Annotated in this window: 48 protein-coding genes and 1 other RNA gene (2 of these 49 only partly in view); 28 read left to right on the plus strand and 21 right to left on the minus strand. The window is 32.2% G+C overall.

Annotated elements, in window-relative coordinates; translation table 11 throughout:
• Positions 1 to 2,952 carry the 5' portion of a translocation/assembly module TamB domain-containing protein gene (locus tag M4I21_RS03315; RefSeq protein ID WP_502798708.1) on the minus strand. The gene continues 1,431 nt to the left of window position 1, outside the view, so only the first 2,952 of its 4,383 coding nucleotides appear in the window; the start codon lies at positions 2,950 to 2,952; its stop codon lies beyond the left edge, outside the window.
• An 82-nt stretch (positions 2,953 to 3,034) separates the two neighbouring features.
• Here M4I21_RS03315 and tsaD point away from each other — a divergent pair, with 82 nt between their 5' ends.
• The 5 genes from tsaD to M4I21_RS03340 are packed head-to-tail and all read left to right on the plus strand — an operon-like array spanning position 3,035 to position 7,770.
• Complete coding sequence (gene tsaD, locus M4I21_RS03320) at positions 3,035 to 4,063, plus strand: tRNA (adenosine(37)-N6)-threonylcarbamoyltransferase complex transferase subunit TsaD (RefSeq protein ID WP_249557607.1); 1,029 nt, start codon at positions 3,035 to 3,037, stop codon at positions 4,061 to 4,063.
• Positions 4,064 to 4,094: 31 nt separating this feature from the next.
• The gene (locus M4I21_RS03325; protein WP_249557608.1) at positions 4,095 to 4,802 is read left to right on the plus strand and encodes a 16S rRNA (uracil(1498)-N(3))-methyltransferase; all 708 of its coding nucleotides are present in this window, start codon (positions 4,095 to 4,097) and stop codon (positions 4,800 to 4,802) included.
• Positions 4,803 to 4,839: 37 nt separating this feature from the next.
• The gene (locus M4I21_RS03330) at positions 4,840 to 5,490 is read left to right on the plus strand and encodes a DUF4159 domain-containing protein (RefSeq protein WP_249557609.1); all 651 of its coding nucleotides are present in this window, start codon (positions 4,840 to 4,842) and stop codon (positions 5,488 to 5,490) included.
• A 4-nt stretch (positions 5,491 to 5,494) separates the two neighbouring features.
• Positions 5,495 to 6,583, plus strand: a complete 1,089-nt coding sequence (locus M4I21_RS03335; protein ID WP_249557610.1) for an AI-2E family transporter — start codon at positions 5,495 to 5,497, stop codon at positions 6,581 to 6,583.
• A gap of 8 nt (positions 6,584 to 6,591) precedes the next feature.
• Complete coding sequence (locus tag M4I21_RS03340; RefSeq protein ID WP_249557611.1) at positions 6,592 to 7,770, plus strand: THUMP-like domain-containing protein; 1,179 nt, start codon at positions 6,592 to 6,594, stop codon at positions 7,768 to 7,770.
• Positions 7,771 to 7,774: 4 nt separating this feature from the next.
• Here M4I21_RS03340 and M4I21_RS03345 read toward each other — a convergent pair whose 3' ends face one another.
• From M4I21_RS03345 to M4I21_RS03360, 4 genes are all read right to left on the minus strand, one after another.
• Positions 7,775 to 8,503, minus strand: a complete 729-nt coding sequence (locus M4I21_RS03345; protein ID WP_249557612.1) for a M15 family metallopeptidase — start codon at positions 8,501 to 8,503, stop codon at positions 7,775 to 7,777.
• 5 nt (positions 8,504 to 8,508) lie between these two features.
• The gene (locus M4I21_RS03350) at positions 8,509 to 9,177 is read right to left on the minus strand and encodes a hypothetical protein (protein WP_249557613.1); all 669 of its coding nucleotides are present in this window, start codon (positions 9,175 to 9,177) and stop codon (positions 8,509 to 8,511) included.
• An 82-nt stretch (positions 9,178 to 9,259) separates the two neighbouring features.
• Complete coding sequence (locus tag M4I21_RS03355; protein WP_249557614.1) at positions 9,260 to 9,967, minus strand: gluconate 2-dehydrogenase subunit 3 family protein; 708 nt, start codon at positions 9,965 to 9,967, stop codon at positions 9,260 to 9,262.
• A 3-nt stretch (positions 9,968 to 9,970) separates the two neighbouring features.
• On the minus strand, positions 9,971 to 11,689 hold the full coding sequence (locus M4I21_RS03360) for a GMC family oxidoreductase (RefSeq protein ID WP_249557615.1): 1,719 nt from the start codon (positions 11,687 to 11,689) through the stop codon (positions 9,971 to 9,973).
• 436 nt (positions 11,690 to 12,125) lie between these two features.
• Here M4I21_RS03360 and M4I21_RS03365 point away from each other — a divergent pair, with 436 nt between their 5' ends.
• From M4I21_RS03365 to M4I21_RS03390, 6 genes are all read left to right on the plus strand, one after another.
• Complete coding sequence (locus M4I21_RS03365; RefSeq protein WP_249557616.1) at positions 12,126 to 14,927, plus strand: M16 family metallopeptidase; 2,802 nt, start codon at positions 12,126 to 12,128, stop codon at positions 14,925 to 14,927.
• 6 nt (positions 14,928 to 14,933) lie between these two features.
• Positions 14,934 to 16,313 carry a TlpA disulfide reductase family protein gene (locus M4I21_RS03370; protein ID WP_249557617.1) on the plus strand — a complete coding sequence of 460 codons (1,380 nt, stop codon included), beginning with the start codon at positions 14,934 to 14,936 and terminating at the stop codon, positions 16,311 to 16,313.
• Between the two features lie 129 nt (positions 16,314 to 16,442).
• Complete coding sequence (locus M4I21_RS03375) at positions 16,443 to 17,837, plus strand: TlpA family protein disulfide reductase (RefSeq protein WP_249557618.1); 1,395 nt, start codon at positions 16,443 to 16,445, stop codon at positions 17,835 to 17,837.
• 228 nt (positions 17,838 to 18,065) lie between these two features.
• Positions 18,066 to 20,045, plus strand: coding sequence for a protein-disulfide reductase DsbD family protein (locus M4I21_RS03380; RefSeq protein ID WP_249557619.1), 1,980 nt, complete (start codon positions 18,066 to 18,068; stop codon positions 20,043 to 20,045).
• 45 nt (positions 20,046 to 20,090) lie between these two features.
• Entirely contained in the window at positions 20,091 to 20,540 is a 450-nt protein-coding gene (locus M4I21_RS03385) for a protein-disulfide reductase DsbD domain-containing protein (RefSeq protein WP_249557620.1), read from the plus strand.
• Positions 20,541 to 20,704: 164 nt separating this feature from the next.
• Entirely contained in the window at positions 20,705 to 21,418 is a 714-nt protein-coding gene (locus M4I21_RS03390) for a YebC/PmpR family DNA-binding transcriptional regulator (protein ID WP_249557621.1), read from the plus strand.
• A gap of 85 nt (positions 21,419 to 21,503) precedes the next feature.
• On the opposite strand, the gene M4I21_RS03395 is transcribed toward M4I21_RS03390, so the two are convergent.
• The 7 genes from M4I21_RS03395 to M4I21_RS03425 all read right to left on the minus strand — a co-directional run bounded on the left by M4I21_RS03395 (position 21,504) and on the right by M4I21_RS03425 (position 28,022).
• The gene (locus M4I21_RS03395; RefSeq protein WP_249557787.1) at positions 21,504 to 22,040 is read right to left on the minus strand and encodes a 1-acyl-sn-glycerol-3-phosphate acyltransferase; all 537 of its coding nucleotides are present in this window, start codon (positions 22,038 to 22,040) and stop codon (positions 21,504 to 21,506) included.
• 50 nt (positions 22,041 to 22,090) lie between these two features.
• Positions 22,091 to 23,224, minus strand: coding sequence for an FAD-dependent monooxygenase (locus M4I21_RS03400; RefSeq protein ID WP_249557622.1), 1,134 nt, complete (start codon positions 23,222 to 23,224; stop codon positions 22,091 to 22,093).
• 93 nt (positions 23,225 to 23,317) lie between these two features.
• Complete coding sequence (locus tag M4I21_RS03405; RefSeq protein ID WP_249557623.1) at positions 23,318 to 24,397, minus strand: iron-containing alcohol dehydrogenase family protein; 1,080 nt, start codon at positions 24,395 to 24,397, stop codon at positions 23,318 to 23,320.
• Between the two features lie 81 nt (positions 24,398 to 24,478).
• Positions 24,479 to 25,183, minus strand: a complete 705-nt coding sequence (locus tag M4I21_RS03410; RefSeq protein WP_249557624.1) for an HAD family hydrolase — start codon at positions 25,181 to 25,183, stop codon at positions 24,479 to 24,481.
• Complete coding sequence (gene kdsB, locus M4I21_RS03415) at positions 25,174 to 25,902, minus strand: 3-deoxy-manno-octulosonate cytidylyltransferase (protein WP_249557625.1); 729 nt, start codon at positions 25,900 to 25,902, stop codon at positions 25,174 to 25,176. Before kdsB ends, M4I21_RS03410 begins: the two co-directional genes overlap by 10 nt.
• 28 nt (positions 25,903 to 25,930) lie before the next feature.
• Positions 25,931 to 26,500 (minus strand): DUF4126 domain-containing protein, encoded by a 570-nt coding sequence (locus tag M4I21_RS03420; protein WP_249557626.1) that lies wholly within the window; start codon positions 26,498 to 26,500, stop codon positions 25,931 to 25,933.
• An 82-nt stretch (positions 26,501 to 26,582) separates the two neighbouring features.
• Positions 26,583 to 28,022 carry an ATP-dependent DNA helicase gene (locus tag M4I21_RS03425; protein WP_249557627.1) on the minus strand — a complete coding sequence of 480 codons (1,440 nt, stop codon included), beginning with the start codon at positions 28,020 to 28,022 and terminating at the stop codon, positions 26,583 to 26,585.
• A 103-nt stretch (positions 28,023 to 28,125) separates the two neighbouring features.
• Here M4I21_RS03425 and M4I21_RS03430 point away from each other — a divergent pair, with 103 nt between their 5' ends.
• Genes M4I21_RS03430 through M4I21_RS03440 form a run of 3 tightly spaced genes read left to right on the plus strand, consistent with a single transcriptional unit; the run spans position 28,126 to position 30,132 of the window.
• Positions 28,126 to 28,779: a hypothetical protein gene (locus M4I21_RS03430; RefSeq protein WP_249557628.1), complete on the plus strand. Its 654-nt coding sequence runs from the start codon at positions 28,126 to 28,128 to the stop codon at positions 28,777 to 28,779.
• Positions 28,757 to 29,584 (plus strand): DUF3822 family protein, encoded by an 828-nt coding sequence (locus M4I21_RS03435; RefSeq protein ID WP_249557629.1) that lies wholly within the window; start codon positions 28,757 to 28,759, stop codon positions 29,582 to 29,584. The genes M4I21_RS03430 and M4I21_RS03435 overlap by 23 nt, the downstream gene beginning before the upstream one ends.
• Positions 29,584 to 30,132, plus strand: a complete 549-nt coding sequence (locus tag M4I21_RS03440) for an RsmD family RNA methyltransferase (RefSeq protein WP_249557630.1) — start codon at positions 29,584 to 29,586, stop codon at positions 30,130 to 30,132. The genes M4I21_RS03435 and M4I21_RS03440 overlap by 1 nt, the downstream gene beginning before the upstream one ends.
• On the opposite strand, the gene rnpB is transcribed toward M4I21_RS03440, so the two are convergent.
• An RNA gene (rnpB, locus tag M4I21_RS03445) (RNase P RNA component class A) lies at positions 30,133 to 30,446 on the minus strand.
• Positions 30,447 to 30,568: 122 nt separating this feature from the next.
• Between rnpB and M4I21_RS03450 the strand changes: the two genes are divergently transcribed.
• The 3 genes from M4I21_RS03450 (at position 30,569) to M4I21_RS03460 (ending at position 35,745) form a co-directional block, all read left to right on the plus strand.
• Positions 30,569 to 32,383: a DNA polymerase III subunit gamma/tau gene (locus tag M4I21_RS03450; RefSeq protein ID WP_249557631.1), complete on the plus strand. Its 1,815-nt coding sequence runs from the start codon at positions 30,569 to 30,571 to the stop codon at positions 32,381 to 32,383.
• Positions 32,384 to 32,685: 302 nt separating this feature from the next.
• On the plus strand, positions 32,686 to 34,062 hold the full coding sequence (locus M4I21_RS03455) for a glycoside hydrolase family protein (protein ID WP_249557632.1): 1,377 nt from the start codon (positions 32,686 to 32,688) through the stop codon (positions 34,060 to 34,062).
• Between the two features lie 291 nt (positions 34,063 to 34,353).
• On the plus strand, positions 34,354 to 35,745 hold the full coding sequence (locus tag M4I21_RS03460; protein ID WP_249557633.1) for a glycoside hydrolase family protein: 1,392 nt from the start codon (positions 34,354 to 34,356) through the stop codon (positions 35,743 to 35,745).
• A gap of 74 nt (positions 35,746 to 35,819) precedes the next feature.
• Here M4I21_RS03460 and M4I21_RS03465 read toward each other — a convergent pair whose 3' ends face one another.
• A complete protein-coding gene (locus M4I21_RS03465) occupies positions 35,820 to 36,545 on the minus strand; it encodes a ThuA domain-containing protein (protein ID WP_249557634.1) in 726 nt (241 codons plus the stop codon).
• Positions 36,546 to 37,009: 464 nt separating this feature from the next.
• Between M4I21_RS03465 and M4I21_RS03470 the strand changes: the two genes are divergently transcribed.
• Positions 37,010 to 37,591, plus strand: a complete 582-nt coding sequence (locus M4I21_RS03470) for a MiaE family protein (RefSeq protein WP_249557635.1) — start codon at positions 37,010 to 37,012, stop codon at positions 37,589 to 37,591.
• A 3-nt stretch (positions 37,592 to 37,594) separates the two neighbouring features.
• Here the strand turns inward: M4I21_RS03470 and M4I21_RS03475 are convergent, their stop codons facing one another.
• The 5 genes from M4I21_RS03475 to M4I21_RS03495 all read right to left on the minus strand — a co-directional run bounded on the left by M4I21_RS03475 (position 37,595) and on the right by M4I21_RS03495 (position 42,663).
• The gene (locus tag M4I21_RS03475) at positions 37,595 to 38,491 is read right to left on the minus strand and encodes a Ppx/GppA phosphatase family protein (RefSeq protein ID WP_249557636.1); all 897 of its coding nucleotides are present in this window, start codon (positions 38,489 to 38,491) and stop codon (positions 37,595 to 37,597) included.
• 8 nt (positions 38,492 to 38,499) lie between these two features.
• Complete coding sequence (ppk1, locus tag M4I21_RS03480) at positions 38,500 to 40,572, minus strand: polyphosphate kinase 1 (protein ID WP_249557637.1); 2,073 nt, start codon at positions 40,570 to 40,572, stop codon at positions 38,500 to 38,502.
• A complete protein-coding gene (locus M4I21_RS03485; RefSeq protein WP_249557638.1) occupies positions 40,565 to 41,050 on the minus strand; it encodes a SixA phosphatase family protein in 486 nt (161 codons plus the stop codon). Before M4I21_RS03485 ends, ppk1 begins: the two co-directional genes overlap by 8 nt.
• Before the next feature lie 95 nt (positions 41,051 to 41,145).
• The gene (locus M4I21_RS03490) at positions 41,146 to 42,321 is read right to left on the minus strand and encodes a GlmU family protein (protein WP_249557639.1); all 1,176 of its coding nucleotides are present in this window, start codon (positions 42,319 to 42,321) and stop codon (positions 41,146 to 41,148) included.
• Between the two features lie 90 nt (positions 42,322 to 42,411).
• Positions 42,412 to 42,663, minus strand: a complete 252-nt coding sequence (locus tag M4I21_RS03495) for a type B 50S ribosomal protein L31 (protein ID WP_249557640.1) — start codon at positions 42,661 to 42,663, stop codon at positions 42,412 to 42,414.
• 171 nt (positions 42,664 to 42,834) lie between these two features.
• On the opposite strand from M4I21_RS03495, the gene M4I21_RS03500 reads away from it, so the two are divergent.
• Genes M4I21_RS03500 through M4I21_RS03530 form a run of 7 tightly spaced genes read left to right on the plus strand, consistent with a single transcriptional unit; the run spans position 42,835 to position 49,503 of the window.
• The gene (locus M4I21_RS03500; RefSeq protein WP_249557641.1) at positions 42,835 to 43,353 is read left to right on the plus strand and encodes a DUF4199 domain-containing protein; all 519 of its coding nucleotides are present in this window, start codon (positions 42,835 to 42,837) and stop codon (positions 43,351 to 43,353) included.
• A 37-nt stretch (positions 43,354 to 43,390) separates the two neighbouring features.
• Positions 43,391 to 44,341: a glycosyltransferase family 2 protein gene (locus M4I21_RS03505; protein WP_249557642.1), complete on the plus strand. Its 951-nt coding sequence runs from the start codon at positions 43,391 to 43,393 to the stop codon at positions 44,339 to 44,341.
• 32 nt (positions 44,342 to 44,373) lie between these two features.
• Positions 44,374 to 46,083: a phospho-sugar mutase gene (locus M4I21_RS03510; protein ID WP_249557643.1), complete on the plus strand. Its 1,710-nt coding sequence runs from the start codon at positions 44,374 to 44,376 to the stop codon at positions 46,081 to 46,083.
• Positions 46,083 to 47,912, plus strand: a complete 1,830-nt coding sequence (locus M4I21_RS03515) for an ABC transporter ATP-binding protein (protein WP_249557644.1) — start codon at positions 46,083 to 46,085, stop codon at positions 47,910 to 47,912. The genes M4I21_RS03510 and M4I21_RS03515 overlap by 1 nt, the downstream gene beginning before the upstream one ends.
• 54 nt (positions 47,913 to 47,966) lie before the next feature.
• Positions 47,967 to 48,506 (plus strand): RNA polymerase sigma factor, encoded by a 540-nt coding sequence (locus tag M4I21_RS03520; RefSeq protein WP_249557645.1) that lies wholly within the window; start codon positions 47,967 to 47,969, stop codon positions 48,504 to 48,506.
• A gap of 33 nt (positions 48,507 to 48,539) precedes the next feature.
• Positions 48,540 to 49,073 (plus strand): hypothetical protein, encoded by a 534-nt coding sequence (locus M4I21_RS03525; RefSeq protein WP_249557646.1) that lies wholly within the window; start codon positions 48,540 to 48,542, stop codon positions 49,071 to 49,073.
• Entirely contained in the window at positions 49,051 to 49,503 is a 453-nt protein-coding gene (locus tag M4I21_RS03530; RefSeq protein WP_249557647.1) for a hypothetical protein, read from the plus strand. Before M4I21_RS03525 ends, M4I21_RS03530 begins: the two co-directional genes overlap by 23 nt.
• Positions 49,504 to 49,519: 16 nt before the next feature.
• Here the strand turns inward: M4I21_RS03530 and M4I21_RS03535 are convergent, their stop codons facing one another.
• Positions 49,520 to 50,548 carry a WD40/YVTN/BNR-like repeat-containing protein gene (locus M4I21_RS03535; protein ID WP_249557648.1) on the minus strand — a complete coding sequence of 343 codons (1,029 nt, stop codon included), beginning with the start codon at positions 50,546 to 50,548 and terminating at the stop codon, positions 49,520 to 49,522.
• Between the two features lie 283 nt (positions 50,549 to 50,831).
• Here M4I21_RS03535 and M4I21_RS03540 point away from each other — a divergent pair, with 283 nt between their 5' ends.
• The gene (locus M4I21_RS03540; protein WP_249557649.1) at positions 50,832 to 52,043 is read left to right on the plus strand and encodes an RsmB/NOP family class I SAM-dependent RNA methyltransferase; all 1,212 of its coding nucleotides are present in this window, start codon (positions 50,832 to 50,834) and stop codon (positions 52,041 to 52,043) included.
• 92 nt (positions 52,044 to 52,135) lie between these two features.
• On the opposite strand, the gene M4I21_RS03545 is transcribed toward M4I21_RS03540, so the two are convergent.
• Entirely contained in the window at positions 52,136 to 52,570 is a 435-nt protein-coding gene (locus tag M4I21_RS03545) for a hypothetical protein (protein WP_249557650.1), read from the minus strand.
• Positions 52,571 to 53,637: 1,067 nt separating this feature from the next.
• Here M4I21_RS03545 and purL point away from each other — a divergent pair.
• Positions 53,638 to 57,297: a phosphoribosylformylglycinamidine synthase gene (gene purL / locus M4I21_RS03550; RefSeq protein ID WP_249557651.1), complete on the plus strand. Its 3,660-nt coding sequence runs from the start codon at positions 53,638 to 53,640 to the stop codon at positions 57,295 to 57,297.
• Positions 57,298 to 57,402: 105 nt separating this feature from the next.
• Positions 57,403 to 57,671: the 5' portion of a CIA30 family protein gene (locus M4I21_RS03555; RefSeq protein ID WP_249557652.1), read on the plus strand. It continues 214 nt past the right edge of the window; the window shows 269 of its 483 coding nt (coding positions 1-269); its start codon is at positions 57,403 to 57,405; the stop codon falls past the right edge of the window.

Consider the following 57,671-nt stretch of genomic DNA (forward strand, 5'->3'; position numbering starts at 1 on the left):
TGCAAAACTATAATCTACATTTAAATAATCTACACCTATACCTGCATTGCTTAAAAACAACTTGCCCGTAATTTCTGGGTTAGAAAGACTTTCTGTTATTTTTGCTTCACCATTTATAGATCCTCTAATATTAGTAATAATACCTTCTCCTAAAGCCGAAAAAGGTTCTAATAAAAAGTCTTTAAAATCTACATTTAAATCTGCTGTTGGTATATTGTCGTTATTATTAATAACACCAGTTACAACGAGGCGATCTTCCCCCTTATTACGCAAATGCGTTTCTACATCAAAAACAGTTAAATCATCGTTACCAACAACTTCTATACCTAGATTCCCTAATCTAATCTTATTAATGGTAAAATCTGTCATCGTTAAATTACTAGATGGCATATACTTCCCATCTTCTTGGTAAATATTTAAAGATCCATTTACCTCGCCATCTAACTCTAAATTTTTTAACGCTGGTGTTACTTTATATAATGACACGTCATTAAACTCTAGCAGTAAATCTTTGTAGGTAGAATCTATAACTTTACCGCTAAGTTTTATTTGCTCGTCTTGTGCATTGTTAAAGACAATTTCTTTAATATCTATACTGTCTAAAGTTGTATTAATAATAACCTTATTATTTTTATCCCTATTCTTATTAATTACCCACTCGTTTCCTTTTAAAAGAACAGTAGACCTTTTAAGCCCAATTACAGATCTATTGTCTTTGTTAAATGTGTGGTAAAAGTTTAAGAAGTAATTATCATCATACCCACGGCCACCAGCAAATTCCGTTCTAAAAAATAGCGTATCTTTTAACTTGGTATTGATCAACTTAAAATTTTTAACATCGTAAAAACTAGTAGTGGCATCGTCTACAGAAATAAAGGTATTAAAAAGCGGATTTTTATTATCAATCTTAACATCTATCTTATCTAACTTATTGCCATAAGCTTCTATACCGGGTGATTTAAATGTTAGTTTAAAATCTCCTTCGTCTGCAACAACACTTCCTCTAATAAATGTATTGGGTCCAAATTTAACCTCTGGAAAAAACACATCTACAATTTTATTGTAAACATTAAATTTAAAATCTACATACTGACCCTCAGATATCGTATGTGGTTTATAGTTGGTATAAATACTACCAACAGAATTCTGCATTAATTTGCCAAGCTCATTTACCCTAAAATTACCCTCTAAATAACCGGTAATAATATCTGGTGAGTTAATTGCTATTTTACGAAGAGAATCATTTTCAAAATCTGAAGTTACTTTAAAATCTTCAAAATAGTACGTATCGTTTTTATTCTGATAACTAGTTTCTGTAAATTTAATAGCACCAACAATGTTATCTAGTGTATTCCCTGTAATATCCATATTAATATTACCCTTAAATACAGAAACACTATCATTTATAAAATTTAAAGCTTTAAAATTTGCGTGATCTACAGATGCAATAAAATCGAACGTATTTTTTTCTGATGAAAAATCGGCAAGACCTTTAAAGTTTAATTTTAAGTTTTCATCATTGCTAATTAAAGCACCGTCAAAAAACTGTTCCTTTAATATACCTGAAACTACTTTTATATTTCTATACGTGTACTTATTAAATTGTATACTGTACACTTCCCCTGTAATTTCTGTGTTCATTGTTTTTGCAACAAACCCTTTACCGTCTACATTAATATCTACTGTTGCCTTACCAAAGCTTTTAGACTCTAAAAAGCTAGCCAGATCAAAATCTATTAAAGAAACAAAACCGTGATAATTTGCATTATCTATATTATTAATATTTGTAAGTTCTATATCTGCATAACTACTACCAATGGCCGTATTTATATTTACCTTGGCTTTTACCAAAGTTTCTGTAATAGAGGTGGTACCTCTAACTGTAAATTGTCCAAATTTAGCAAAAGAAGAAGGCAATACACTCCCCAATATGTTTGGTAATAAAGAGCGCAACTCATAATAACTAGTCGTTACACTTTTCATATTAGCATCTATAACATAAGGCTTACTTAGTGTAAATAGGTTTTTAAAGTTAAAATCGCCACGAACACCAGTGTTATCAGAAAAAAGCATAAGACGATCTGTTTTTAAATCGTTTAAAACACCGCTAACCTTTGTAGACAAGGTTACTTTTTTACCACTACCAAACTCATTATAGAGCATGTTAATATCGTCTAAAGCAACTTCTGAGTCTGTAAAGTTTGCATCTATCTGCACTTTATTAATAAAATCTGCAAAGTCTTTACGATCGTAATTAAAAACTAAATTCCCTTTTAAGTTAGACTCTTTTGTTTTTATCTCTAAAGCGTCAAATCTCATTTGAGTTCTAGAATACTTAAAGGCCGTGGTTAAGTTTTCTACCTTAGGTCCTTTTCTACTTGTAAAGGTAAGTGTGTTTATTTGTGCAGATACATCTGGTCCTAATATTAGAAAATCTGTTGCTCCAATATTCAAGTTTTTAAAATCTAACTGCTGTGGTCGTTCTAAATTATCATCAATTAACTGAAACCTACTATTTTCTATTCTGACATTAGAAGATCCTAACTTAAAAGGTTTGCTACCAGCAGCACGTGGTTTTTTATCATCTAATTTCTGTATAAAAACTTCTAAATTAGTCGAAGGGTCCCCTTTATATCTTTTTAATTTTAAATGAAGATCATCTATGTCTATATCTCCAAACTCCAATTGACCTTTTACTAAATTTTTTATATCTAAGATAGACGTGGTAAGATCACCTATATAAAAAAGAGTGTCTTTTTTTTCATCTTCTGCGTAGATGCCTTTTGCAGAAGTGTTCCAAGTAATAAAGTTAACTTTAAGCTTGTCTATTTTTAAATTGGTACCATAATCTTCGTTTATGGTTTTTGTTGCATAATTAGCTAAGCTCGTCTGTACAGAAGACAAGGAAAAAATAAGGGTCGTAATAAGACAAAGCAGTATAATAACCAGCAATATTCTTAGTAGTATTTTAAATAGTTTTTTGATAGCCCTTTATGTTTTACCTTTGTTACTTCAATATTTATTCCAAAAATACGTGGAAAAAAACAATATATACATACTTGCAATAGAATCTTCTTGTGATGACACGTCTGCGGCCGTTTTACATAACAGTAAAATGCTTAGCAACGTTGTTGCTACGCAAAAGATTCATGAAGAATATGGAGGTGTTGTTCCCGAGCTAGCCTCTAGAGCACACCAACAAAATATAGTGCCGGTGGTGCACCAAGCATTAGCTAAGGCAAATATCAACAAAAAAGACTTATCTGCAATAGCTTTTACAAGAGGACCTGGATTAATGGGTTCCTTGCTTGTTGGTACTTCTTTTGCCAAATCTTTAGCCCTGGGGTTAAACATACCTTTAATAGAGGTTAACCATATGCAGGCTCATATTTTAGCTCATTTTATTGATAACGAATCTGGTAAAAAACCTACATTCCCATTTATTGGAATGACTATTAGTGGCGGACACACGCAAATTGTGTTGGTTAAGAGTTATTTTGATATGGAAATTTTAGGTCAGACTTTAGACGATGCTGTTGGTGAAGCCTTTGATAAAAGTGCAAAAATATTAGGCTTGCCTTATCCTGGAGGTCCTTTAATAGATAAATATGCACAATTGGGTAACCCTAAAGCTTTTCCTTTTCCTAAATCTAAAGTAGGCGCATTAGACTTTAGCTTTAGTGGGTTTAAAACAAGTGTACTCTATTTTATACAAAGAGAAACACAGAAAAACCCTAATTTTATTACCGAAAACTTGAATGACATTTGTGCTTCTATACAGTACACAATTATTAGCGTTTTATTAGACAAATTAAAAAAGGCAGTAGCGCAAACCGGAGTAAACCAAATAGCTATAGGTGGCGGCGTATCTGCTAATTCGGGAATTAGAAAGGTTTTACAGGAAGCAGAACAAAAACACGGTTGGAAAACTTTTATTCCTCCTTTTGAATTTTGCACAGACAATGCTGCTATGATTGGTATTGTTGGTTATTTAAAATACAAAGAAGAATTATTTGCTACACAAGAAATAACAGCAAAAGCACGTTACGTAATTAACGAGTAAACAAAACAAACAGTAACCTAATTATAAATTTATGCAATTATTTTATAGCGAGACATTAGACAATAGTATTTCTCAATTTGTTTTTCCTTCAGAAGAAAGCAAACATATTGTTAAGGTGTTACGTAAAACGGAAGGAGATGAATTGTACATAACCAATGGTAATGGCTATTTATTTACTGCTAAGATTATGGTTGCTGATATGAAAAAATGTAAGGTTCAGATTATTTCTAAAGAAAAAAAACACAGACCAATGCATTGGATGCACGTAGCTGTTGCACCAACTAAAATGAATGATAGGTTTGAGTGGTTTTTAGAGAAAGCTACTGAAATAGGTATAAACGAGATAACTCCTATAATTTGCGATCATTCTGAACGTAAAATTATCAAATTAGAACGTATGGAGAAGGTATTGCAATCTGCGATGAAACAATCCTTGCAAACGTACCTTCCAAAATTAAATGCTCCTATTGCATATTCAGAATTTGTAAAAAAAGAACATAAAGATCTACTGTTTATTGCACATTGTGAAGATGAGGAAAAAGCAGAACTTAAAAGGAGAGTTGCAGCAGACAAAGACGTAACTATTTTAATTGGACCAGAAGGTGATTTTTCTCCCTCTGAAATAACACAGGCCTATGAAAATGGTTTTATTCCTGTATCTTTAGGTAAAAACAGATTGCGTACAGAAACTGCTGCTATAGTAGCCTGCATCACTGTTGCTATGATAAATAACGGATAGTATTTTTTAAATCCATAATTACAACACCATTAATTTTATGAAAAAAACTGCTCTTTTTTGCTTGCTACTATTATTTGTTACCACAACAGCTTTACAAGCACAAGAAATTGCTATTTTAAAATACAATGGTGGCGGAGACTGGTACGCTAACCCTACTGCATTGCCTAATTTAATTCAATTTTGCAATACCGAAATAGGAACAAAAATAAAAGCAAAACCAGCAACCGTAGCGGTTAACAATGTTGGTATTTTTCAGTATCCTTTTTTACATATGACGGGACACGGTAATGTGGTTTTTTCTGATGAAGAAGCAGCAAACCTAAAAACGTATTTATTATCTGGTGGGTTTTTACATATTGATGATAATTTTGGTATGGAACCTTACATTAGAAAAGAGCTAGCAAAATTATTTCCCAACAATAAACTTGAAGAATTAGGCGCAAACCATCCTATATTTAACCAAAAATATAAATTTACTGATGGTTTACCTAAAATACACGAGCACAACGGAAAAAGACCACAAGCTTTTGGCATAACTCACAATAATAGACTTATATTGTTATTTACTTTTGAGAGCGATTTAGGTGATGGGTGGGAAGATCCAGAAGTTCATAATGATGCTCCTGAAGTAAGATTAAAAGCTTTACAAATGGGAGCCAATATTATTAAATACGTTTTTAACAACTAAATTAATGAAATCAAAAACAATAGCAGATGGTATTTTACGCGCTCTAGGTATTATAGTTGGCGTTCTTTTATTATGTTTTTTTCTCTATAAAATTAGTTCTGTATTAGCGTATATCTCTATTGCAGCAGTCGCCTCTTTAATTGGCAGACCTATTGTTATTTTTTTACGAGACAAATTAAAGTTTAATAACACACTAGCTGTTATTATAACCATGCTATTGCTCATTAGCATTATAGGTGGCATTATTGCTTTATTTATTCCGCTGATTATACAGCAAGGTAAAAATTTATCTCTTTTAGATATAGACCAACTACAAGGAAACGCAGAAGACTTATACACAGAAGTTGTAAATTACTTTGGAGTTAGCACACACGATATAGAAGAAAATGTAAAGTCCTCCAATTTTTTCAGTAAATTAGATTTTGCATTTATTCCAGATTTTTTAAACTCACTTGTTGGTGTACTTGGCAGTTTAAGCATTGGTTTATTTTCTGTACTTTTTATAACTTTTTTCTTTTTAAAAGATCGCAAACTTTTTAGTGATGGACTTTTAATGTTAATACCACAAACCAAAGAAAACAGATTTAAAAAATCTATGGACACCATAAGTAACTTGCTATCTAGATACTTTGTTGGTTTGGTTTTTCAGATCTTAATCTTGTTTGTTATTTACACTATTGTTTTACTGGTTATAGGTATAGAAAACGCTATTGTAATTGCCTTTTTATGTGCATTACTAAATCTTATACCCTACGTAGGGCCAATTATTGGAGGTGTATTAATGATGGCCCTTACAATGTCTAGTAATTTAGGAGAGAGCTTTAGCGATGTAATATTACCAAAAACAGGTTATGTTATGATCGGTTTTGCTATTGGTCAGTTGGTAGACAATTTCTTTTCGCAACCTGTTATATTTTCCAATAGTGTAAAATCTCATCCCTTAGAAATTTTCCTAGTTATTATTATTGGCGGTTTACTTTTTGGCATTACAGGTATGATAATAGCTGTACCGGGATACACGGCTATAAAAGTAATTTTAAAAGAGTTTTTTGCAGAGAATAAGATTGTAAAATCTATGACAAAAAATTTATAGTTTAAAGCTTGAATACAACTATTTTACATACCAGCGTACAAGATTTTATTACTGAAAATTTAAGCACAGATATAATGTCTATTCTGCTTAAAAAAGAGGTGCTAAACAATGTATCTAACAAAGAAATAGCAGCGCAAATTGAGGCTAAAAACAAGTGCAAAGACAAGTTACCTACTTGGTACAATACACCCTATATATATTACCCTAACAAACTAAACATAGAGCAAACCTCATCAGAAAAAACAGCCGCATACAAAGCTTCTATTGTAAATAACAAAACACTTATAGACCTTACAGGTGGCTTAGGTGTAGATTGCTTTTTTTTTGCAAAAAAACTAGCTACTGTTTACCATTGTGAAATTTCTGAAACCGTATCTAAAATAGCAACACATAACTTTAAAACGTTAGGTGCAAACAATATTAATACCTACGCAGAAAACGGTTTAGATTTTCTACAAAAAACACCTCTGTTTTTTGATTGGATATACATTGACCCCTCTAGAAGAAATGACGCCAAAGGAAAGGTCTTTTTTTTAGAAGATTGCTTACCTAATGTACCAGAACATTTAAGTTTAATTTTTAGTAAAACTGATCACATTCTTATAAAAACATCACCGCTATTAGATTTCTCAATTGGAATAAAATCGTTACAAAGTGTAAAAGAAATTCACGTTGTAGCACTTCATAACGATGTAAAAGAATTGCTATGGGTTTTAGAGAAAGGCTATACAGGAGACATTTATATTAAAACTATAAATCTAACTAAAACCGAAGATGCAATTTTTTCTTTTAATTATACTGAAGAAAAAGAAGCCGCCTGTACCTATAGTACACCTCAACAATATGTTTATGAGCCCAATTCGGCTATTTTAAAGGCAGGAGCGTTTAAATCTGTTGCTGCTCATTACAATATAAGTAAACTTCACGAGCATACCCATTTATACACGTCTAATGAAATCATAGATTTTGCTGGCAGATCTTTTAAGGTTGAAAAACAAATAGCCTTTAATAAAAAGGAAATTCAGCGTTTACAACTCACAAAAGCAAATATTACCACACGTAACTTTCCTGAAAGTGTTGCAAACATTCGCAAAAAATTTAAAATTAAAGATGGTGGTACAAACTATTTGTTTTTTACTACAGATTGTAACAATAATAAAATTGTTCTTCTATGCCGTAAAGTATAACAAACTACTCTGGACAATCCCACTTAAAATTAGCCACCTTTGCATTAGACATAGCAGATAAATTGTAATGCCACCACTCTGTACGTATAGACCAAAAGCCGTGTTTTTCCATTGTTTCTTTTAACAATTTTCTATTTGTTAAAATATCTTCAGCTAAGTTAGTATTATCATGGTACGCTTTTTTTCCAAAGAAATCAAAATCTGTTCCCATATCTACTTCTTTACCATCTAAGGTTTCTAAGGTAATATCTACGGCGCCGCCTTTGTTATGTATAGATCCTTTTTTAGGGTTAGCCACATATTGCGGATTAGGTACTATCTCCCACATTTTATATTGCACAGAATTTGGCCTGTAACAATCAAAAAACTTAATTCGGTATCCAAGTTTCATAAAATATGCATTAGCCTTTAAAAGCGCTTTAGCTGTTTTTACACGAGTGTAACACTCAGGACAATCGTACACTTTAGCTTTTAAAAAATTATTGGTAGTTGCATAGCGCAAATCATAAGCAAAATCTCCACTAAAATCTGCCAAGCGCACAAACGTAGTATCTGCCAAACCAGTAAGAGATTTGTATTTTATCTCTTCTAGGACTGGCGCAGTTATAACTGTATCTTGCTTAATTGTAATTGTACCTTTCTTTACTGTATTAATTACATCAGCTGTTTTATTGTCTTTACAAGCTATTAACAAACTAATTAGCACTAATGATGTTATGTATTTAATTTTCATAATATTTAATTTCCGTAAATTAACTCTCCTTGTTCTATTAGCTTAGCGCTATAATCATCTTCCTCTCTAAGGTCTATTATGTCAAAAAAGTTATGCTTATAAAATCGTTTATAAAGTACTTTTTCTATGTGTTTTATATCTAAAGCATCTGTCCCTGTAATTTTAAATCCAATTACTGTATATGGAGATTCATATTCTTCTGTATTAATAAATTCTGCAACGTAAATATTTTCAATTGGCACCAAATTTCTATTCAGCTCTTTTATTGTTTTAACGATTTCTTTCTTTTCAGTTTTATCAACCTTAGAAAAAATAGTATGCATAATTTTTATATCTACCTCTTTATCAACTAAACTATCAGAAGTTATATTTAGCATAATATCTTTAGTAACATCTATACCTCCTTTAACATTAGACTTATAAATATCGAATGTTAAAAATGGTCCTTTAAATATAAACCAAGGTCCTAAAAGAAGATTTCTTCTATTATATTTTCTTTTAAAAAAATCTAACTCTTCTTTATTTTCTATAAAAATTGCAGGTGAAAACCGCAATAAAGAAATAAAACCTAAACCAACTCTATAGTTAAACACCACAAATTTACTCCCAGAATCTACACCGGATTTAAGAATCGTAATATCGTTAGTCTTTAGATTACCTAACTTATGTATCATACAAACAGATTTAAAAGCAAAATTGCCCCTAGATTATAACTCTAGGGGCAATTTAACACTCTTAACTTAAAACTTAATTAGATTATGTTATTAAATTCATATTATCATCCCATTCTGCCATTACATTTCTTTTGCTTTGGTCTACAAATTTTGACATCCATTCTTTAGGATAAGATTTACCATGCTTATCTAACACATCTTGTGGCACTCCGTCCCAAACATTAGGTGTATTCCCTTTGTATCCTAAATCTTCTATTCCTTCTTTAGTGGTGTAATATCCTGTTACTGTTAAATTACGCACTAAAGAAAAGAAATTCTGTTCGTATGTTGGCTCTTCCTCATCTGGAAAAGCAATACCATCTAAAATTACTTTTTGCTGCTCTGGCGTCGCTTTTTTAAACTCTACACTATAGTCTTTGTTGCTTTTATGATCTAACCACATTAAACCACCTTTAAGCTCTGTTTGGTATGCTGGAATATCTTTTGCCATAAACTCTATAAAATCTGGCACACCTGCATCTGCGGCGCTACCATATTTTTCGTTTGCAGGTAAAATTAGTGCACATAAGACACCTAATGTTTCCATCTGGTGCTCGTTAAAAAACTGCTCTGCGTTTAATTTTGCTATTTGTTCTTTTTCTTCAGGTGTACGTCCAAAATACTTTTCGTCTACAGCAGCCTCTTCAGGTACAGCAGCATCACTATCTGTACCAGGTTTACAGCCGTTTAAAGCTAAACCACCGGCTACACCACCAAGAATAATAGATTTTATACTTTTTCTTCTATCCATAACTTAGATATTTTGCTTTTTAAACTGTTCTACTATATAATCTGATGTTCTCCAAGCTAAGGCTAAAATTGTCCATGTTGGATTTTTATCGGCTTGAGAAACAAAAGGACCTGCATCTACAATAAATACATTGTCTACATCATGCATTTGCTCGTATTGGTTAACTACAGATGTTTTTGGATTATCTCCCATACGTGTAGTACCAACCTCATGTATAATTTCTCCTGGTTTATTAAGTCCGTAATCTTGCTCTGCTGTTGGTGTATCTCCTAACACCTTGCCACCCATATTATGAATTATTTCTTCAAAGGTTTGTTGCATATGCTTTGCTTGGTTACGTTCGTAGTCTGTCCATTTATAATTAAAACGCAATACAGGAATACCAAATTCATCTACGGTATTAGGATCTATTTCACAATAATTACTTTCTTGAGCAATAGACTCTCCTCTACCACCAAAACCTAAGGTAGCACCGTAATACTTTTTAACATCTGAACGTAAACTATTACCATAGCCACCAACTTTTTCTCCAAAGTACTCGTTAAAATTATTAGGATTAAAACCAAAACCGTAGTTAGGCATACCCATACCACCCCAAACTTCTATATGGTAACCTCTAGGGAAATCTAATTTTTTATTATCTAACCACCAAGGCGAATATACGTGCATACCACCTACTCCGTCTTCGTTATACATTTTACGGTCCATCATAGACGGTATAAAACCACCTCTACTAGCACCAGTAGAATCATGTAAATATTTACCAACTAAACCACTACTATTTCCTAAACCAGCAGGATGTTGCTCGCTCTTAGAATTTAATAAAATACGTGCAGAACTACAAGCAGATGCGGCCATTACGACCACTTTACCTTTTAATCTGTATTCTTTACGATCTTCTTTATTTATGTATAAAACTCCTGTTGCTTTACCCTCATCATTTGTAGTAACCTCTCTAACCATAGAGTTTACAAATAAATCTATTTGTCCGCCATTATTTTGAGCCGGAAAAATTAAGCAACTACCAGATGAAAAATCTGCATAGTATTGGCAAGCTCTAGCACATTGTCCGCAATACACACAAACACCTCGGTCTTTGTTCACTTTTTTAGTTACCATAGACATACGTGCAGGAATTACAGGAACTCCAGATTTTTTTGCACCATCCATATAGTATAGCTCATGTAATCTGGGTTTTGGCGCTGGCAAGAAAAAACCATCAGGCTCATTAATAAGTCCTTCTTTTGAACCAAAAACACCAATTAATTTATCTACTTTATCATAATATGGTCTAACATCCTCATAACCAATAGGCCAGTTATCTCCTAAACCATCTACATCTTTATGCTTAAAATCTCGTTCACTAAAGCGCAGCGATATACGTCCCCAGTGGTTGGTTCTACCTCCAAGCATTCTAGATCTAAACCAATTAAACTTAGATCCATTTTTTTGCGTATACGGTTCTCCTTCTATATCCCAGCCACCTAAAGCCATATCAAACTCACCAAAGTCTCTTACGGTATTAGCACCTCTTCTTGGCGATTCGTAAGGCCATTTAAATTGTGTTTGTTGTTTAGGGTCTTTGGGGTCAAAAAATGGGCCTGCTTCTACTACAGCTACTTTAAGTCCGGCTTCTGACAAAACTTTAGTTGCCATACCTCCACCAGCACCAGAACCAACTATGATAACATCATACATAGTTGAAGATTCTATTATCTGCATATTAATTTAGTTTGAGTTAATTTGGTTAATTTCTTTGATTAAAGCTACAAGTTAAGCAACTTCATTTATTTTTTGTTTGGTATTCATCAAAAAACAGAAGCTACTAATTTAGATTTTTTAATCCTATTACAATTTAAATTTATGTTAATACAAATAAATTTAGTGTTATTAATAGACGGATAACAAAATATCATCGACTAGCGTAAAAAATAAAAGAACCGCTCTAGTTTGCCACATACCTTACTACTACGTAGTCTAAAACCTAATAAAAATAGACTTTCATTAAAAATAAAAAAAATAAATTATCATTTTTTGTAACAAAACAAAAATAGGTAGACTTACTATTTATAATTTATTTAACAGTATACTACTAAGGGTATGGCGTTATTTAAGCGTCTTTTAATAATATACTAACAAAAACTAACAAAATTTACAAATGAAGAAAATCACAACTCTGCTTAGTTTATTTCTATGTATTGGCCTCTCTGCCCAACAGTTAGATTTAAACCAACCATTGCCAGTAAACACTAAATTTAAAAAAGGTGTTTTACCAAACGGCATGACGTATTACATATATAATACAGACGTAACAAAAGGTGTTGCTAGTTATTATATTATACAAAATGTAGGTTCTATTTTAGAGAACGATGACCAACAAGGTTTAGCACACTTTTTAGAGCATATGGCTTTTAATGGTACTAAAAATTTTGCTGGAAAAGGTATTTTAAATACACTACAAAAACACGGTGCGGTTTTTGGAAAAGATATTAATGCATATACTGGTTTTGATGAAACTGTATATAATATGGATAATATACCAACTAAAGATGGTTTGGTAGATACTTGTCTATTAGTTTTAAATGACTGGTCTAATTATTTATTACTTACAGATGAAGAAATAGATGCAGAAAGAGGTGTTATTAAAGAAGAGTGGAGAACACGCCAAAATGGTGGAATGAGAATTCTTCAACAATCCTTACCTGTTATGTTTAACAACTCTAAATACAGCAATAGATTACCTATTGGTTTAATGGACGTTGTAGACAATTTTGAATACAAAGCTTTACGTGATTTTTACCATGATTGGTACCGTACAGATTTACAAGCTATCGCTATTGTTGGTGATATTAATGTAGACGAGATTGAGCAAAAAATAAAAGACAAATTTTCTAAAATTCCAGCTGTTAAAAATCCTAAAGAGCGTTTTTCTGTAGAGATTCCTGGAAACAAAGAAATGCTTTATAATATTGCTATGGATGAAGAAGTTTCTACTGCAAGTATTTCTTTCAGTATTAACCATCCTAAAAAAATAAAAGACCAAACTATAGGGGATTTAAAAGAATCGCTATTAAAAGGTATGGCAACTTCTATGTTATCTACGAGATTAAACGAGATTAGACAACAGCCAGATGCTACTTTTTTAGGAGCTAGAGTTGGTTTTAGAGAAAAAGCTAGATTAAATAACGATTTTTCTGTTAATCTTACTCCTAAGCCTGGACAACAACAAGAAGCTTTTAAAACAGTAATGGATGAAATTAACAGAGCTGTTAAATTTGGATTTACGGATGGCGAAATAGATCGTATTAAAAAGCAATATGAAAGTTATTACGAAAATAGTATTAGTAAAGAAGATGATATGTCTCACGGACAACTTATCAACTCTATAAAATCTAACTATTTATCTAACGAAACGATTACTCCTATTGCAGAAGAATACAAAATTGTACAAGCAATATTTGCATCGGTAACTAAAGAAGATTTTCATACAATCATAAAAAATCTTTATACTACAGAAAATAGAACACTTAACGTAACTGGTGTAAAAGGAAAAAACAACTTAACTAAAGAAGAAGGTTTAGCTATAATTTCTGCATCAGAAAACAATAGTGAATTAACTGCTTATGCTGATGAGTTTAGTGGTAAAACTTTAATTTCTGGAACAACAATTAAAGCCGGCAGCATTGTATCTGAAGAAGAAAACAAAGAAACTGGCGCTACAATTTTTACGCTAAGTAATGGAGCTAAAGTCTATTACAAGTTTGCAGATAAAAACAAAAACGATGTAAAATTAACTGCTACTAGTTATGGTGGTACATCTTTATTAGAAGATAAAGACTTGCCATCTGCAAACATTATGAGTAGCATAGTGCAAATGTCTGGTTTAGGAGATTTCTCTGCTACAGAGTTACCTAAAGTATTGGCAGGTAAAACAGCTAACACAAGTGTTAACTTATCTAGCTTGTCTGAAAGCATTAGTGGTTCTTCTACAACTAAAGATGTAGAGACGATGTTACAAATGGTTTATTTACGTTTTGAAAATCCTCGTTTTGATGAAGATGCTTATAAAGTACTACAAGGTAACATTACCAACTTTTTAGCAAGAAAAAGTAAAGACATTAACTCTAAAATGCAAGATAGCGTTACTGTTACTTTATATGGTGACAACAATCCTAAAGAACGTCTTATGGATGAAGCTTATATGCAAGATGTTTCGTTTAACAAAATGAAAGAGATCTACTTAGAAAGGTTTAAAAATGCAGCCGACTTTACTTTCTTTGTTGTTGGTGATATTCAAAAAGATGCTTTAAAGCCGTTATTAGCTAAGTACATTGCTAGTATTTCTGCTAACGCAACAAAAGAAAACTACAAAGTAAATCCTTCTGCTTGGATAAATAATTCTATAGACAAAGATATTTTCTTAAAAATGGAAGATGAAAAAGGTTCTGTTAGAGTTGGTTATAAAAACGAAATGAAATACAGCCTTAAAAACGATATTCTAGCAAGTGCCTTAGGTGATATTTTACAACTAAGAATTACAGAAACAGTAAGAGAAGCAGAAGGTGGTGCGTACTCTCCTAGAGCTGGCGCAGGTTTTTCTAAAAGACCAGTATCTGAAGGTAGTATTAGTGTTAGTTTTGATTGTAACCCTGATAAAGTAGATGATTTATTAAAAATTGTACACACAGAAATTAAAAAAATAGGTGAAGGCGAAATTAGTCAAGTAGATTTAGATAAAACTTTAACTAACTTTATTAAAGAACGTAAAGAATCTAAAGATTACAATGGATATGATATGAGCCTACTTCAAAACTATGTTTTAGAAGGTTATAATATGAACGATCCTAAGAATTTTGAAAACATTGTAAATTCAATTACAGTAAAAGACATTCAAAAATTCACGAAAAAATTATTAAAAGGCGCAAAAACATATGAGATTGCGTTTAAACCTAAACAATAATAACTAATGAAAAAATCGATTTATGTTTTAGGCCTAGCTGTAATAAGTTTAGCCTCTTGTAAAGAAGAAGTAGTAGCACCTATAGATTATGCAGTAGTAACTGGTAAAGTTGCTAATGCCACTACCAATCAAGTATTAATTGCTAGCTACGAAAACAGAAAAAAAATAGATACACTTACTCTAGCTGCAGATGGTTCTTTTATAGATACTATACAATCTCCTAAAGGGCAGTATGCACTTATTAACGACAAAAATAGAACTAGTATCTATTTAGAGGAAGGGTTTAACATTGCTTTTAATGCAGACGCTAAAGATTTTGCTAAAAGTATAGCTATGACTGGTACTGGCTCTTTAGAAAATAACTTTTTTAAGGCTAAAAGCGAGAAAGAAGCTACTTTTAAAAGTGGTGACAACCCATACACTTTAGACGAAGCTGCTTTTAAAGAAAAAATGGCTGGTCAAAAAACAGCTATTAATTCTTTATTAGATAGTACAGAAGGCTTATCTGAGACTTTTAAAACAACTCAAAAAAATGATAACAACTACAACTATCTTGTAAGCTTATCTAATTTTGAAAGTTACCACCAACATTATGCTCAAAAGCCCGACTTTAAAGTTTCTGAAAACTTTTTAGCTGAGTTAGATGCTGTGGATATTAGTAACGAAGAAGATTTTAGCAACTCTAGTTCTTACAAATCTTTAGTAAATGCTCACTACGGTAAAATAGCAGGAGCAAAAGCAGAGAAAGATTCTATTTCTTATGACCTTGCTATGTTAAAAACTGTGGCTCCTATAAAATCTGAAGTAATTAGAAATGGCTTATTAAAAGAAACTGTTTTTGGTATTACAGTTACAGAAAAACTAGATGAGTATTACAATACTTTTATGGCTGCTTCTACAGATGAAGATCAGAAGGAAATTATAAAAGAGTATTACACTAAATTAAAAGCAGTAGAAGCAGGCAACCCTTCTCCTAAGTTTGTTGGCTATGAAAACCACGCAGGTGACAAAACCTCTTTAGAAGATTTAAAAGGTAAATATGTGTACATAGATGTTTGGGCTACTTGGTGTGGACCTTGTTTAGCAGAGATCCCAGCTTTAAAAGAAACTGAAAAAGCATACCATGGTAAAAACATAGAATTTGTAAGTATTTCTGTAGATAGACCAGATGCTTATGATAAGTGGAAACAAATGGTTGTTGATAAAGAATTAGGAGGTATACAATTAATTGCCGACAATAATTTTGATTCAGATTTTATTAAAGATTATGTTATACAAGGTATTCCTAAATTTATATTATTAGATACAGAAGGTAATATTGTAAATGCAAATGCGCCAAGACCGTCTGACCCTAAATTAAAAGAAGTTTTAAATAGTCTATTGTAAAATAGCAAACTACAAGCTTTAAAATATAAAAATCATCTTGGTAATTTATCAAGATGATTTTTTTGTCCATTTTTTTTAAAAATAAGAAAAAACTTACTAATTTGTTGCCAGAAAAGAAAATCCAATCTTATGAAAAAACCACTCTACATTCTAGGGCTATCTATTTTACTATTGGCATCTTGTAAAGATAAAGAAGCACCTTTAGTAGATTATGTAATATTAAAAGGAAATATTACAAACACTAATAGTAATAAAATATTACTTACTAAAGAGCTTAGTACATATGCTGATACCTTAATCGTTACTGCAAATGGCGCGTTTTTAGATACAATTAAAGTTCCTATTGGCGAATATTCTTTTATGGTTGACAACAATAAAATTAAACTGTACTTAGAAAAAGAATTTAATCTTAAAATTAATGCTGATGCAAAAGATTTTGATAATACAATCTCAATCGTTGGCAAAGGTGAATTAGAGAATAATTATTTAAAATTTAAAAAAGAACAAAATTCTAGTTTTAAAGTTGATGCTGACTTGTTAAAATTAGAAGAGAACTCTTTTAAAGAAAAAATCAATAATCATAAAACAACTCTAAATAATAAATTAGATAAAACTGAAGGTCTTTCTTATAAGTTTAAAGCATTTCAGAAAAAGGACAACAACTATAATTACCTTTTAGCTTTATCAAGCTATAAAAATATGCATACTCGCTATGTAGAGAATAAGGAGTTTAAATTGTCTAAAGAGTCTTTACAAGAACTTGAGCAGGTTACATATTATAGCGATGAAGATTATAAAAATCATGATGGGTATAAAACGTTAGCCATACTAAAATTACGAAATGAAATAATAAAAGAGTCTAAAAATAGTAAGTATCCTGTTTTAGCTGTTGCAGCCAAATTACAATCAGAGTTCATTAAAAATGAATTGTTATTACAAGTCAAATATGTAATTACACATAAAGTAGATATGCATCAAAACTCTGAGCCCAACTTTAATATGGATGAGTATTATGCTAAATTTAAGTCAATTGCCACAGATAAAGAATTAATAACTCAAATAGAAAAGCAGTATAAAAACTTAAAATTACTAGATAAAGGTAATCCATCTCCTAAGTTTGTTGATTATGAAAACCACGCTGGTGGCAAAACCTCTTTAGAAGACTTAAAAGGTAAATATGTGTACATAGATGTTTGGGCTACTTGGTGCATACCATGTATAGCAGAAATACCTGCTTTAAAAGAAACTGAAAAAGCATTCCACGGTAAAAATATAGAATTTGTAAGTATCTCTTTAGATAGTCATAATCATTATGAAAAATGGAAGCAAATGGTTGTTGATAAAGAATTAGGTGGTATACAATTAATTGCTGATAAAGAATTTGATTCAGATTTTATGCAAGACTACGTCATACGAGGTATTCCTCATTTTATTTTAATAGATACAGAAGGTAATATTGTAAATGCGCATGCACCAAGACCGTCTGACCCTAAATTGAAAGAAGTTTTAAATAGTCTATTGTAAAATAGCAAACTACAAGCTTTAAAATATAAAAATCATCTTGGTAATTTATCAAGATGATTTTTTTTTATATCTATTATTCGTTTTTTGTCACCCTAAACTATAAAAATCTACTCTTATATTAAGAAAGCGTAAACTTAACTTTAAAATATTAACCAAATTTAACAGCATTAAAGTAAGGGTTCTTTGTTATTTTTACGTCTTATATTATATATCCATAAATATTATATTTTGAACAAACGTACTTTTTATTTTCTCCTAGTTATTTTTACTGCTATTTTTAGTAGTACTGTAAAAGCACAGATACTAGACCCTGTTAGTTGGTCTACATCTGTAGAAAAAATTTCAGAAACAGAATACGACTTAGTAGTAAAAGCTACTATAGATGGTTCTTGGCATTTGTATTCTCAACATTTAGAAGAAGGCGGACCAGTAGCTACTGAATTTACTTTTGTAGAAAGTGAAGACTATACATTGGTAGACACACCAACTGAAGAAGAAGGCCATTCTGCTCCAGAACCTGCTTTTAATAATATGATGGTTAAGTATTTTGAAAACTCTGCTACATTTAAACAACGTATAAAGCTTTTAAATAAAGAGTTATCTGTTGTAAATGGAGAAGTAAGTTATATGGTTTGTAATGACTCGCAATGCCTGCCTCCTACTTACAAAGACATTGTATTTAATATAAAAACGGAAAATGCTCCTGCAGTTGCAGCAGCTAAAAAGGAAGATGCTCCCGCTGATAAAAGTTCTAAAGAAAAAGATGGTTCTGAAAAAGGATTGTTTTCTATATTCTTTTTAGCATTTTTATCTGGTTTTGCCGCCTTATTAACCCCATGTGTATTTCCTATGATACCAATGACGGTTAGTTTCTTTACAAAGCAAAGTAAAACCAAAGCCAAAGGGATACGTAACGCTATTATTTATGGTCTTTCAATTATTATAATATACCTTTTATTAGGTATTATAGTTAGTGCTGTTTTTGGTGCTGATGCACTAAATGCATTATCTACCAATGTATGGTTTAATGTAATTTTCTTTGTACTATTATTAGTATTTGCAGCATCGTTCCTTGGAGCTTTTGAAATTATGTTACCTAACTCTTGGGCTAATAAAGTAGACAAACAAGCAGACCGTGGTGGTTTGGTTGGTATTTTCTTTATGGCTCTTGCTTTAGCAATAGTTTCATTCTCTTGTACTGGTCCAATTGTTGGTACATTATTAGTACAAGCAGCATCTGGTGGTAGCCAAATAGGACCAATTGTAGGTATGTTTGGTTTCTCTTTAGCTATAGCATTACCATTTGCTTTGTTTGCAGCTTTCCCAGGTTGGTTAAACTCTTTGCCAAAATCTGGTGGATGGTTAAACTCTGTAAAAGTTGTTCTAGGATTTTTAGAACTTGCTTTAGCATTTAAATTCTTATCTAATGCAGATATGGTTTTACAAATGCACTTATTAGAGCGTGAGGTATTTATAGCAATATGGATAGCCGTTTTTGGAGCCTTAACACTATACTTATTTGGAAAATTACAATTACCACATGATTCGCCTTTAAAACATATTTCTGTAGGTAGATTAAGTATGGGTCTGGTTACATTGGCCTTTACCATATATATGATTCCTGGTTTATGGGGAGCACCATTAAATTTAATTAGTGCTTTTCCACCACCACAACATTATAGTGAATCTCCTTATGGAGTTGGTAATATGCAAACTGGTGGTGGCGCAGCCACACATACTCAAGAAATACCAGAAGGTGCACATTTAATGGCACCATATGATATACTTGCTTTTAACGATTATGAAAAAGGATTGGCTTACGCTAAAAAAGTAAACAAACCAGTAATGATAGATTTTACAGGTCACGCTTGTGTAAACTGTAGAAAAATGGAACAGAACGTTTGGGTAAAAGACAATGTACTAAACGTTTTAAAGAATGATGTTATTTTGATTTCTTTATATGTTGATGAAAAAATTAAGTTTGAAGGTGAAGCTCCTGACTCTAAAATACGTCCTGGAAAAAAATTACGCTATACAGGTCAGCAATGGAGTGAACTTCAACAATTACGTTATGGTACAAATGCACAACCATATTACGTTCTTATAGATCATAATGAAGAAAATTTAAATGACCCAGTTGCTTATACCCCAGATGTAGAAGAATATCACATATGGTTAAAAGAAGGAGTTGGTAACTTTAAAAAATAGTTGGTATAAATTTTGATTTTAACAATATAATCTTAAAAAAATCTAATGAAAAAATACATTCTAGCCGCCGTAGTTTTACTAATTAGCATAAGTTCTTATGGACAAATATTAGATCCTGTAAAATGGACAACATCAGTAAAAAAAATATCTGCAACCGAGTATGATTTAGTGGCTACAGCTACAATAGATGCTGGTTGGCACTTATACTCGCAAAATGTTCCAGAAGGCGGACCAATAGCTACTGCTTTTATTTTTGAAAAAGGCAATAACTATAGTGTTTCCGGAAAAACATTAGAAGAAAAAGGACATACTGTAGATGACACTATGTTTAAGATGAAAATTACATATTTTGAAGGTAAAGCAAAATTTACACAACGTGTTAAATTAGCTAAGCCCGGTAAAACAACTGTTGTTGCCGAAGTTGAGTTTATGGTTTGTGACGACTCTAGATGTTTACCTCCTACTTATGTAGATTTAGATTTTACAATACAATAGAAAAAGAACACATAAATAAGTCAAAAAAGAGAGTTACCTATTGGTAACTCTCTTTTTTTATACATAAAACTGAATTTAGTTCGCTAAAAGACTAGCCATCATTTGCTATGGTCTTAAAATTTCTTAAATTTGTCTTTATACTAATTTTTATAGCATTTTAATTTATGGGAAGAGCGTTTGAGTTTAGAAAAGCACGAAAAATGAAACGTTGGTCTGCAATGTCTAAAGCATTTACTCGCATTGGTAAAGATATTGTAATGGCTGTAAAGGATGGCGGACCAGATCCGGACACTAACTCTCGTTTAAGGGCTGTTATACAAAACGCAAAGTCTGTAAATATGCCTAAAGACAATGTTGAGCGTGCTATTAAAAGAGCATCTGACAAGAGTCTTGGTGATTATAAAGAAGTACTTTTTGAAGGTTACGCACCTCATGGTATTGCTATTTTAGTAGAAACTGCTACAGATAACAATACAAGAACTGTTGCAAACGTACGTAGTTACTTTAATAAGTGTAATGGTAGCTTAGGAACTTCTGGTTCTGTAGAATTTATGTTTGACCATACCTGTAACTTTAGAGTACCTGCAGAAGGTTTAGATCCTGAAGAACTAGAATTAGAATTAATAGATTTTGGTGCAGAAGAAGTCTTTGTAGATGATGATGGTATTTTAATATATGCTCCTTTTGAAAGTTTTGGTGCACTACAAAAAGAATTAGAATCTAGAGAATTAGAAATATTATCTTCTGGTTTTGAACGTATACCACAAGTAACTAAAGCACTTGATAACGAAGAGCACGTTGCAGAGGTAGAAAAGCTTTTAGAAAAGCTAGAAGAAGATGATGACGTGCAAAACGTATATCATTCTATGCAAGAATAAGACATACCAACTATGTAGGAAAAAGCCCTCAAAATTAATTTTGAGGGCTTTTTTTAATCAATCTATATTTTAATAATAATAATAACTACATATTTCTTTTAACCCTACCTTCTACTCCTTCAAAAAAAGCTTCATAGGTTTTAAAGTCTAATTCAGTGTTCTCTGTAGTACGCATGGCCTCAGATATTTTTATTTCTTTTTTACCGTAATCAAAAGCAACCATTACTACAGGTACATTTGCTTGCTTTGCTATGTAATAAAAACCTGTTTTCCATTTAGATACTTTACTACGTGTACCTTCTGGCGCAAGCGTTAGGTGTATTTTAGGTGTGTTTTTTATTAAGTCTGTACACGCATCTACAAAATTATTACTTTTTGTACGATCTATTGGCATACCGCCTTGCCATCTAAAATACCAACCAATTGGCCATTTAAATAGGCTCTTTTTTCCAACAAAATTAAACTCTTCATTAAGGACTCTACGTATTAGTAAGCCCATAAAAAAATCTAAATTACTAGTGTGTGGCACAACGATTACAACACATTTATCAATTTTAGGAAAAGACCCATTTACGGTCCACCCCATTATTTTAAAATATATAAATTTTGCTAGTGCATGCATCATCTTTCTTCCTCTTAATCATTATTACAATAGTAAGATACAAAAATACATTACTCTTTATCTAAAGTATAGATGTAATGCATTTTTTTATCTATCATAGATTTTGGCATACTCCTAAACACCATATTTCTAATACTTGCTCCAAAACCTAAATGGGCAACTTTACCAGTTAACCAAGACTGATTTACAATAGAAGAGACCTTTTTATATCGTGTATTTTGAAATTCTGCAAATGTATTTTCAGTCTTCTCCTCAGCAATAATTTTAGCTAAAAAATAAGCATCTTCTATTGCCTGTGCGCCTCCTTGACCCATATTTGGAGTTGTAGCGTGGCCAGCATCACCTAGCAAACACACTTTATTAGAATACCATTTTTTAATTGGCTTAAGATCTATAATATCATTCCTAAGAATATTACTTGTATCTGTATTTGCAATTAAATCTTTAACTACAGTTGTATAGTCTTCATATTTTTTAAGTAAATCATCTTTTAGCGTCTCTTTATTATCGGTTAAAAAAGGTTTACTTTTAACTACTGCAAACCAAGATGTTTTATCCTTAGACAACTTAGAGATCCCAAATCTTGTTTGCTTTCCCCACATTTCTAAACCACGATGATTAAAATCTACAGGTAACTTAAAATTTGTAACACCTCGCCAGCAGGTTTGTCCGCTATATCTAATTTCACTTTCAGGAACCAGTTGTTTACGTATTACAGAGTTTATACCATCTGCTGCTATTAAATAGTTTACACTAGTTGTTGTAGCATCTAAAAACTGAAGTATTACTTCTTCTGTTGTTTCTGTGTAACTCTCTAAGCCTTTTCCCCAGCTAATATTAGTCTTAGGTACATTTTTAGACAATACCTTTTGCAACTCTGCTCTATGGATCGCTATTGTAGAATATCCGTATTCTTCCTTAGCTTCATCTTGTTTACTATCCGTAAGTGGTTTTAAGTCAGCCGTTGCAATCGTAATACGGTTTATAGAGTTGCCGGCTTCTTTTATCTGATCTAAAATACCTAACCACTCATACACCTTTAATGCATTTGGAGCTAACCATATTCCAGCACCAATGGCATTTATAGCATCTGATTTCTCATACAAATGATACGGTATATTTAACTTTTCAAAAGCTAAAGCCGTTGTTAACCCTCCAATACCAGCACCTATAATAGCGTACATTTTGTTCTAATTTATAGTTATTTATAAAATTACTACAAAAAAAGCCGAAAGTGAATAAACACTTTCGGCTTTTTTAAAATTATATAAAGTCTATTATATTTTAGCGTAAATAGATCTTAATTTCTCTGGTGTTGCTGTTTTTTTCCACTCTTTACCTAAAGCATTTTCCCATAGCGGCTCTAAGCTTAAAGCAACATTTATCATCGTAGTAAATTCTTCTTCAGTAAGGTCTTTACAAATACCTGTTGGTAATGTAATGTTGTGCTTATCCATCATTTTATAAAATACTTTTACACCTTCTGGGTAAAACTCCTCTAAATGATTAAAAACTAAACAGTTTCCTATACCGTGTTTTACTCCTAACAAATAAGACAATCCGTAGCTTAATGCATGTGCTACACCTACTTGAGAGTAAGCAATACTCATACCACCGTGCCAAGATGCCATCATTAATTTATCTCTAGACTCTGACTCTGGAATATCTTTTAGGTACACATCATTACAAAGCTCCATAGCTTTTTCGCCATAACTTTGACTAAAAGCATTTAAAAAAGTACCTTCTAAAGACTCTACACAGTGAATGTAACAATCCATACCCGTGTAAAACCATTGCTCTTTAGATACACCTTGCGTTAAATCTGGATCTAATACAACCTGATCAAAAGGAGTGTAATCTGAGTTTATACCTAATTTACGTTCTGGGCCTAATAATACAGTTGTTCTAGAAACCTCTGCACCTGTACCACTAATTGTAGGTATACCTACATGGTAAATCGCTGGGTTTTTAACCAAATCCCATCCTTGGTATTCTGCAGAGCTACCTGGGTTGGTTAACATAATAGCTACAGCCTTAGCCATATCTAATAAAGTACCGCCGCCAATACCTATAATACCAGAAGGCAACTCATTATACTCTGCCTTAATTTGTTCTACCAAAGCATCTACTTGGTATGTTTTTGGCTCAAATTCTGATGAAACAAATATAGTTTTATCATTCTCTACCAAGGGTATTCTAGTAGCTAACTCTTTTCCTTCAAAAACATCATCAATTAAAAAAATAAAAGGTGCATTGGCACTTTTACGCTTCAATTTTAAAATATCTCCTATTTGGCTAAAACTACCGTTCCCAAAAATTACTCTAGGTACCATTGGGAAATTTCTATATGTTGTCATAGTATTATATCTATTAAGTATGATAAGACAAATTTAAGAAAACCTATCTTGTTATGTGAATTTCTTTTTCTAAAAAAAATGTTATTTTAAGTAGTCTAAAATATCTTCAATCTTGTCTAAAGTTAAATAGGTGTTAGATTCCTCTTCTTCTTTTGATACCGTTTCATGTACCCAAGTGGTATGAAAAGGAATATGAACCGCCTGCGCACCCAACTTAACAATAGGCAACACATCTGACTTTAAAGAATTGCCAAGCATTATAAATTCTGATGTTTTAATTTGAAGGTGATCTAATAAATTTTTATAGTTAGATTCTTTTTTATCGCTTAGAACTTCTACGTGATGAAAATATTTTTGCAAACCAGATTTCTCTAGCTTCTGTTCTTGGTCTAACAAATCTCCTTTGGTTAAAACTATTAATCTGTATTTAGATTGAAGCTTTTGCAAAACAGACTCAACACCAGGTAGTAGTTCTACCGGTTGCGCTATCATCTCTTTACCAATATCTAAAATTTTTGCTATTACAGAATTGCTTACTTTGTTGTTAGACAGCTCTAGAGCCGACTCTACCATAGACAATACAAATGCTTTTATGCCGTACCCGTAACGACCTAAATTTTGCATTTCCATTTTAAACAATTCCTGATCTATTTTATTTTTAGTTTCGTACCCTTCTAACAACTCTGCAAAACGCTCTTCTGCTTCTCTAAAGTACGTTTCATTAACCCAAAGTGTATCATCGGCATCAAACCCAATAACTTTTATATTCTTGTAATCTACTTCCATTCTGCCTGCGCTCTTTCTAAATCTTCTGGTGTATCTATCTCTATACCAGATGAATTATCTACAATCATTTTTATTTTTTTTCCATATTCTAAATAGCGTATACACTCTACTTTTTCTGATGCTTCTAAAGGCAACATAGGCAAGTTGTAAAAATCCATTAAAGCAGATTTTCTAAAAGCATAAACCCCTTTATGCTCGTAGTATTTAAGATCTACATTTTTTTCTCTAGGATATGGTATTGGAGAGCGAGAGAAGTACAATGCAAAATTTCTATTATCTACTATTACTTTTACAAAGTTTGGATCTTTAATATCTTCCTCATTTGTCATTTCTGACATAATAGTAGCAAGATCTATTTCTTTTTTTTCATCGTTCTTAAAAACAGATAACAACTCTTCTAATCCTTCTTTAGGAGTAAAAGGCTCATCACCCTGAATATTAAAAACAATATCTACATCCATATTTTCTACAGCCTCCGCTATACGGTCGCTACCACACTCGTGCTCCTTAACACTCATTATAGCCTTACCGCCAGCTTCTGTAATGGTATTGTAAATAGTATCGCTATCTGTAACAACAAAAACAGTATCAAACAAATTTGTTTTTACAGCAGTTTCATAAGTTCTAACAATTACAGGTTTACCTGCTAAATTCTGCATTAGTTTACCCGGAAATCTAGATGCTGCATAACGCGCAGGAATCATTGCAATAATCTTCATGTATCTCTTTTTCTAGTTTTCTAGTTTTCTATTTTTTACGTCTGGGCATTAATTTTCTGTACATTCTAAAAATTAATGTCAATATTATTACCACCAAAACAGCACCAATTACAGGAGCAATAATGGCCGCTGTAGATACAACCACAGCTGTACCTGTTTCTACTGTTGCTATAACGGGGTTTGCTAAGCCGCCTGTTGTTGCTGTAGATGTTAATCTTGTTGCGGCGGAAGTTCCTTTAATAGCACTAGCGGTACCACCACCAGCTATTATAGCTAAAGACCAAGTTACTACGGGGTCTAAATTAGCTATTGTAGATACCATTACCGCTGTACCAGCTATAGCTGCCAAAGGTACGGCAGCAGTATCTAAAATATTGTCTACCCAAGGAATAAAATAAGCAAAAACTTCAACAAATGTAGCTACACCTAAAACTATTAATGCTGGTAAACTTCCTATCCAATTCCAGCTCTCATTTACTTCCCAAACCCCAAAATATGCGGCTAAACTTAGTGCAAATAAAGGTAAAAAGACTCTGAAGCCCACAGATGTGGCTAAACCTATTCCTAAAAAAATACTTATAATGGTTTCTGATGTCATTTGTAATGGTTTTATGTGTTTAAACTACTTATAAAAAGCAGCTATATGGTTAGTTATACACATATATTATACCAAAAATAGGTTATTCCCAATCAAGAAAAAAATCGTTCTTAAATCCTATAAGGTACAGTTTCTTTTTTGCTCTTGTTACAGCGGTATATAGCCAACGCAAATAATCTTTATCTATACCGTTTGGCAAGTATGGCTGTTCTACAAAAACAGTGTCCCACTGTCCGCCTTGGGACTTATGACATGTTATAGCGTAAGAGAACTTCACCTGTAGCGCATTAAAATACTTATTGTTTTTAACCTTTAAAAACTTTTTATATTTAGAGGTTTCATCTGCATAATCTAACATTACTTCTTGGTACAATCTATTGCTATCCTCATAAGGTAAAGATGGCGTTTCTGCATCTATGGTATCTAACATCAAAACAGTCTCAAACGGAGGCATATTAGGATAATCTACCATTTTTACGTTTACTTCTGCAAACTTAAAACCGTATAATTCTTTTATGGCAAAAATCTCTAAAATTTCTATAATATCGCCGTTAGCAATAAAGCCTGCTTCTGTGGTTGGTTTAATCCAGAAATAGTTGTTTTTAACCACCATCATGTAATCACCGGTAGCTATTACGTTTTCTAGGTATAAAATTCTGCCTCTAATATTGGCATTGTATAAGTTCGCTCTTTTGTTAGAGCGCACTATAAAAGCTGTTTCTTCTTTTCCGTTTTGAGAGTAAGAGTCTTCTATAGCTTCTAAAATATCGTTCCCTTCTATTAAACGTACAATGTCTTTATAGGGGTTAACATCAAACTTAAAATCTTCAAAAAAACTACCGTGTAGTTGCTCTCTTAAATTTGTTGCGTTCATTAAAATACCAGAGTCTTCTGCTTGCCTCATTACTTCATCTAACTCTACCCTAGTTACTTCTTTATTGTAATTTAAAGACAAACGGTCTTCATCCAAAGCCGGACTAATATCTAATCTAACGGGTGGTAACTGAGCCGTATCTCCTATTAAAATTAACTTGCAATTTTTACCAGAATACACATAAGACATTAAATCATCTAACAAAGAACCGTTTTCAAACAACTTAGAATCAGATGGTGCATCTGGTATCATAGAAGCTTCATCTACTACAAAAACAGTATCTGTATGCTTATTTGGCGCTAGGGTAAATTGTATACCTCCACCACTCTGCTTTTTGGGGAAATATATTTTTTTGTGTATCGTTAATGCCTTTGTATTTGCGTAATTAGACATTACTTTAGCTGCTCTACCAGTTGGCGCTAACAAAACGGCTTTCATTTTAACATGCCATAGATTTGTCACAATAGTGCCTATAATTGTTGTTTTTCCCGTTCCAGCATATCCTTTTAACAGAAATAGCGTGTCTTTTTCCTTTGAAACTAGAAACTGTGAGAGCTTTTCTAAAGTTATAAGTTGCTTTAAAGTAGGCTCAAAAGGAAATTTATCTTTTAAAATTGTAAAAAACGATGTTGAGGTAGGTAGATTCATATGTGTTCAAAGATAATGATGAAATTTAAGCTGAAATACTTTTGTGATTAAAAAAAAATTGTAGATTTGTGACAAACCACTAAATAAAAACAACAGTATACTGATGAAAACCGTAATTAAAATTGTTCTTTGGTTAGCAGCTATCTTTTTTGGATACATGATCTACCAATCTGTAAATGGTCCTATAGAATTTAAAAAAGTAAAACAAGAGCGCTTTCAAGCTGTAGTAAATTCTCTAAAAGATATTAGAGATGTACAAGAAGCTCATAAATCTGCCACTGGTAAATTTGCTCCTAATTTTAAAGCTTTAGTTAATTTTGTAGAAAAAGGAAACTACTATATTATACAACAAAGAGATTCGTCTTATATGGAGTATGATAAAGGTTTTGGTATTGATTTACAAAAAGATGTAAAAATTCTAGATACTTTAAGCGTAGTACCTGTTAAAGATTCTTTATTTAAATCTGATAAGAGATATGAAAGAATGATGTTTGTTCCTTTCTCTAAAGATGGTAAAACTGAATTTAAAATGAGTACAGCTACTATTGAAAAAGGTGGTAAATCTGTTTCTGTATTTAAAGCTTCTACTAAAAAAGATGTTGTTTTATACGATCAGCCAAAAGATTTAACAGAAAGAGAGAACGTTTTAAATAGTGTTGAAGAAATAAACGGCGATGAAATTATTGTTGGTGACTTAGAAGACGTAAGCACTAGTGGTAACTGGCCTCCGATCTATGACAGAAAAACAAAAAAATAATACGTTAGATTCTACATCTAATTATAAAAAATTGTCCATTCAAATTAGTTTGAATGGACTTTCTTTTTGTGTTGTTGATACACTAGATAATTCTATTTTAGTATCAGACCAAAAAACTTTTGATGAAGAACTAAACCCTATAGAGTTAGAAAAAGAGTTGGTTACTATGTTTACTGAACATAAAATTACCACGCAAAAATTTTCTGAGGTCATAGGTATACATCGAAATACACTTTTTTGTTTTGTTCCTAAACCACTGTTTGTTGAGGAAGAAGCAAAAAATTATTTAAAATACAATACCAAAGTTTTAGCTACAGACCTAATAGCGCAAGACGAGATTACCAACTACGAGATTATAAACCTATACGTACCGCTGGTTAATATAAACAATTATATCTATGACCTATTTGGTGAGTTTACTTATAAACACAGCTCGTCTATACTAACTTCCTCATTGTTAAATGCAAATACAAATAATGACATTACCTGTTATATTTACGCATCTGAAAAACAGATGGATATAACTGTTCTTGACAAGAAAAAATTATTGCTTTTTAACAGTTTTGAATATACGACCACTGAAGACTTTTTATACTATTTACTCTTTACTTGTGAGCAATTAAAGTTAAATAACGAAACACTACTACTTAGACTTTTTGGAGAAATAGAAGAGGATAGTGCTATTTACAAAGGAAGCCACAAACATTTTAAAAATGTTTCTATATACGCTCCTGACAGCAGTACTTTTCAATTAGGAGATTACACTAAAAAAAACATAGACCTTACCATCTTAAACGCTTTATAATGCGCATAATATCTGGAAAACACAAAAGTAAACGTATAACAGCTCCAAAAAGATTGCCTGTTAGACCAACAACTGATATGGCTAAAGAAGCCATATTTAACATCTTAAACAATCATTATTATTTTGAAGATGTTAGTCTTTTAGACTTATTTTCTGGTACAGGTAACATTAGCTACGAGTTTGCTTCTCGTGGTACAGAAAATATTATTTGTGTCGATGCAGATTATGGCTGTATTAAATTTATAAATCAGATTGCAAAAGAGCTAGATTTTAATTTATCTACTGTAAAAAGTGATGTTTTTAAATATTTAGAACGTACTTCTATAAAATCTAATGTAATTTTTGCAGACCCACCATACGACATATCACTAGAAAACTTTTCTAAAATTCCGGAATTAGTATTTAAAAATGAACTACTTCTAGAAGACGGAATGTTGATAGTAGAACACTCTAAACACACCAAATTAGAACATCTACCCCATTTTTCTTACGCAAAAAGATATGGAGGAAGTGTTTTTAGCTTTTTTGAAAATAAATCTGAAGAATAAAAAAAGAGCAGGCAATAAGCCGGATTCTGTAAAGCTTCTAAAAGAAACTCCCCTATCATTTATCTAGGCTTTTGGTTACCCAAAAGCTCAAACCGCCTACCCTTTAGCTTGGGCGTGTACCCTTATAACGCTAATTTACATGGCGTTGCACCGCATAGAGTTTACCTGGTTTCACTACAGCATTACCTGTACATACTTTCTGCTGCACTTGTCCTCGTCTTACAACGGACGGGCGTTACCCGCTATACTGCACTATGGTGTCCGGACTTTCCTCTTTACAAAATAAATTGTAAAGCGATAGAGTAACCTGCTCGCGGCAAAGGTAATTTAATTGTTGATAAGTAAGTACTATATCTTTACAAAATACAAGGTAAAATAAGAGGGTATTTTTATATTTGTAGTGTTAACAGTAGTTCACTAAATAAAAGCAATATAATTGGAACCATTTGTAGTATCAGCTAGGAAATATAGACCACAAACATTTAAAGATGTTGTGGGGCAACAAGCTATTACAAATACGCTATTAAATGCAATAGAAAGCAATCATTTAGCACAAGCTTTATTATTTACGGGCCCTAGAGGTGTTGGCAAAACAACTTGCGCTCGTATTTTAGCAAAAATGATTAACTCTGACGGGGAAGAACACTCTGATGAGGATTTTGCTTTTAATATTTTTGAACTAGATGCCGCCTCTAATAACTCTGTTGATGGTATTAGAAGTTTAATAGACCAAGTACGTATACCACCTCAAGTTGGTAAATACAAAGTTTATATTATAGATGAGGTACATATGTTATCTCAAGCAGCTTTTAATGCTTTTCTAAAAACATTAGAAGAACCGCCTAAACACGCTATTTTTATTTTAGCAACCACAGAAAAACATAAAATAATACCAACGATTCTGTCTCGTTGTCAAATATTCGATTTTAAACGTATTACAGTAAAGGACGCAGCAGAATACCTAAAATACATTGCAGAAAATCAAGGTATAGAAGCAGATGATGATGCTTTACACATTATTGCTCAAAAGGCAGATGGTGCAATGCGAGATGCGCTTTCTATATTTGATAGGGTTGTTAGTTTCTCTGGAAAGCAGCTTACACGTAAAGCTGTTACAGAAAACTTAAACGTATTAGATTACGATACCTACTTTACAACTACAGATTACATTTTACAAAACGATATACCATCTTTACTAATCTTATTTAACACTACACTTAGCAAAGGTTTTGATGGGCATCATTTTATTATAGGTCTTGCATCTCACTTTAGAGACTTAATGGTATGCAAACATCCTAATACTGTAGACTTATTAGAGGTTGGTGATGAAGCCAAGAAAAGGTATCTAGAACAGTCGCAGCAAACCAACAATGCATTTCTGCTAAAAGCAATAGATATTGCAAATAGCACGGATTTAGATTATAAGACAAGTAAAAATCAGCGCTTGTTAATAGAACTTGCCTTAATGAAATTAGCCTCTATCACTTTTGATGGAGAAAAAAAAAATCCTGAATCTGTAGCACTAAGTAACCAAATTATATCATTGGTTCCTGCATCTCATTTTAGAAATATAGAGACCACCAATACAAATACTACAACAAATAACGCTACTGCTAACCAAAATGTAGCTTCACCTACAGAAGAAAAAGAGCAAATAATTGTTGCAGACACTAAACCAATTGTAGTTCCTACAACTGCTAATCCTATTGTTATAGCCAAAGAAACGAGCATAACAACAGCAGAAATTACGCCAGCTCCTGCATTAAAAAAACTAGACATTAATGCTCCTAAAAGAGTTTCTGGTTTATCATTATCTAGTTTAAAAGCAAAACAAGAGCACAAACTAAACAAAATAGATGTTGTTATTGATGAAAGCGCTTTACCTAACGAGGACTTTGCTATAGAGAAATTAAGAGAGTTATGGAATATTTTTGTTGATAAAATAGAAGCTGAAGGGCAACGTATTTTAGCGTCTAACCTTAATAGTGATATTCCACAACTAAAAGATAGAACTACTATAGCAATACAATTACCTAATGATACAATGAAAAAAGAGGTCGAACGCGAAAAGTTTGAGCTTATGGAGTATCTTAAAAAAGAATTAAACAACTACTTTATTACATTAGATATTACTGTTAACGAAGAAGCTGTAAAAAAGTTTGCGTTTACTCCTGAGGAAAAATACGCGAAATTAAGAGAAAAAAACCCTGTAATTGACTTATTGCGTCAAGAGTTTGATTTAAGTATCTAAGAAAAATAGAAATACCCCTACACAAATAAGGTTAATCGCTATTCTAATGATTAACATCCGTTTCCTTCTAAAAAAATTATTTTACCTTTTATAAGCCCCCTTTACTCTAGTTTTTCTTTGAAATAACAGAAAATACTCCCCCCTTTTCATATAAGAATAATAGTAGTATTGAAATAAATACGTCTTCAACCTACCTTGTTTTCTTTAATTTAATCAGTATTTACCTACAGATACATATTTTAGACTACAAACTACATTCGTTTTCTAGATAGCCTATAGACTTGCAATAAAATTATACACTTATGAAAAAGAACAATTTTAAATCAATTATTTTACTTCTATCTATTGGCACAATATTATCGTGTTCCAAAAAAGAAGAAACAACAGAAGAAGTATTAAATTCAACCGCTTTAGTTTACGAAGGAAACACCCCTAGAAGTCGGTTAGCAGATAATGAAGATCGATTTTACACAAACAGGATACCTAGTACAGAACTAGTATCAAACTTAAATGGTAATTGCAACCCTCTAGATAGTGCTATACTTAACAACGAAATAGATTCATTATCTACTGAAGGCGGAGGAATTATTAAAATAAAACAAGGATCTTATTGCTTAAGAGACATTGTACTTAGGTCTAATATTCATTTAAAGATAGACCCAGAAGCTACAATTCAGCCCGATCTTAGTGGTGATATTAGAAATAAGAACATAACAATATTTGTTCTTGGAGAAGACTTTCCTATAAGAAATGTAGCTATTACTAATTTAAATGAAGACAGTAAAAACAGATCTACTTGGTTTAAATCTAATATACCGGAAGGAAATTATGGAGGCGTAAAATTTATAGAATTTGGAAACGTAAAAAACTTTAAGTTGTCTGGTTTATATCTAACAGATAGCAATTCTAAATTTTCCAATATTGTTCTAAATCTACCAGCTAGCCTAAAGACTGATGAAGTTTCAAAAAAAGGGATCATAAAAAATGTATTTATGACTAATATGCACGTTGGCTATGGTGTTATACAAATGCAAACAGGTAAAACTATTTTATGTAAAAATATTAGTGGTGAAGGCGGAATTACTATGAGAGTAGAAACTGGCGCAGCCGGAACAAATATGGTAAATGAAAAAACAGTAGATGACATCGTTGTAAGAGACATAAATGTTAAAAATGGAGATGCCGCTATGAACTTTTCTCCACATAGGGTAGATCAAGGACGAGTAGATGTTGAAAGGGTTGTTGCAATAAATTCTACACATGCAGTACAAATAGCTGCTGGATTTCTGGACAATAATACCGATGGCGTAGAGAATATTGGCACTTTTGACAACAGATCCTATGTTGGAGATATTACTGTAACTGGCGGCTATGGTGCACAAATAAAAAGCAAAGATTTTAAATATTATGATTGTGAAAAAAGAAAAGAACTAATAGAAACGTGTTATAATCCAGATGGAGAAAGTGTAACCGATACATCTATTGGCGTAATTAGAGATAATTCTAGTTTAGAAAGTGGCTGTGAAAACGGAAGTGATGGAGGGTGTTATGAAATTATTATTGGATCAATAAATAAAACCAATGAAAATTTTGTAGTAGATAGTTTATTTACCCGTCCAAGTAACGCCGTAAAAGGATGTCCTAAAATTGAAAAACCAGCGGAAGGAAATTGCAATTAAATAGTTTTAAGTTAATAGTATCCTATAAAGCGTCTCGTTCGTTTTTAACTTGACGCTTTATTATATAATCTCATTAAAAAAAAATTCAACTATCATTTAACTGAGCATTTTTATCTATGAAAAACAAAGCACAATAATCTATTTGGATTATTTAAGATATCTATACTAAATTACATTTCAGCAAGTTAAGCTTTTGTTTTAATCAGTATTTACTTACGAGTACAACTAATATACGATGAACAACGTTCTATATTTATATCAATCATAAATTTGCGGAAATTTTAAAAACAGATGAAGAAAAACAGTTTTAAGTCAATTATTTACACACTATTAATAGTTACCACTATTATATCTTGTTCAACAAAAGATGAGGATACCAATGAAAAAGAAGAGACTATAGAGCATAAAGATCCACTTATTCATATAGGAGAAACTACAAATGATAGGTTAACAGATACTGAAGAACGCTTTTATATTAATAAAATACCTAACAAAGAACTTGTAGTAACCTTAAATGGTAATTGTAATACTTTAGATAGTGACATATTAAACAATGAAATAGAATCGCTATCTAATGACGGAGGTGGTGTTATTAGAATACAAAAAGGAGCTTACTGTTTAAGGGATATAGTACTTAGGTCCAATATTCATTTAAAGATAGACCCAGAAGCTACAATAGAGCCAGATCTTAGCGGAGATATTTCTAACAAGAACATAACTATATTTGTTGTTGGTGAAGATTTTTTTATTGAAAATGTAGCTATTACAAATGTAGATGAAGACAGCACAGAAACATCTACTTGGTTTAAATCTAACATTCCTGAAGGCGATTACGGAGGTGTAAAATTTATAGAATTTGGAAATGTAAAAAACTTTAAGTTATCAGGAGTATCAGTAACAGATAACTTTTCTAAATTCTCTAATATTGTTTTAAACCTACCAGCTAGTTTAAAAACAGATGAAGTATCTACAAATGGAGTTATCAAAAATGTATTTATGACTAATATGCATGTTGGCTACGGTGTAATACAGATGCAAACAGGTAAAACTATTTTATGTAAAAATATTAGTGGTGAAGGCGGAATTACAATGAGAGTAGAAACTGGCGCAGCAGGAACAAATATGGTAAATGAAAAAACTGTAGACGATATTGTTGTTAGAAATGTTTATATTAAAAATGGTGATGCCGCAATGAACTTTTCTCCACACAGGGTAGATCAAGGAAGAGTAGATGTAGAAAAAGTTGTTGCCGTAAACTCTACACATGCCATACAAGTAGCTGCTGGTTTTTTAGATAATAACACAGACGGAGTGGACAACATTGGTACTTTTGATAGCAGGTCTTATATTGGTGATATTACCGTTACTGGTGGTTATGGTGCACAAATAAAAGGCAAAGACTATAAATATTTTAGTTGTGAAAAAAGAAAAGAGCTCGCTGAAAAATGTTATAACCCAGATGACGAAAGTGTTACTGGATCTTCAATAGGTGTTGTTAGAGACAATTCTAGTATTGATGGAGGTTGCGATAATGGTAGCGAAGGAGGCTGCTATGAAATAATTATAGGAACAATAACCAAGACGAATGAAGATTTTGAACTTGAGGAGTTTTATACTCATCCAAGCAATGAAATTAAAGGATGTCCTAAGGTTGAAAAAGCAACGGAAGGGAATTGCAACTAGCAACTTATGACATACTTCTATAAAAAAAGCGTCTAGTTTAATCACTAGACGCTTTTCTTATAGATAACAAATTCTTACTTTTCTCCAATTGCATACAGCAACCCTCCCAATAAATGTTCTAAAAATTTAGCATCACTATAAGATTCTTTTGTATGCCCTAATCCTGTATAAAAAGCTCTTCCGCCATCATAGTTATGATACCAAGCCATAGGATGGTTAACACCATTTTTACCGCCAGAGTAACTACCTTCATCTAACATTAATAATACATGTACATCTTCGTTTAAATCCTTGTAATTGTACCACTCATCTACCTTACCCCAAGTCTTACCCAACATTTTGGTAGCCAAATGTGTGCTATCTACTACTTGTAATGTTGCGTGTTGTACTTTAGGGTGTCCATTAAAATACGCTCCAACTAATTTATTATACCAAGGCCAATTATACTCGGCGTCTGCCGCAGCATGTACACCCACGTAACCACCTCCAGTGTTGATATATTTTTTAAACTCAAGCTGCTCTTTATTATCTAGTAAGTTTCCGGTTGAATTTAAGAACACTACAGCTTTATACTTCTTTAAATTCTTATATGTAAACAACAAAGAACTGCTAGTTGTATCTACACTAAACTTATGCGCTACACCTAACTTTTGTAACGCTTCTACTCCTGCATCTATTGAGCTATGCCTAAAACCATCTGTCTTAGTAAAAACTAAAATTTTTGGCGTTTGCAAACGACACGAAAAAGAAACTAAACTAATTAATAATAGCACTAACACCTGAAAAACTCTACTCTTCATTTCTATGTTTTTAAAGATTGATAAACACAATAGCTTAGTAAGTTAAACAATTTACAGCAAGCGTCCGCAATAGTACTTGGTACAGCACTTATAAATTATAAGAAAAATGGTTCAGAAAAAAAGATAGAAAAAAACGTAATGTACTAAAAATAGGTGATTCACAAATTTAAAATAGGTTTTCATTGTTATGTAATTAAGTAACAAATAATACAAAATTGTTACTTTACACCCTTTTTTATTTTATAAGTGAATCATTTATACTACATTTAGGTTTTAGTATAATTTTAACAGTAACACTTACTATTGTATTCTATTATAGAACAAGTGTTCTTTAAATCAATATTATATTTAAAATAACTAATCAACCTAAACCTTTAAAAGGCATATTTTCTATTATAGAAAATATGTCTTTTTTATTTACATACTAATCAATATCCCTATTTTTGCACTATAATATATAAATTATGCTAGGCTTAAAACTCCCTACAGATCCACGATGGGTAAACATTGTAGAAAAGAATATAGATGATATATTAACGGATCATGCTTTTTGTGAACAGAAAGCAGCTGCTACAGCTATTTCGCTAATTGTAGGCTTTCCTGAATACACAGAGTTAGTACAAGAAATGGTTGCTTTATCTAGAGAGGAAATGGGGCATTTTAAAATGGTTCATGATCGCATTATTGCTCGTGGCAACACATTAGGTCGAGATCGCAAAGACTTATACGTCATAGATCTTTTAAAATTTTTCCCTAAAGGAGGTAGCAGAACAACACAATTAGTACACAGACTCTTATATGCTGCCTTGATAGAGGCTCGTAGTTGTGAACGCTTTAGATTACTGTCTGAAGAACTTACAGATAAAGATTTAGCTGAATTTTATCGTAAATTAATGGTTAGTGAAGCCGGACATTATACCATGTTCTTAAACTTTGCCAGACAATACGGTGAACGCGATGAAGTTGACCAAAAATGGCAAGACTTATTAGAATACGAAGCTAGTTTAATGAAAAACTTAGGCGAAACAGGAAATATACACGGATAATTACTAAATAGACTCTTTGTTTTTTTGATACAAAGTCTTAATCATACCATCTGATAGTCCAATTTTTGGAACGTGTATTTTTTTTGCTCCAGACCATTTTGCTGCAGATAAAAATATACGTGTAGCTGGTATAATAACATCTGCCCTATCTTGGTTTAAACCAAGTTCAGATATTCTGTCCTCATAACTCATACTCTCTAAAAAGTGATACTGAGAATTTAACCAGATATAAGATAATGGCTCCCCTATTTTACGGCCAGACATTTTGTGCAACTTATTTATATTACCACCAGAACCTATAATAGAAACCTTTACAAGATCTTTTGTATACAACTTAACCCATTCTTCTAATTGGTTCCAAACTTTAACAACAACCATATCATTTAACAGCCTAACCGTACCTATTTTAAAAGATTTAGATGCAATTAGCTTTCCTTCAGAAAAAACAGTAAACTCTGTGCTACCCCCACCAACATCGATATACAGGTATGCCTGGTCGTTATTAATTAGTTCTTTTAAATCTGTTGATGCAATTATAGCGGCTTCCTTTTTACCGTCTATAACCTCAATCTTTACTCCTGCTTCGATCCTTATTTTTTCTATAACCTCGTACCCATTATTGGCCTCTCTAATTGCAGATGTGGCACAAGCCATATAACCATCTACACCATTTACGTTCATTAATAATTTAAATGCCTTCATAGCATCAATCATTCGTTCTATGTTCCTATCAGATATTTCACCAACAGTAAAAGAATCTTCACCCAAACGTATAGGCACCCTAACCAAAGAGCTTTTTCTAAACTCTGTCTTCTTCCCCTTGGTTTCAATAATGTTATGTATAAGCAAACGTATGGCGTTAGAGCCAATATCTATTGCAGCAAGCTTAAAAATCTTCAAAATAAAGTCTATTTATTTAATTTCTCCTTATAATAATTGTATAACGCAAACTGTGATCGCAACTCTGGCATATTATCTTTGCGGTATGCATTATCTTGTTTAACTGAAAAGATACGCGCTTTTAAATTATCATTCCAAGAAATATCAAAAGTATCCAATAGTTGCTTTTTAATATCTTCATCATAAATAGGACAACCAACTTCTACTCTAAAGTCCAAGTTTCTTGTCATCCAATCTGCAGATGAAATATAAATTTTTGGATCACCTTCGTTACCAAAAATAAAAACACGTGTATGCTCTAAAAATTTATCAACTACACTAATGGCTTCTATATTCTCGCTCATTCCTTTAACTCCTGGAACTAAACAACAAATACCTCTAATAATTAATTGAACTTTTACCCCAGCATTACTAGCCTCGTAAAGTTTATCTACCATTTTATAAGAAGTTAAGCTGTTCATCTTAATTTTTATAAAAGCATCTTTACCCGCCTTTGCATTTTCAATCTCCTGATCTATTAACGCTCTAAAAGCATTTTTTGTATAATGAGGCGACACAATTAAGTGCTTGTACTTATTAATCTTATAACTAGTTTCAAAAAAATCAAAAACTTTATTTAACTCTTTTAAGATTGATGAGTGCGCCGTAAACAACGTATAATCTGTATAAATCTTAGCAGTAGACTCATTAAAGTTCCCGGTACTAATAAAACCATAACGTTTTAATCCTTCTGCTTCCTCTCTCTCTATAACACATATTTTACTATGTACTTTTAAGCCTGGTACTCCAAAAATAAGCTTAACTCCTTCTGCTTGTAACAACTCTGCATATTCAATATTTGCTTGCTCATCAAATCTTGCTTGCAATTCTATTTGAACAGTTACTTGCTTACCATTTTTAACTGCATTTATTAAAGAAGAAACTACTTGAGAATTACTTGCTAACCTATAAACAGTAAGCTTTATAGTTCTTACGTGAGGGTCTAATGCTGCCTCTCTTAAAAATTTAGTGATGTAAGAGAATGTATGGTATGGCGTATACTGCAAATGATCTTTCTCTGCAATACGCTCTAAAATACTACCTTCTAAACTAAAATCCTTAACAGGTAAAGGGCTAATTTTCTCGTACATTAGGTCCTTACGACCTAAGCTAGGAAATTTCATATAATCTCTACGGTTGTGATAAATACCTCCCGGAATTATACTATCCGTTTCTTCTATCCCCATCTTTTCCATTAAAAAAGCCAAGGTATCTTTTGCTATTCTTTTATCATATACAAAACGAACTGGATCACTAATCTTACGATGCTCCACACTAGAAGAAATTTTCTCTATAAAACTCTTACTAAGATCATTATCTATATCTAATTCCGCGTCTCTAGTAATCTTAATCATGTGCGCTGAGATAGACTTATACGTAAACATATTAAAAATATGACGCAAAGAATACCTAATTAAATCATCCAAAAGAATAATATAATTTTTATCTCCTTCTTTTGGCAATTCTACAAAACGCTCTATTTCTTTAGGAATCTCTATTAATGCATACTTATTTTCCGGAACACCATCTTCATCAACATTATTTAATACCATTTTTATGGCCAAATAAGCTGCGGTATCTTTTAACAAAGGAAACTCTCTTAAATCATTTAAAACAATTGTCATTAAACGAGGGCTTACTTTTTCGGTAAAGTATGTTTTTATAAAAGCTTCTTGATTTTTAGTAACTTCTTTTTCATTAATAATAAAGATATTCTTTGTCTCTAACTCTTTTTCAATATCACCTAAAATCTTTAAACTTCTAGTCTGCTGCTTTATAACTATAGTTGTAATTTCCTCTAATAAATCTTTAGCTTTTTCGCCACCCAAAACACTTTTACCTGTTTTACCTGCGTCTACAATACGCTTTACAGTTGCGTAACGCACCTTAAAGAATTCATCTAAATTATTAGAAAATATACCTAAAAAACGTAACCTCTCTATTAACGGAACTTTTACATCTGCACTTTCTTGCAATACTCGCGCGTTAAAACTTAACCAGCTAATTTCTCTATTTATATATTGATATTTAGTCTTAATCATTCTTTAAATTTTTAGGGAATAATACATTTAGCGTATTACCTTTGGTAATAGCTTTCCACTCTAACACATTAAAATTTAGCTCTACCAAACCTGCTGTGGGTACATTTTCAATCTCTTTATCTCCCCATAAATTAACAATATGAGTTAAGGCGTGGTTGTGTCCAAAAATAAAAACATTTTCCAAACTATTATCTAAGGATTTTATAAAGTTGATTACGTGTTCTCCTGAGAAATCGTAAAGTTCATCATAAATACGTAAGTCACTAGAAGGTATGTTTAGCACTCTTAAAAAGATATTACACGTATGTAATGCTCTGTTAGCCGGACTAGAAAAAACGGCATCTATAACCGGCTCTTTAATAGCACTAGCTACTAAATAAGCATCATTAATACCGCGTTCTAACAAAGGTCTATCTCTGTCTGAAACATCGTAATTCCAAGAAGATTTTCCGTGACGAATTAAGGTTAGCTTTTTCATTCAATTTTAATGCTGTTATAGATTAAAAAATTAAATGGAAAAATACAAAAACTTATTAGAATTTACTCAATGTATTACCGCTTCTTAATCATTATTTAATCTTTTCTCCACTTTTTTGTTTCTTCAAAAACGTGGGTCAAAATTGCTGCATCTTGTTCCGTAAATTCTATATTACGTCTTTCCATCATAACTTTTGCTGTCTCAAAAGCTTTTTTAGTGCCATAGGTTGTAAAACCAGAAGCTCCACCCCAACTAAAACTAGGTACAAAATTTCTTGGAAAGCCTGGTACGTAAATATTAACGTTTACACCTACTACCGTACCTGTGTTAAACATTGTATTTATAGCACTTTTACTATGATCACCCATCATTAAGCCACAGAATTGTAGTCCTGTTTGCTCAAATTTTTCGGTTTCATAACTCCATAACTTAACTTTAGCATAATTGTTCTTTAGGTTAGAGTTGTTAGAGTCTGCACCTATGTTACACCACTCTCCTAAAACAGAATTTCCTAAATAACCTTCATGACCTTTACTAGAATACCCAAAAATAACCGAATTACTTACTTCACCACAAACTTTACCATAAGGACCAATAGTTGTAGCTCCGTATATTTTTGCTCCCATTTTTATTACCGCATTGTTACATAGTGCCAAACCACCACGTATCATTGCACCTTCCCAAATTTCTGCATCCCTACCAACATAAATAGGACCTTTTGTAGCATTAAGAATACAATGCTCTACAATAGCACCTTCTTCTATAAAAATGTTTTCTGGGTTAATTACAGTATTGGTTTTAGAAATAGGCATACTAGTTCTTCCGGCAGTAACAAGATCAAAATCTTCTTGCAATGCTTCTTCATTCTTAGAAAAAATATCCCAAGTTTGTTCTATTGTTAGTACGTCTCCTTTAAAATCTAGTACTTGGTAAGTATCAAAATCTATTTCATCTTGAGCCTCTTTAGCAAAAAAGGCAACAATATTATCGTTGTGATAGATGACCTGATTCTCTTTTAAATCTTCAATTAAAGCAACCAAAGTAGCATTAGGAAGGTAAGATGCATTAATCATTACATTCTCTTCTAACTCCACCATAGGGTGTTTTTCACTTAAATAATCTTCTGTAATTGTACTTGTAGTACTTCCAAGATGCATTTCCCACTTCTCACGAATGGTAAGTATACCTACTCTAATCTCTGCAACAGGCCTAGTAAAAGTGAAGGGTAATAATGCTGTTCTTGCGCTACCATCAAATAAAATATAATTCATAAGATTAAAACTTTTTAATTAAAAACTAAAAAAAGTCACATTTCAAAATAAATTGAAAAGTGACTTTTTAAATATATTGTAAAGAAATTATTACTTCGTAAATTTCTTGTATTTGTTTTTGAACTTGTCAATACGTCCAGCAGTATCTACTAACTTAGCTTTACCTGTATAAAACGGGTGAGATGTTCTAGAGATTTCCAATTTTATTAATGGATACTCAACACCTTCTACTTCTAGTGTTTCTTTTGTATTTGCTGTAGATTTAGTTAAAAATACCTCTTCGTTAGACATATCTTTAAACGCTACTAATCTATAATTCTCTGGGTGTATACCTTTTCTCATTTTTTAAAAACTTTAATTCTTCTAAATAAATTTAGCGGTGCAAAAATACGCATTTTTATGAAAACCACAATGTTTATCTAAAAAAAAAGATAAAAAAAATAACATAGTTTGTACTGTAACAAATTTACAAAAAAGATTACTAACTAAGTAACAACCTAAAATAATATGAAAATGGAAGAAAATTTACCAAAAACTGGAAAGTACGCATTAAACTACGGATTAATGTTAGGAGGTATTAGCGTGGTGTTTGGATTAATGTTATTCTCTTTAGATATGCATTACCAAGGTGGCGCAATGGTATTTGTTGTGTCTATGTTATTGACCTTAGCTTTTATCTTAATAGGTATGTTTCAATTTAAAAAAGCAAACGGAGGTTTTATTTCTGTTGGTCAGGCTTTAAAAATAGGAGTAGGTGTTAGTTTAGTTGGTGGTATTATAGGTATAATATTTAACCAAATACTTGTAGGTGTAATAGACCCCGACTTTATGACTAAAGCTACCGAATATCAAAAAGCTATGCTTTTAGAGTCTGGCTTAACTATAGAACAAATAGAAGCAAATATAGAGATGACCAAACCATTTCAAACACCAACAATGCAAATCTTATTTGGATTATTATATAGCATTATAATGGGCTTTATTCTTTCTTTAATTCCTGCATTACTAATAAAAAAGCAAGAAACTATTTAGGAATTTGTACTTTTGAATATATTTTCAAGAGTACCTTATGAACTTATCTATTGTTATTCCCCTTTTAAACGAGGAAGAATCATTAAAAGAACTACATGATTGGATTGTATCCGTAATGCAATCCAATCATTTTTTATATGAAATACTTTTTATAGACGATGGCAGCACAGATAATTCTTGGAGCGTTATAACCGAGTTATCTGCAGTAAATCCAAATGTAAAAGGTATTCGTTTTCAACGCAACTTTGGTAAGTCGCAAGCCTTACACGCAGGGTTTAAAGCTGTACAAGGCGATGTTGTTATTACTATGGATGCGGATCTACAAGACAACCCAGAGGAAATTCCTGAACTTTATAACCTTATTATAAAAGACGGATTTGATCTTATTTCTGGCTGGAAAAAGAAGCGTTACGACTCTGTTATTGCTAAAAACTTACCTTCTAAATTATTTAATTGGGCTGCGCAACAAACATCTGGTGTTAAACTACATGATTTTAACTGCGGATTAAAAGCATACAGAAAAGATGTTGTTAAAAATATTGAAGTTTCTGGAGAAATGCACCGTTACATACCTGTACTGGCAAAAAATGCAGGTTTTACAAAGATTGATGAAAAAGTGGTGCAACACCAAGCACGCAAATACGGAAGCACTAAATTTGGAATGGAGCGTTTTGTAAATGGATTTTTAGATCTAATTACAATCTGGTTTTTATCTAAATTTGGAAAAAGACCAATGCATCTTTTTGGGGCCTTAGGAGCTATGATGTTTATTATAGGTCTTGGATTTGCCTTGTATTTAGGAATAGATAAACTTTTTCTTAATAAATTTGGACGGTTAATTACAGAAAGACCACAATTCTACATTGCCTTAACCGCTATGGTTATGGGTAGTCAGTTATTTTTAGCAGGCTTTATAGGAGAAATTATTGTCCGTTCTAAAAAAAATGAAACAAGATATTCTATCTCTGAAGAGCTAAATATCAACTAAAATATATTTTACCACTTAAAAAACCATTAAAAATGAGTTCAATTTTAGAATCTGCAAAAACTTGGCTTACAGCTACTTTTGATACAAATACAACATCTAAAGTAGCAGATTTAATACAAAACAAACCAGAAGAATTAAACGATAGTTTTTACAAAAACTTAGAGTTTGGCACTGGTGGTATGCGCGGTATTATGGGCGTTGGCACCAACCGTATTAATAAATATACGCTAGGTAAAAATACTCAAGGAATTAGTAACTACTTAAAAAAGGTATATCCTAATGAAGAATTAAAAGTTGTTATTGCTTACGACTGTAGGCACAATAGTGACACACTAGCCAAAACTGTTGCAGACGTTTTTTCTGCTAATGGTATTAAAGTTTATTTATTTTCAGATTTAAGAACAACACCTGCTTTATCATTTTCAGTTAAACATTTAAATTGCCATGTTGGTATTGTACTTACAGCATCTCATAATCCACCAGAATACAATGGCTATAAGGTATACTGGACAGATGGCGGACAAATTGTACCACCACAAGACAAAGAGATTATATCAGAAATAAATAAACTAGATTTTAGTGAGGTGAATTTTAATGCTGATGAAGCTAAAATTGAATTAATAGATACAGAAGTAGATGAAGCCTTCTTAAGTGCTTCGGTAAAAAATGGTAGTTTTAATGCTAAAGGTAAAGACGATTTTAAAATTGTTTTCACTTCATTACACGGTACTTCTATAACCGCTGTTCCAGAAGTTTTAAAACGTGCTGGCTATAAAAATGTAACTATAATAGAAGAGCAAGCAAAACCTGACGGTGATTTCCCAACAGTTGTTTCGCCTAACCCAGAAGAGCCAGAAGCACTTTCTATGGCGATTAAAAAAGCCGAGGAAATTGGAGCAGATATTGTTATTGGCACAGATCCAGATTGTGACAGGCTAGGTGTTGCTGTTCGTAATTTGGAAGGAAAATTAGAGTTGCTAAACGGCAACCAGACAATGGTTTTAATGACCAAGTTCCTTCTAGAACAACGCAAACAAAAAGGATTTACAGGAAATGAGTTTATAGGCTCTACCATTGTATCTACGCCTATGATGAATAAGTTAGCAGATCTTTACAATGTAGAATGTAAAACTGCTTTAACTGGTTTTAAATGGATAGCTAAAATGATTAAAGACGCACCTAACCAATACTTTGTAGGTGGTGGCGAAGAAAGTTTTGGTTTTATGGTGGGCGATTTTGTACGCGATAAAGATGCGGTTACCTCTACCCTATTGGCTTGCGAAATTGGAGCAAATGCTAAAGCAAACGGAAGTTCTTTTTACAAAGATTTAATAGACACCTACGTAGACTGTGGTTTTTACAAAGAAAAATTAGTTTCTTTAACTAAAAAAGGAGCTACTGGAGCAGAGGAGATTAAGCAAATGATGGTCGATTTTAAAAACAATCCTGTAACAACCATAGATGGCTCTAAAGTAGCATGGATAGAAGATTACAATACATCTACAGCTAAAAATATAATCACTGGAGAAGAAAAAGAAATTACCATTCCTAAGTCTAATGTATTAATTTACATTGCAGAAGACGGCACAAAAATGGCTGCAAGACCAAGTGGCACAGAGCCTAAAATAAAATTTTATTTTAGTGTGAATACCACCTTAGAAAAAGCTGAAGATTTTACAGCTAAAAACATCGAGTTAGAAGAAAAAATAAACAGAATTCTAAAAGAACTGAATTTAAATTAATGAATTACTTTAAAAAAATATTAGTTTTTGCAAAGCCTTACAGAAAGTATGCAATACTAAATATAATTTCCAATATCTTTTATGCGCTATTTAGCACGCTAGCAATGGTATCTTTATTTCCAATGCTTGCTGTACTTTTTGGAGACACAGAAGCGGTTACTGTAGCTCCAGAATGGAGTGGAATTACAGAAATGAAGGATTATACCATAGATTACTTAAACTTTTTTATTACTGAAAATGTTGGTGACGGTAACCAAGGAGATGCCCTTATGCTAATGGTTGGGCTGGTTATAGGTATGTTTTTCTTAAAAAATGTATTTGGTTACTTAGCAATGTATTTTATTACATTTTTAAGAAACGGTGTTCTAAAAGATTTAAGAAATGCTTTGTATGATAAAACTGTAGAACTACCAATATCTTACTATTCAGAAAAAAGAAAAGGAGATACTATTGCACGTATCACTTCTGATGTTTTAGAGATTCAACATTCGTTTTTATCTGTATTAGAGTTAATAGTTAGAGAACCACTTACTATTATATTTACAATTGCAGCAATGCTTACTTTTAGTCCGCAATTAACCTTATTTGTATTTATTTTTCTACCTATTTCTGGATTTTTAATCTCATTAATAGGAAAGTCATTAAAAAAGAAATCTGATAAAGTACAGCAAGAACAAGGTACATTTTTATCAATTTTAGAAGAAACCTTAGGCGGTTTACGCGTTATAAAAGCCTTTAATGCAGAAAAAACTTTTGCAGGAACATTTCAAAAATCAACCAACAGATTTTTTAGATTTTCTAATAGCTTATTAAACAGACAAAATCTTGCATCGCCTGCTAGTGAATTTTTAGGCATTGGTGTAATTGGTATTTTACTTTGGTATGGTGGACGAATGGTCCTGGTTGAAAAAACGCTAGAAGCCGGTTTATTTATAACATATATGGGCCTTGCCTACCAAATACTAACTCCTGCTAAAGCAATGAGTAAAGCATCTTATGGGGTTAAAAAAGGAAATGCTGCCGCAGAACGTGTTATAGAAATATTAGAAACTAAAAACCCTATCGCAGAAAAAGAAAACGCAATTGTTAAAGAAGAATTTAAAAGTAATATTACTTTAAAAAACATCTCTTTTAAATATAATGATGATTATGTACTTAAAAACTTTAATCTAACTGTAAACAAAGGAAAAACAGTTGCTCTTGTTGGACAATCAGGTAGTGGAAAAAGTACCATTGCAAACCTGGTTACTCGTTTTTACGATGTTAACGAAGGTGAAATAACTATTGATGGAGACAACATAAAAGACCTTACTAAAAAGTCGCTTAGAAATTTAATGGGGTTAGTTACACAAGATTCTATTTTGTTTAACGACAGTATAAAAAATAACATTGCTTTAGGTAAAATTAACGCCACTGAAGAAGAAATTATTGAAGCCGCAAAAATTGCAAACGCCCACGACTTTATTATGGAGCAACCAAATGGCTACGAAACTAATATTGGCGACAGTGGTAATAAATTAAGTGGAGGTCAAAAACAACGATTGTCTATTGCGCGTGCTGTTCTTAAAAACCCTCCAATAATGATTTTAGACGAGGCTACCTCTGCTTTAGATACAGAAAGCGAGCGTTTGGTACAAGATGCATTAGAAAAGATGATGCAAAATAGAACCTCCATTGTTATTGCTCATAGATTATCTACGATACAAAGCGCAGATATAATTGTAGTTTTACAGAAAGGAGAAATTGTAGAGCAAGGATCTCATACAGAATTAATTAGTAATAATAGTGTCTACAAGAAACTAGTAGACATGCAATCTTTTGACGTTTAGTTTTAAACCTTTTTATTTTAATTAAGTCAAATAATTAAACAAGTACAGTTTTTGATGACCGAAGAAGCTTTAGTACATCAACTTAAAGAAAAAACCTCTCAGGCCAAGGCTTTTGAGGTGCTAGTTGATACCTATAAAGAAAGACTTTATTGGCATATTCGTAAAATTGTACTAAACCACGATGACGCTGATGATGTGCTCCAAAATACATTTATTAAAGTATTTAGAAACATAGATAAGTTTAAAGGTGATAGCAAATTATTCTCTTGGATATATCGTATTGCTACCAATGAGTCCTTATCCTTTTTAAAAACAAAATCTAAAATGCTTGGCGTTACTAGCGAGGAACTACAAGATTTATTGTTAAACAACTTGCAGTCTGATGTTTATTTTGAAGGTGATGAAATCCAATTAAAACTACAAAAAGCAATTAGCATACTGCCAGAAAAGCAAAAATTAGTGTTTAATATGAAATATTTTGACGAATTAAAATACGAAGAAATATCAGAGATACTAGGCACTTCCGTTGGTGGTTTAAAGGCTTCTTACCATCAAGCAGCAAAAAAAATTGAAAATTATTTAAAAAGCAATTAAACCATTTAGAGTATTGACAGTCAAATTATAAGTATGAAAAGTCTACCAAAAAATAGCGGATTTAAAATGCCGGAGTCTTATTTAGATAATCTCTCGGCTAAACTGAACAATTCTATTGCTCAGGATACTGCTATTCCAAAAACCGAAGGCTTCACCATACCTGACGACTATTTTAATACACTGCATACCAAAATTCAAACCAAACTAAACCAAAAAGAACCTAAGGTTGTTAAGCTACATTCTTTTAAAAAGAAGCTATATGCAACCTCTAGTATTGCTGCTGCAATTGCTATTTTAATTGCAGCCGTAGTATTTAACAACTCAAGTTCTACAAGTATCACATTTAACGACATAGCTGCATCTGACATAGAGAGCTATTTTAATGAAAATGATATAGAATTCTCTACGTACGACTTGGCACAGATATTACCTGTAGATGACATTAATATTTCAGATGTTGTAGAGCGCAATTTTAATGAAGATGAAATTATGAATTACTTGGAGTCTAACAATAGTATAGACATACAAGATATATATTTAGAAGATGATGAAGAACAATACCCGTAACCTAATAACTGTTTTAGTCTTCTTTATAGGAACTACAGTTTTTTACGGTCAAAAAAATGACTGGGAAAAAATTAAATCCTTAAAAGTAGCCTACTTTACAGAAAAACTAGAATTGTCTAGTAATGAAGCTAAAGGTTTTTGGCCTATTTATGATGATTTTGAAACAGATCTGCATAAATTATATGAAGGTAGAAGAGATTTAAAGAAAAAATACGATTACAATAATTTATCAGAAAAAGATTCTAAACACCTACTAGATACATATTTAGAATTTGAGAAAGAGAAAGTTGATATTACAAAAGCATACTACGCAAAAATAAGCAAAGTATTAAGCTATAGAAAAACATACAAGCTTGCACGTGTAGAGGAAGAATTTAAAAGGCAACTAATACGTGAGTATAGAGATAAACATCAAAAAGGAAAGCAATAAGCTTTCCTTTTTCTTTTTAGTTAAATACCAATTTAGCTATTCGGTCTTTACCTGCAGCATAAGCAATAGTATCGTTTACAAATCTAATTGTATAAAAACTTTCGCTAGATAATTCTTTCCAAGTTTGTCCTTTATCCTTAGAATAAGATATCCCAGTAAAACCCACAGCAACCAACTCGTTACCTTTTCTTCCTGGTACAAACTGCACACAACTTTTATAATCTGGCTCTTTACCATCTGCTACTAGATTCCAAGTTTTACCTCCATCTAAAGTAATAGCCTTGTTTCTTATATTTTTTTCTGGTTTAGTAAAATCGCCACCAATAGCAAAACCTAAATTTTCATCATAAAAATCTATAGAGAATATACCGTGTGTTTCCCCTAATCCATCCATAGGAACCGTATATGTTTGCCAATTGGCTCCTTTATCATCAGAAAAATACATACGTCCTTTAGTACTTGCTATCCACGTTTTATTACCTACAATAGCAATATTGGTATTACTAGCAGCAAAAGCACCTTCACCGGCAATACCTTCTGGTAAACTAGTACAAGCAACCTTATTCCAAGTAGCACCAGCATCTCTAGTAATAATAACAGATAAACAACCATCTACGCTATCGCCAACAGCAATACCTTCTAAATTATTCCAAAACTTAATGGCGTCGTAAAAAACACCGTCACCTTTTTCTGTATAAACCAACTCCATTTGGCCGTTTTCACCGGTTTTATATAGCAATGCAGGGTTAGTAACAGATAACATAAAAAAATCTGTTGCTGTATGTGCCGTAGCTCTAAACTCAGGTAAAATAGTATCATACTTTTGTATGTTAGTTAAAACTTTATCTGTTTTTAAATCTACAGAACCAAAAATACCATTGCTACCTGCAAAACCCAGACTACCATCTAAAACATCTATAGCTCTAATGCTCACTTTTTCTGTATAAATATCTTTAACAGTAACAGCCGAAAACGACTTTACCTCTTTCTTATCTTCACAAGCAAAAAGTGCCAATGCACACAATACAAATACTACTTTCTTCATTTTTTATCTAATTTTATGTATTCAATTACAGCTTTAAAAGAGCGTACTTCTTTATTTAAATACGCAAGAACACCTTTAAATAGCTATTAACATACATATAATTCATCAAAAATAAGTGTATTCCTTTCTAAAACAATACCTTTGCAGCCATATTTTTTTAAACGAATTGAATGTAATTTTTCTTCCGTGAAATTTTACATAGAAGAATAATTAAATTTATATACATTCTAGGATAGGTTTGCGTTTTGCGAACATCTAGATATCAAAAAAATAAAAAGTAAAAATGAAATTACATAGAAACTTAGTATTTGCGGTTATAGACGCACTAAATCTTATTTTTAATGAAGACGAATATGCAGATAAGGTTGTAGAAAAAGTTTTAAAGTTTGATAAACGTTGGGGATCTAGAGACCGTGGTTTTATAGCTGAAACAACATATGACATCGTACGTTGGAAAAGGCTATACACAGAAATAGCAGAGGTTAAAGCTCCGTTTAGCAGACCTAATTTATTTAGAATTTGGACTGTCTGGGCTGTTTTAAAAGGAATAGAGTTGCCAGATTGGAAACAATTAGAAGACACACCTACAAGAAGAATTAAAGGTAGATTTGATGAATTATCTAAAGTTAGAAAGTTTAAAGAATCTATTCCAGATTGGATAGACGAATTAGGAGAAAAAGCTTTAGGTGATAAAAAATGGACTAAAGAGATGAATGCTTTAAATATGCAAGCACAAGTTGTTTTACGTGTAAATACGCTAAAAGCAACTAAAGAAAGCTTACAAAAAGCATTATTAGAAGACAATATTATTGCCAACCCAATCAAAGGGTACCCAGATGCATTAGTACTTACAGAAAGAGCTAATGTTTTTAAAACTGAAGCTTTTAAAAATGGTATGTTCGAGATGCAAGATGCGTCTTCACAAACGGTTGCTCACTTTTTAGATGTTAAACCTGGTCAACGTATTATAGACACATGTGCTGGTGCTGGTGGTAAAGCTCTACATATTGCCGCTTTAATGGAGAACAAGGGACTTTTAATTGCTTTAGATATTTACGGTAACAAACTAAAAGAACTTAAAAGACGAGCTAAAAGAGATGGTGCTCACAACATTGAAACCAGACCGATAGACTCTACCAAAGTAATTAAAAAACTATACAATAGTGCAGACCGTGTTCTTATAGACGCGCCTTGTACTGGTCTTGGAGTTTTAAGAAGAAACCCTGATGCCAAGTGGAAATTACAACCTGAGTTTTTAGAGAAAATTACTAAGACACAGCAAGAAATTTTACAAAGCTATAGTAGAATGGTTAAAAGTGGAGGTAAATTGGTATACGCAACTTGCTCTATTTTACCACAAGAAAATAACGATCAAGTTATAGCGTTTTTAGCTTCTGAAGCTGGTGCAGATTTTACCTTAGCAAAAGAAGATAAAATATATGCTTCTACTTCTGGTTTTGATGGGTTTTATATGGCTTTGTTAGAAAAGAAATAAAGTTTAGTACATATACAACTACATCTATAAAACAAAAAAGTCGGCTCTAACCAGCCGACTTTTTTTCCCAAATACAAATTATAAATTATCAATTATAATCCAATTCTAACGCTAGGTACCCCAATACCAACGCTAGTTCTTACTACATTAGAACGCCTTGGTGCTCTTCTGTAATTATTTTGACTATAGTAGTACGTAGTATGACTATGGTAGTAATCACTATGGTGACAATGAGAATTGCAATGCTCAGCGTGTTCTGCATAAGCATCTCTCTTACCTTTCATATACGCTCTATAGGCTTTTCTATCTCTTTTCTTTAAATCTTTTTCATAAGCCTTTTGCTCATCCCAAAACTCTTCTTCGTCTTCTGTTACTACTTCAGTAGACTGCTCGTAAGCAGCATCTTCTTGCGCACGTTGCTGGTAATAAGATAACTTTTCCTTTTCTGTAGTTTTCTTCTCCTGTGCTGTCACAGTAAATGTCATTGCAATTATAAATGCAGGCAATAAAAAATGTAGTTTTTTCATAAAATCTGGATTTTTAGTTTAAATAATTACAACATTCTTCAACATTGCAATACCAACTTATAACAGCTATCATTTAAAAAACCCTACTTTATTTTTTAAAAAAAATTAAAACAACATAAGTTTCTTTACTAACAACAAGTATCTAGCAGTTGACAACATAAAATTTAAAAAACAAAACACTCATTATATATTAGCGGTATAGTTAGTTAGAATAAATTTTTCATTTTCATATAGTGTTCTCGTAAAAAGAGTCTTGTTTTTGCCGACAAGACTCTTTTTCATTTAAAACCTTTTGTTTTTCTATTCATTTTTTTATTGATAAAAAAGCAAAAACCACATAAGTTACTTTACAAACAACAACTATCTAGAGGTTGACAACATAAAATTTAAAAATCAAAACACTCATTATATATTAGCAGTATAATTAGTCAGAATAAATTTTTCATTTTCATATAGTGTTCTCGTAAAAAGAGTCTTGTTTTTGCCGACAAGACTCTTTTTCATTTAAAACCTTTTCTATTTTTAAACGCAACCTCCCTTTTTAAATTAGTAGTTTTATTTTTAAATTAGTAGTTTTATTTTTTTCAGATTGATAAAACTCGCTTTTCACCAAAATGAAGATTTACTACAGCGTACGAGAATTATTGAAAACCAATATTTATTCATTTTTTTCATTGATAAATAAGTAAAAACAACAAAAGCTTCTTAACTAACCACAATTCTAAAGCAGTTGACAACATAAAATTTATTAAACTACATCTCCGTTATATATTAGCGGTATAGTTAGTTATAATAAAAATTTTCATTTTCATATAGTGTTCTCGTAAAAAGAGCCTTGTTTTTGCCGACAAGGCTCTTTTTCATTTTAGATATTTATTATTATAAAGTATACACCATAAAACTCACTATAAATTCTAGACACTTTTCTTCCTACTTCCAAAACGTATAAAATAGGCGTAAGAAGAAATTAACAATCACCCCTAAAAACTGTTAACTATTCTTCTAAAAAAATACACTTAAAAAGTGTAAATTTGTGGCTTGTTAAACAAAACAACACAAGAGCTACAATGATTCACTTTTTCGGAGACCATTCCAGCAAAATCTTTGCTGTAGAAACCAAAAACAATCTTACACCAGAAGATATTACCAAGTTAACTTGGCTTTTTGGCAACAATCCTAAAATAAATGCGGCGTCTCTTGACGCCTTTTTTGTTGGCCCAAGAGCAGCTATGATAACCCCTTGGAGTACAAATGCCACAGAAATTACCCAGAATATGGGTGTAGAAGGTATTTTTAGAATTGAAGAATTTTTTGCTTCTACCGCAGATGCTAAAGATTTTGACCCAATGATTTCTCAGAAATACGCACAATTAAATCAGGATATTTTTAAAATTGATAGCACTCCTGAAGCTGTATTACCAATTGAAGATATTTCAGCTTACAACCAACAAGAAGGTTTGGCTTTAAACGATGAAGAAATTGCTTATTTAGAAGGTGTAGCTACTAAAATAGGAAGAAAACTAACAGATTCTGAAGTTTTTGGTTTTAGCCAAGTAAACTCAGAACACTGCAGACATAAAATATTTAACGGCACATTTGTAATAGATGGTCAAGAAAAACCATCTTCTTTATTCAAATTAATAAAGAAGACTTCTCAAGAAAATCCAAGTACTATTGTTTCTGCTTATAAAGATAATGTTGCTTTTATAAAAGGACCTACTGTAACACAGTTTGCTCCAAAAACAGCAGATAAGCCCGATTTTTACCAAGAATCAGAATTTAACTCTGTTATTTCATTAAAAGCGGAAACGCACAATTTCCCAACAACTGTAGAGCCATTTAATGGTGCTGCAACTGGTTCTGGTGGAGAAATTAGAGACAGACTTGCTGGCGGAAAAGGTTCTTTACCCTTAGCTGGTACTGCGGTGTATATGACATCATACTCTAGGTTAGAAGAAAATAGACCTTGGGAAAAAGCAATGGAAGAACGTCCATGGTTGTACCAATCACCAATGGATATTTTAATAAAAGCATCTAACGGGGCTTCAGATTTTGGAAACAAATTTGGACAACCTTTAATTACTGGTTCTGTTTTAACTTTTGAGCATCAAGAAGATGCTCGTAAACTTGGGTTTGATAAAGTTATTATGCAAGCTGGAGGTATTGGATATGCTAAAGAAAACCAAGCTTTAAAAGACGAACCTAAAGAAGGTAACAAAATAGTAATTCTTGGTGGCGACAATTACCGTATTGGTATGGGTGGTGCTGCTGTTTCTAGTGCAGATACGGGCGAATTTGCTTCTGGTATTGAGTTAAATGCAGTACAACGTTCTAATCCAGAAATGCAAAAAAGAGCAGCAAATGCTATTCGTGGTTTGGTAGAAAGTGAGGAAAACCCTATTGTTTCTATTCACGATCACGGTGCAGGCGGACACTTAAACTGTTTGTCTGAACTTGTAGAAGATACAGGCGGACATATAGATTTAGACAAATTGCCTGTTGGCGATCCTACATTATCTGCTAAAGAAATTATTGGCAACGAATCTCAAGAACGTATGGGTCTTGTTATTGGTAAAGACGATATGGGCTTACTAAAGCGTATTGCAGAACGTGAGCGCTCTCCAATGTACGAGGTTGGCGAAGTTACAAACAACCATAGATTTACATTTGAGTCTAAAACTACGGGAGAAAAACCGATGGATTTAGCTCTAGAAGATATGTTTGGGAGTTCTCCAAAAACAATCTTAACAGATAAAACTGTTACACGTAATTATGAAAACCCTAATTATTCTTTAGAATTTTTTCACGATTACTTAGAGCAAGTTTTACAATTAGAAGCCGTAGGTTCTAAAGACTGGTTAACAAATAAAGTAGACCGTTGTGTTGGTGGCCGTGTTGCCAAGCAACAATGTGCTGGTCCATTACAATTGCCACTTAACAATTGTGGTGTAATGGCTTTAGACTTTAAAGGTAAAGAAGGTATTGCTACTTCTATTGGTCACTCTCCTATTTCAGGATTAATAGACCCAGCTGCAGGTAGTAAAAATAGTATTACAGAAGCTTTAACTAATATTGTTTGGGCTCCTTTAAAAGACGGATTAAAATCTGTTTCTTTATCTGCAAACTGGATGTGGCCTTGTAAAAACGAAGGTGAAGATGCACGCTTGTATGAAGCTGTAGAAGCTGTATCTGAATTTAGTATTGCTTTAGGCGTTAACGTACCAACTGGTAAGGATTCGCTTTCTATGAAGCAGAAATACAAAAATGAAGAAGTTATAGCTCCAGGAACCGTTATTATATCTGCTGCTGCAAACTGTAACAATATTAACCAAGTAGTAGAGCCTGTTTTACAAAAAAACAGCAATGCTATTTACTACATAAACCTATCTAAAGACACCTTTAAATTAGGTGGTTCTTCTTTTGCTCAAACGCAAAACAAAATAGGAAATAGCGCTCCAAATGTTACTGATGCTGCTTATGTAAAAACAGTATTTAATACATTACAAGACGCTATTAAAGCTGACAAAATTAACGCCGGACACGATGTTGCCTCTGGTGGTTTAATTACAACTTTATTAGAAATGTGTTTTGCTGATGTTAATTTGGGTGCAAACTTAGACTTATCTGCTTTAGGCGAAGAAGACACTATAAAGTTATTGTTTGCTGAAAATGCTGGTGTTGTTTTTCAAGCAGATGCAAGTGTAGAAACTTTATTTGCTAACGCTGGAGTAACTGCTATTAAAATTGGTTCTGTGGTTGAAGAAGCTACACTAACCATCAAAAATAACGGTATGGAAATGGGCCTAAACGTAACTTCTTTAAGAGATACGTGGTTTAAAACATCATACTTATTAGACAATAAGCAAACAGCAAATAATTTAGCTAAAGACAGATTTGATAATTATAAAAATCAGCCTTTACAATATACTTTCCCTGCTAACTTTACGGGTAAATTACCTTTAATTAATGGAGAAAGACCAAAAGCAGCAATTTTACGTGAAAAAGGAAGTAATTCTGAACGTGAAATGGCAAATGCAATGTTCTTAGCTGGTTTTGATGTAAAAGATGTGCATATGACTGATTTAATATCGGGACGTGAAAATCTAGAGGATATTCAGTTTTTAGGTGCCGTTGGTGGTTTCTCTAATTCTGATGTACTTGGTAGTGCAAAAGGTTGGGCTGGAGCAATTAAGTATAACGAAAAAGCAAACAAAGTAATAAACAACTTCTTTAAAAGAGAAGACACCTTGTCTATTGGTATTTGTAACGGTTGTCAGTTATTTATGGAATTAGACCTTATTAACCCTGAGCACGAGAAACACGGAAAAATGACATATAACGATTCTCATAAACACGAGAGTAACTTTACATCTGTAACCGTAGAAGAAAACAACTCTGTAATGTTATCTACTTTAGCAGGTACTACTTTAGGTGTTTGGATTAGCCACGGTGAAGGTAAATTTAGCTTACCACAAGCCAAAGAAAACTACAATATTGTTTCTACTTATGGGTATGAAGGCTATCCTGCAAATCCAAATGGTAGTGATTTTAACACTGCTATGTTGTGTGATAAAACAGGAAGACACTTAGTTACAATGCCACATATAGAGCGCTCTACGTTCCAATGGAACTGGGCAAATTACCCAACAGACCGTAAGGACGAAGCTACGCCTTGGCTAGAAGCATTTACAAATGCTAGAGAGTGGATTTTAGAGCAAAAAGGATAATATCTCTTTTTAAATTATAAAGTAAAATCCCGTTTCTTAGTTGAAACGGGATTTTTTATGCTTGATAAAACAACTTATCTTCACATTGCAAAACTCATAACTTATATGAAAACTATTATCGATTTTACTTCCACAACAGACTCCATAGAATGGCAAACCATTACCGACGCGGTTATGGGTGGTGTATCTAAAAGTAATTTTGAAGTTACAACTGATCATTTAGCTGTTTTTAGTGGTCACGTTTCACTTGACAATAATGGCGGTTTTGCAATGGTTAAACATAGCATTACAGCACATTGTAAAGACTACACTACTATTTGTATTACACTAAAGGGTGATGGTAAAGCATATCAATTTAGAATAAAAGAAAACAC

The sequence above is a fragment of the Cellulophaga sp. 20_2_10 genome (assembly GCF_023476645.1).
In the GTDB taxonomy this organism is placed as follows: Bacteria; Bacteroidota; Bacteroidia; order Flavobacteriales; family Flavobacteriaceae; genus Cellulophaga.

Bases quoted from the DNA above. Each gene is read 5' to 3' on its own strand.
- M4I21_RS03325 (WP_249557608.1), top strand. From the start codon at position 4,095: ATGCAATTATTTTATAGCGAGACATTAGACAATAGTATTTCTCAATTT.
- M4I21_RS03330 (WP_249557609.1), top strand. From the start codon at position 4,840: ATGAAAAAAACTGCTCTTTTTTGCTTGCTACTATTATTTGTTACCACA.
- M4I21_RS03335 (WP_249557610.1), top strand. From the start codon at position 5,495: ATGAAATCAAAAACAATAGCAGATGGTATTTTACGCGCTCTAGGTATT.
- M4I21_RS03345 (WP_249557612.1), bottom strand. From the start codon at position 8,503: ATGAAAATTAAATACATAACATCATTAGTGCTAATTAGTTTGTTAATA.
- M4I21_RS03350 (WP_249557613.1), bottom strand. From the start codon at position 9,177: ATGATACATAAGTTAGGTAATCTAAAGACTAACGATATTACGATTCTT.
- M4I21_RS03355 (WP_249557614.1), bottom strand. From the start codon at position 9,967: ATGGATAGAAGAAAAAGTATAAAATCTATTATTCTTGGTGGTGTAGCC.
- M4I21_RS03360 (WP_249557615.1), bottom strand. From the start codon at position 11,689: ATGCAGATAATAGAATCTTCAACTATGTATGATGTTATCATAGTTGGT.
- M4I21_RS03365 (WP_249557616.1), top strand. From the start codon at position 12,126: ATGAAGAAAATCACAACTCTGCTTAGTTTATTTCTATGTATTGGCCTC.
- M4I21_RS03370 (WP_249557617.1), top strand. From the start codon at position 14,934: ATGAAAAAATCGATTTATGTTTTAGGCCTAGCTGTAATAAGTTTAGCC.
- M4I21_RS03375 (WP_249557618.1), top strand. From the start codon at position 16,443: ATGAAAAAACCACTCTACATTCTAGGGCTATCTATTTTACTATTGGCA.
- M4I21_RS03385 (WP_249557620.1), top strand. From the start codon at position 20,091: ATGAAAAAATACATTCTAGCCGCCGTAGTTTTACTAATTAGCATAAGT.
- M4I21_RS03390 (WP_249557621.1), top strand. From the start codon at position 20,705: ATGGGAAGAGCGTTTGAGTTTAGAAAAGCACGAAAAATGAAACGTTGG.
- M4I21_RS03395 (WP_249557787.1), bottom strand. From the start codon at position 22,040: ATGCATGCACTAGCAAAATTTATATATTTTAAAATAATGGGGTGGACC.
- M4I21_RS03400 (WP_249557622.1), bottom strand. From the start codon at position 23,224: ATGTACGCTATTATAGGTGCTGGTATTGGAGGGTTAACAACGGCTTTA.
- M4I21_RS03405 (WP_249557623.1), bottom strand. From the start codon at position 24,397: ATGACAACATATAGAAATTTCCCAATGGTACCTAGAGTAATTTTTGGG.
- M4I21_RS03410 (WP_249557624.1), bottom strand. From the start codon at position 25,183: ATGGAAGTAGATTACAAGAATATAAAAGTTATTGGGTTTGATGCCGAT.
- kdsB (WP_249557625.1), bottom strand. From the start codon at position 25,902: ATGAAGATTATTGCAATGATTCCTGCGCGTTATGCAGCATCTAGATTT.
- M4I21_RS03420 (WP_249557626.1), bottom strand. From the start codon at position 26,500: ATGACATCAGAAACCATTATAAGTATTTTTTTAGGAATAGGTTTAGCC.
- M4I21_RS03425 (WP_249557627.1), bottom strand. From the start codon at position 28,022: ATGAATCTACCTACCTCAACATCGTTTTTTACAATTTTAAAAGATAAA.
- M4I21_RS03430 (WP_249557628.1), top strand. From the start codon at position 28,126: ATGAAAACCGTAATTAAAATTGTTCTTTGGTTAGCAGCTATCTTTTTT.
- M4I21_RS03435 (WP_249557629.1), top strand. From the start codon at position 28,757: ATGACAGAAAAACAAAAAAATAATACGTTAGATTCTACATCTAATTAT.
- M4I21_RS03440 (WP_249557630.1), top strand. From the start codon at position 29,584: ATGCGCATAATATCTGGAAAACACAAAAGTAAACGTATAACAGCTCCA.
- M4I21_RS03455 (WP_249557632.1), top strand. From the start codon at position 32,686: ATGAAAAAGAACAATTTTAAATCAATTATTTTACTTCTATCTATTGGC.
- M4I21_RS03460 (WP_249557633.1), top strand. From the start codon at position 34,354: ATGAAGAAAAACAGTTTTAAGTCAATTATTTACACACTATTAATAGTT.
- M4I21_RS03465 (WP_249557634.1), bottom strand. From the start codon at position 36,545: ATGAAGAGTAGAGTTTTTCAGGTGTTAGTGCTATTATTAATTAGTTTA.
- M4I21_RS03470 (WP_249557635.1), top strand. From the start codon at position 37,010: ATGCTAGGCTTAAAACTCCCTACAGATCCACGATGGGTAAACATTGTA.
- ppk1 (WP_249557637.1), bottom strand. From the start codon at position 40,572: ATGATTAAGACTAAATATCAATATATAAATAGAGAAATTAGCTGGTTA.
- M4I21_RS03485 (WP_249557638.1), bottom strand. From the start codon at position 41,050: ATGAAAAAGCTAACCTTAATTCGTCACGGAAAATCTTCTTGGAATTAC.
- M4I21_RS03490 (WP_249557639.1), bottom strand. From the start codon at position 42,321: ATGAATTATATTTTATTTGATGGTAGCGCAAGAACAGCATTATTACCC.
- M4I21_RS03495 (WP_249557640.1), bottom strand. From the start codon at position 42,663: ATGAGAAAAGGTATACACCCAGAGAATTATAGATTAGTAGCGTTTAAA.
- M4I21_RS03500 (WP_249557641.1), top strand. From the start codon at position 42,835: ATGGAAGAAAATTTACCAAAAACTGGAAAGTACGCATTAAACTACGGA.
- M4I21_RS03505 (WP_249557642.1), top strand. From the start codon at position 43,391: ATGAACTTATCTATTGTTATTCCCCTTTTAAACGAGGAAGAATCATTA.
- M4I21_RS03510 (WP_249557643.1), top strand. From the start codon at position 44,374: ATGAGTTCAATTTTAGAATCTGCAAAAACTTGGCTTACAGCTACTTTT.
- M4I21_RS03515 (WP_249557644.1), top strand. From the start codon at position 46,083: ATGAATTACTTTAAAAAAATATTAGTTTTTGCAAAGCCTTACAGAAAG.
- M4I21_RS03520 (WP_249557645.1), top strand. From the start codon at position 47,967: ATGACCGAAGAAGCTTTAGTACATCAACTTAAAGAAAAAACCTCTCAG.
- M4I21_RS03525 (WP_249557646.1), top strand. From the start codon at position 48,540: ATGAAAAGTCTACCAAAAAATAGCGGATTTAAAATGCCGGAGTCTTAT.
- M4I21_RS03530 (WP_249557647.1), top strand. From the start codon at position 49,051: ATGATGAAGAACAATACCCGTAACCTAATAACTGTTTTAGTCTTCTTT.
- M4I21_RS03535 (WP_249557648.1), bottom strand. From the start codon at position 50,548: ATGAAGAAAGTAGTATTTGTATTGTGTGCATTGGCACTTTTTGCTTGT.
- M4I21_RS03540 (WP_249557649.1), top strand. From the start codon at position 50,832: ATGAAATTACATAGAAACTTAGTATTTGCGGTTATAGACGCACTAAAT.
- M4I21_RS03545 (WP_249557650.1), bottom strand. From the start codon at position 52,570: ATGAAAAAACTACATTTTTTATTGCCTGCATTTATAATTGCAATGACA.
- purL (WP_249557651.1), top strand. From the start codon at position 53,638: ATGATTCACTTTTTCGGAGACCATTCCAGCAAAATCTTTGCTGTAGAA.